This is a genomic window from Colwellia sp. 12G3 (assembly GCF_002836775.1).
GTDB lineage: Bacteria > Pseudomonadota > Gammaproteobacteria > Enterobacterales > Alteromonadaceae > Colwellia.
The window spans coordinates 1-57,671 of sequence record NZ_PJAQ01000054.1 but is presented as its reverse complement, the minus strand read 5'-3'; the positions used below and the strand labels follow the sequence as shown (position 1 = coordinate 57,671).

At 37.4% G+C, this 57,671-nt stretch carries 50 protein-coding genes and 1 tRNA gene (1 of these 51 running past the window's edge); 25 read left to right on the top strand and 26 right to left on the bottom strand.

The genetic code is table 11. The annotated features are described in order from the left end of the window. The 4 genes in view from CXF71_RS12190 to CXF71_RS12175 are tightly spaced (at most 2 nt apart) and all read left to right on the top strand, a layout consistent with a single transcriptional unit that may run on beyond the window. Positions 1 to 1,212, top strand: partial view of an XrtA system polysaccharide chain length determinant gene (locus CXF71_RS12190; protein WP_101233227.1) — the 3' portion only. 375 nt of this gene lie to the left of the window's left edge; 1,212 of the gene's 1,587 nt are visible here — the last part of the coding sequence; its start codon lies off the left edge, out of view; its stop codon occupies positions 1,210 to 1,212. 2 nt (positions 1,213 to 1,214) lie between these two features. After that, positions 1,215 to 2,111 carry an XrtA-associated tyrosine autokinase gene (locus CXF71_RS12185; RefSeq protein ID WP_101233226.1) on the top strand — a complete coding sequence of 299 codons (897 nt, stop codon included), beginning with the start codon at positions 1,215 to 1,217 and terminating at the stop codon, positions 2,109 to 2,111. Further along, positions 2,071 to 3,669: a TIGR03016 family PEP-CTERM system-associated outer membrane protein gene (locus CXF71_RS12180; RefSeq protein ID WP_101233225.1), complete on the top strand. Its 1,599-nt coding sequence runs from the start codon at positions 2,071 to 2,073 to the stop codon at positions 3,667 to 3,669. Before CXF71_RS12185 ends, CXF71_RS12180 begins: the two co-directional genes overlap by 41 nt. Position 3,670: 1 nt before the next feature. Continuing rightward, entirely contained in the window at positions 3,671 to 4,711 is a 1,041-nt protein-coding gene (locus tag CXF71_RS12175; protein ID WP_101233224.1) for an XrtA/PEP-CTERM system-associated ATPase, read from the top strand. Between the two features lie 33 nt (positions 4,712 to 4,744). Here CXF71_RS12175 and prsR read toward each other — a convergent pair whose 3' ends face one another. The 4 genes from prsR to CXF71_RS12155 all read right to left on the bottom strand — a co-directional run bounded on the left by prsR (position 4,745) and on the right by CXF71_RS12155 (position 12,457). Further along, the gene (prsR, locus tag CXF71_RS12170; protein WP_101233223.1) at positions 4,745 to 6,094 is read right to left on the bottom strand and encodes a PEP-CTERM-box response regulator transcription factor; all 1,350 of its coding nucleotides are present in this window, start codon (positions 6,092 to 6,094) and stop codon (positions 4,745 to 4,747) included. A 38-nt stretch (positions 6,095 to 6,132) separates the two neighbouring features. Beyond that, positions 6,133 to 8,163, bottom strand: coding sequence for an XrtA/PEP-CTERM system histidine kinase PrsK (gene prsK / locus CXF71_RS12165; protein WP_101233222.1), 2,031 nt, complete (start codon positions 8,161 to 8,163; stop codon positions 6,133 to 6,135). A 171-nt stretch (positions 8,164 to 8,334) separates the two neighbouring features. Continuing rightward, on the bottom strand, positions 8,335 to 11,409 hold the full coding sequence (locus tag CXF71_RS12160; protein ID WP_101233221.1) for an efflux RND transporter permease subunit: 3,075 nt from the start codon (positions 11,407 to 11,409) through the stop codon (positions 8,335 to 8,337). A gap of 13 nt (positions 11,410 to 11,422) precedes the next feature. Continuing rightward, positions 11,423 to 12,457 (bottom strand): efflux RND transporter periplasmic adaptor subunit, encoded by a 1,035-nt coding sequence (locus CXF71_RS12155; RefSeq protein WP_101233220.1) that lies wholly within the window; start codon positions 12,455 to 12,457, stop codon positions 11,423 to 11,425. Positions 12,458 to 12,685: 228 nt separating this feature from the next. Between CXF71_RS12155 and CXF71_RS12150 the strand changes: the two genes are divergently transcribed. Next, a tRNA-Arg gene (locus tag CXF71_RS12150) sits at positions 12,686 to 12,762 on the top strand. Between the two features lie 9 nt (positions 12,763 to 12,771). On the opposite strand, the gene CXF71_RS12145 is transcribed toward CXF71_RS12150, so the two are convergent. The 12 genes from CXF71_RS12145 to rpmH all read right to left on the bottom strand — a co-directional run bounded on the left by CXF71_RS12145 (position 12,772) and on the right by rpmH (position 23,474). Beyond that, on the bottom strand, positions 12,772 to 12,951 hold the full coding sequence (locus CXF71_RS12145; protein WP_198559879.1) for a hypothetical protein: 180 nt from the start codon (positions 12,949 to 12,951) through the stop codon (positions 12,772 to 12,774). 256 nt (positions 12,952 to 13,207) lie between these two features. Then, positions 13,208 to 13,393, bottom strand: coding sequence for a hypothetical protein (locus CXF71_RS12140; protein WP_101233218.1), 186 nt, complete (start codon positions 13,391 to 13,393; stop codon positions 13,208 to 13,210). Positions 13,394 to 13,545: 152 nt separating this feature from the next. Then, on the bottom strand, positions 13,546 to 14,448 hold the full coding sequence (locus tag CXF71_RS12135; RefSeq protein ID WP_101233217.1) for a ParB/RepB/Spo0J family partition protein: 903 nt from the start codon (positions 14,446 to 14,448) through the stop codon (positions 13,546 to 13,548). A 14-nt stretch (positions 14,449 to 14,462) separates the two neighbouring features. Continuing rightward, positions 14,463 to 15,269, bottom strand: a complete 807-nt coding sequence (locus CXF71_RS12130) for a ParA family protein (protein ID WP_101233216.1) — start codon at positions 15,267 to 15,269, stop codon at positions 14,463 to 14,465. A 25-nt stretch (positions 15,270 to 15,294) separates the two neighbouring features. Continuing rightward, positions 15,295 to 15,924 carry a 16S rRNA (guanine(527)-N(7))-methyltransferase RsmG gene (gene rsmG, locus CXF71_RS12125; protein ID WP_101233377.1) on the bottom strand — a complete coding sequence of 210 codons (630 nt, stop codon included), beginning with the start codon at positions 15,922 to 15,924 and terminating at the stop codon, positions 15,295 to 15,297. Positions 15,925 to 15,996: 72 nt separating this feature from the next. Beyond that, entirely contained in the window at positions 15,997 to 17,886 is a 1,890-nt protein-coding gene (gene mnmG / locus CXF71_RS12120) for a tRNA uridine-5-carboxymethylaminomethyl(34) synthesis enzyme MnmG (protein ID WP_101233215.1), read from the bottom strand. A 458-nt stretch (positions 17,887 to 18,344) separates the two neighbouring features. Further along, on the bottom strand, positions 18,345 to 18,842 hold the full coding sequence (locus CXF71_RS12115) for a flavodoxin domain-containing protein (RefSeq protein WP_101233214.1): 498 nt from the start codon (positions 18,840 to 18,842) through the stop codon (positions 18,345 to 18,347). 526 nt (positions 18,843 to 19,368) lie between these two features. Further along, positions 19,369 to 20,784: a tRNA uridine-5-carboxymethylaminomethyl(34) synthesis GTPase MnmE gene (gene mnmE, locus CXF71_RS12110; protein WP_101233213.1), complete on the bottom strand. Its 1,416-nt coding sequence runs from the start codon at positions 20,782 to 20,784 to the stop codon at positions 19,369 to 19,371. A gap of 155 nt (positions 20,785 to 20,939) precedes the next feature. Then, positions 20,940 to 22,571 (bottom strand): membrane protein insertase YidC, encoded by a 1,632-nt coding sequence (gene yidC, locus CXF71_RS12105; RefSeq protein ID WP_101233212.1) that lies wholly within the window; start codon positions 22,569 to 22,571, stop codon positions 20,940 to 20,942. A 123-nt stretch (positions 22,572 to 22,694) separates the two neighbouring features. Beyond that, positions 22,695 to 22,943, bottom strand: a complete 249-nt coding sequence (yidD, locus tag CXF71_RS12100; protein ID WP_101233211.1) for a membrane protein insertion efficiency factor YidD — start codon at positions 22,941 to 22,943, stop codon at positions 22,695 to 22,697. After that, the gene (rnpA, locus tag CXF71_RS12095; RefSeq protein ID WP_101233210.1) at positions 22,910 to 23,296 is read right to left on the bottom strand and encodes a ribonuclease P protein component; all 387 of its coding nucleotides are present in this window, start codon (positions 23,294 to 23,296) and stop codon (positions 22,910 to 22,912) included. Before rnpA ends, yidD begins: the two co-directional genes overlap by 34 nt. 43 nt (positions 23,297 to 23,339) lie before the next feature. Continuing rightward, complete coding sequence (rpmH, locus tag CXF71_RS12090; RefSeq protein WP_011045771.1) at positions 23,340 to 23,474, bottom strand: 50S ribosomal protein L34; 135 nt, start codon at positions 23,472 to 23,474, stop codon at positions 23,340 to 23,342. Positions 23,475 to 23,915: 441 nt separating this feature from the next. Here rpmH and dnaA point away from each other — a divergent pair, with 441 nt between their 5' ends. The 8 genes from dnaA (at position 23,916) to CXF71_RS12050 (ending at position 34,022) form a co-directional block, all read left to right on the top strand. After that, positions 23,916 to 25,301 carry a chromosomal replication initiator protein DnaA gene (dnaA, locus tag CXF71_RS12085; protein ID WP_101233209.1) on the top strand — a complete coding sequence of 462 codons (1,386 nt, stop codon included), beginning with the start codon at positions 23,916 to 23,918 and terminating at the stop codon, positions 25,299 to 25,301. Positions 25,302 to 25,339: 38 nt separating this feature from the next. Then, positions 25,340 to 26,443, top strand: coding sequence for a DNA polymerase III subunit beta (gene dnaN, locus CXF71_RS12080; protein ID WP_101233208.1), 1,104 nt, complete (start codon positions 25,340 to 25,342; stop codon positions 26,441 to 26,443). Positions 26,444 to 26,479: 36 nt separating this feature from the next. Beyond that, on the top strand, positions 26,480 to 27,610 hold the full coding sequence (gene recF / locus CXF71_RS12075) for a DNA replication/repair protein RecF (protein WP_101233207.1): 1,131 nt from the start codon (positions 26,480 to 26,482) through the stop codon (positions 27,608 to 27,610). Positions 27,611 to 27,619: 9 nt separating this feature from the next. Beyond that, positions 27,620 to 30,064 (top strand): DNA topoisomerase (ATP-hydrolyzing) subunit B, encoded by a 2,445-nt coding sequence (gyrB, locus tag CXF71_RS12070; RefSeq protein WP_101233206.1) that lies wholly within the window; start codon positions 27,620 to 27,622, stop codon positions 30,062 to 30,064. Between the two features lie 175 nt (positions 30,065 to 30,239). Continuing rightward, a complete protein-coding gene (glyQ, locus tag CXF71_RS12065; RefSeq protein ID WP_101233205.1) occupies positions 30,240 to 31,166 on the top strand; it encodes a glycine--tRNA ligase subunit alpha in 927 nt (308 codons plus the stop codon). Further along, positions 31,166 to 33,232 (top strand): glycine--tRNA ligase subunit beta, encoded by a 2,067-nt coding sequence (gene glyS / locus CXF71_RS12060; protein WP_101233204.1) that lies wholly within the window; start codon positions 31,166 to 31,168, stop codon positions 33,230 to 33,232. The genes glyQ and glyS overlap by 1 nt, the downstream gene beginning before the upstream one ends. A gap of 189 nt (positions 33,233 to 33,421) precedes the next feature. After that, positions 33,422 to 33,736, top strand: coding sequence for a TraR/DksA family transcriptional regulator (locus CXF71_RS12055; RefSeq protein WP_101233203.1), 315 nt, complete (start codon positions 33,422 to 33,424; stop codon positions 33,734 to 33,736). Positions 33,737 to 33,770: 34 nt separating this feature from the next. After that, on the top strand, positions 33,771 to 34,022 hold the full coding sequence (locus CXF71_RS12050; RefSeq protein ID WP_101233202.1) for a YdcH family protein: 252 nt from the start codon (positions 33,771 to 33,773) through the stop codon (positions 34,020 to 34,022). Positions 34,023 to 34,092: 70 nt separating this feature from the next. On the opposite strand, the gene lepB is transcribed toward CXF71_RS12050, so the two are convergent. After that, positions 34,093 to 34,782, bottom strand: coding sequence for a signal peptidase I (gene lepB, locus CXF71_RS12045; RefSeq protein WP_101233201.1), 690 nt, complete (start codon positions 34,780 to 34,782; stop codon positions 34,093 to 34,095). A 121-nt stretch (positions 34,783 to 34,903) separates the two neighbouring features. Then, positions 34,904 to 35,149, bottom strand: coding sequence for a sulfurtransferase TusA (tusA, locus tag CXF71_RS12040; RefSeq protein ID WP_101233200.1), 246 nt, complete (start codon positions 35,147 to 35,149; stop codon positions 34,904 to 34,906). 174 nt (positions 35,150 to 35,323) lie between these two features. Between tusA and CXF71_RS12035 the strand changes: the two genes are divergently transcribed. The 4 genes from CXF71_RS12035 to CXF71_RS12020 all read left to right on the top strand — a co-directional run bounded on the left by CXF71_RS12035 (position 35,324) and on the right by CXF71_RS12020 (position 40,852). Continuing rightward, positions 35,324 to 37,255, top strand: a complete 1,932-nt coding sequence (locus CXF71_RS12035; protein WP_101233199.1) for a transglycosylase SLT domain-containing protein — start codon at positions 35,324 to 35,326, stop codon at positions 37,253 to 37,255. A gap of 136 nt (positions 37,256 to 37,391) precedes the next feature. Beyond that, positions 37,392 to 38,723 (top strand): Xaa-Pro dipeptidase, encoded by a 1,332-nt coding sequence (gene pepQ / locus CXF71_RS12030; protein WP_101233198.1) that lies wholly within the window; start codon positions 37,392 to 37,394, stop codon positions 38,721 to 38,723. A gap of 26 nt (positions 38,724 to 38,749) precedes the next feature. Continuing rightward, positions 38,750 to 39,379, top strand: a complete 630-nt coding sequence (locus CXF71_RS12025; RefSeq protein WP_101233197.1) for a YigZ family protein — start codon at positions 38,750 to 38,752, stop codon at positions 39,377 to 39,379. 21 nt (positions 39,380 to 39,400) lie between these two features. Further along, the gene (locus CXF71_RS12020) at positions 39,401 to 40,852 is read left to right on the top strand and encodes a TrkH family potassium uptake protein (RefSeq protein WP_101233196.1); all 1,452 of its coding nucleotides are present in this window, start codon (positions 39,401 to 39,403) and stop codon (positions 40,850 to 40,852) included. Positions 40,853 to 40,935: 83 nt separating this feature from the next. Here CXF71_RS12020 and CXF71_RS12015 read toward each other — a convergent pair whose 3' ends face one another. From CXF71_RS12015 to def, 5 genes are all read right to left on the bottom strand, one after another. After that, positions 40,936 to 43,887 carry a TolB family protein gene (locus CXF71_RS12015; RefSeq protein ID WP_101233195.1) on the bottom strand — a complete coding sequence of 984 codons (2,952 nt, stop codon included), beginning with the start codon at positions 43,885 to 43,887 and terminating at the stop codon, positions 40,936 to 40,938. A 146-nt stretch (positions 43,888 to 44,033) separates the two neighbouring features. After that, positions 44,034 to 45,410 carry a Trk system potassium transporter TrkA gene (gene trkA, locus CXF71_RS12010; protein WP_101233194.1) on the bottom strand — a complete coding sequence of 459 codons (1,377 nt, stop codon included), beginning with the start codon at positions 45,408 to 45,410 and terminating at the stop codon, positions 44,034 to 44,036. A 28-nt stretch (positions 45,411 to 45,438) separates the two neighbouring features. Then, on the bottom strand, positions 45,439 to 46,761 hold the full coding sequence (gene rsmB / locus CXF71_RS12005) for a 16S rRNA (cytosine(967)-C(5))-methyltransferase RsmB (protein WP_101233193.1): 1,323 nt from the start codon (positions 46,759 to 46,761) through the stop codon (positions 45,439 to 45,441). Positions 46,762 to 46,767: 6 nt separating this feature from the next. Beyond that, positions 46,768 to 47,763: a methionyl-tRNA formyltransferase gene (fmt, locus tag CXF71_RS12000; RefSeq protein WP_101233192.1), complete on the bottom strand. Its 996-nt coding sequence runs from the start codon at positions 47,761 to 47,763 to the stop codon at positions 46,768 to 46,770. A 32-nt stretch (positions 47,764 to 47,795) separates the two neighbouring features. Further along, a complete protein-coding gene (gene def / locus CXF71_RS11995) occupies positions 47,796 to 48,311 on the bottom strand; it encodes a peptide deformylase (RefSeq protein ID WP_101233191.1) in 516 nt (171 codons plus the stop codon). 155 nt (positions 48,312 to 48,466) lie between these two features. On the opposite strand from def, the gene CXF71_RS11990 reads away from it, so the two are divergent. The 4 genes from CXF71_RS11990 (at position 48,467) to CXF71_RS11975 (ending at position 51,981) form a co-directional block, all read left to right on the top strand. Continuing rightward, on the top strand, positions 48,467 to 49,555 hold the full coding sequence (locus CXF71_RS11990) for a LysM peptidoglycan-binding domain-containing protein (RefSeq protein WP_101233190.1): 1,089 nt from the start codon (positions 48,467 to 48,469) through the stop codon (positions 49,553 to 49,555). An 82-nt stretch (positions 49,556 to 49,637) separates the two neighbouring features. After that, the gene (gene dprA / locus CXF71_RS11985) at positions 49,638 to 50,789 is read left to right on the top strand and encodes a DNA-processing protein DprA (protein ID WP_101233189.1); all 1,152 of its coding nucleotides are present in this window, start codon (positions 49,638 to 49,640) and stop codon (positions 50,787 to 50,789) included. Between the two features lie 19 nt (positions 50,790 to 50,808). Then, positions 50,809 to 51,282, top strand: a complete 474-nt coding sequence (locus tag CXF71_RS11980; RefSeq protein ID WP_101233188.1) for a DUF494 family protein — start codon at positions 50,809 to 50,811, stop codon at positions 51,280 to 51,282. Positions 51,283 to 51,417: 135 nt separating this feature from the next. Further along, complete coding sequence (locus CXF71_RS11975; protein WP_101233187.1) at positions 51,418 to 51,981, top strand: DNA topoisomerase family protein; 564 nt, start codon at positions 51,418 to 51,420, stop codon at positions 51,979 to 51,981. 66 nt (positions 51,982 to 52,047) lie between these two features. On the opposite strand, the gene CXF71_RS11970 is transcribed toward CXF71_RS11975, so the two are convergent. Then, entirely contained in the window at positions 52,048 to 53,205 is a 1,158-nt protein-coding gene (locus CXF71_RS11970; RefSeq protein ID WP_101233186.1) for a 5-(carboxyamino)imidazole ribonucleotide synthase, read from the bottom strand. Positions 53,206 to 53,213: 8 nt separating this feature from the next. Continuing rightward, a complete protein-coding gene (purE, locus tag CXF71_RS11965; protein ID WP_101233185.1) occupies positions 53,214 to 53,696 on the bottom strand; it encodes a 5-(carboxyamino)imidazole ribonucleotide mutase in 483 nt (160 codons plus the stop codon). 194 nt (positions 53,697 to 53,890) lie between these two features. Here purE and CXF71_RS11960 point away from each other — a divergent pair, with 194 nt between their 5' ends. The 4 genes from CXF71_RS11960 to CXF71_RS11945 all read left to right on the top strand — a co-directional run bounded on the left by CXF71_RS11960 (position 53,891) and on the right by CXF71_RS11945 (position 56,522). Next, positions 53,891 to 54,442, top strand: a complete 552-nt coding sequence (locus tag CXF71_RS11960; protein ID WP_101233184.1) for a Sua5/YciO/YrdC/YwlC family protein — start codon at positions 53,891 to 53,893, stop codon at positions 54,440 to 54,442. A 216-nt stretch (positions 54,443 to 54,658) separates the two neighbouring features. Beyond that, positions 54,659 to 55,324 carry an OmpW/AlkL family protein gene (locus tag CXF71_RS11955; RefSeq protein ID WP_101233183.1) on the top strand — a complete coding sequence of 222 codons (666 nt, stop codon included), beginning with the start codon at positions 54,659 to 54,661 and terminating at the stop codon, positions 55,322 to 55,324. Between the two features lie 122 nt (positions 55,325 to 55,446). Continuing rightward, positions 55,447 to 56,274 carry a shikimate dehydrogenase gene (gene aroE / locus CXF71_RS11950; protein WP_101233182.1) on the top strand — a complete coding sequence of 276 codons (828 nt, stop codon included), beginning with the start codon at positions 55,447 to 55,449 and terminating at the stop codon, positions 56,272 to 56,274. A 14-nt stretch (positions 56,275 to 56,288) separates the two neighbouring features. Next, positions 56,289 to 56,522 carry a hypothetical protein gene (locus tag CXF71_RS11945; RefSeq protein ID WP_101233181.1) on the top strand — a complete coding sequence of 78 codons (234 nt, stop codon included), beginning with the start codon at positions 56,289 to 56,291 and terminating at the stop codon, positions 56,520 to 56,522. 9 nt (positions 56,523 to 56,531) lie between these two features. Here CXF71_RS11945 and CXF71_RS11940 read toward each other — a convergent pair whose 3' ends face one another. Next, on the bottom strand, positions 56,532 to 57,071 hold the full coding sequence (locus tag CXF71_RS11940; protein ID WP_101233180.1) for a gamma carbonic anhydrase family protein: 540 nt from the start codon (positions 57,069 to 57,071) through the stop codon (positions 56,532 to 56,534). Between the last annotated feature and the right edge of the window lie 600 nt (positions 57,072 to 57,671).

The following is a 57,671-nucleotide window of genomic DNA, read 5'->3' as shown; positions in this document are numbered from 1 at the left end:
GAGAACATTTACACCCTAAGAATTGTAGATGAAGATCCTGAAATGGCCAAAAATATTGTCCGTTCAGCGCTTACCGTTTTTATTGAAAATACCTTAGGTGAAAGTCGCAGTGACTCAGATAGCGCACAAAAATTTTTAAATACTCAAATTAAAGAGTATGAAAACCGTCTTTCAAATGCAGAATCGAGATTAACCAGTTTCAAACAGAAATATAGTGGTATTTTACCTGGGCAAACAGGTGGCTATTATGTAAAGCTTAATGGTGCTAGAGAAACATTAAAAGCTATTGAATTAGATATTTTAGAGAATGAAACCCGTTTAAACTCCGCTAATAAGCAACTTGTTCAGTCTGTTGCTGCTGATACTAGTGGTGATAACAAAATAAAAAGCGAAAGTTCAATACAGACTACTTATGATGACCGTATAAATGAATTAGAAGTTCAGCTAGATACTTTAAAACTTCGTTATACCGATAGGCATCCAGATGTCATCGAAATAAGTCGAAATTTAGAACATTTAAATAAACTACGTAGCACTGAAATTGAAAAGTACCTGGCACAAAATAGTGAGAACACTGGTAGTCTAAAACGTTTAAGCGCTAATCCTGTAATTCAAGAAGTGCAAATTCAAGTTAATAAACTTGAAAATTTAATTGCCTCTCTCAATGTTAGGGCTGAAGATTACCGCCAGCGTATAATCGTACTTGAAAACAGAGTACATACCTTACCAGAAATAGAAGCAGAACTAGTTGCACTAAACCGCGGATATGGTATCACTAAATCTAAATACGAACAGTTGTTATCACGTAATGAAACCGCACAACTCGCTCAACAAGCCGATGAAACCACTGATAAAATTCAATTTCGTGTTATCGATCCGCCACGTAAAGCAACTAAGCCTTCAGGGCCAAAGCGCTTTATTTTATTTGGTGTAGTGACTATTTTAGGCTTTGGTGTTGGCATTGGTTTATCTCTATTAATGAGTCAATTAAATCCTGTAGCAACCTCTACCGCTCAATTATCTAAAATAACTGGCGTTCCTATTTTTGGTGTTATATCCGCTAATGAAAACTTAGGTCTGCATAAATGGCACCAGAAGAAAACCTTCATTTTTATAGGTTCAAACGTACTATTACTCTGCTTATTAGTGTTATTTATGAGCTTTTTTTTATTTCCTGACCTTATTCAAGCACCATTACAAAGGATTTTTTAGCCATGAGTACTATTGAAAAAGCCTTGGCTAAACAAAAATTAGCTCAGCAAGATAAACTCGCTCGAACCACAGAGGAAAGCGCTGTAGTTGAGAGTAATATTGATGAAAAAAACCGCTCTTCAGTACAAGTCGTAACAGAACAAGAAAACAGCAGTAATAAAGATAAAATTATATTAGATGGTGATAGGTTAAATGCACGTGGCTTTATTTATCGCTCTGATAGCGCTCATCATATTCAAGAAGAGTTTCGGCATATTAAACGCAAGTTACTAAACAACGCTTTTGGTTTAGCATCAAAGACATTACATAACAGTAATTTAATTATGGTGACCAGTTCTCACGCTAATGAAGGGAAAACTTATGTGGCCATTAATTTAGCCTTAAGTATCGCCCTAGAACAGGATAAAACAGTACTGCTCATTGATGCTGATGTATTAAGGCCAAGTTTGCATAGAGAATTAGAGTTTGAGAGTAAAAAGGGCTTACTTGAATATCTACTTGCTGAAGTGACCTCCCTGTCTGATATAATTTACAGTACTAATATTGATAACCTAAAGCTCGTTCCTGCGGGGAAACCTCATCATTTGACCAATGAACTATTGGCCAGTGAACGCATGGAGAACTTAGCGAAGGAACTCGCCGAGCGCTATCCAGATAGAATAGTTATTTTTGATTGCCCGCCAATACTTGGTGTAACAGAGACCCCTGTGTTATCTGACCTTGTTGGCCAAGCACTCGTTGTAGTTGAAGAGTCAAAAACTAAAACAGATGATGTAAAAACAGCCGTGAGCCAATTAAATAGCGATATTGCATTAGGCTTAGTGATGAATAAAACCATTAGATCAAAAAAGGATGTTTATGGTTATTATGGATATGGCTATGGCAGAAAAAACCAGTAAAGCTCAACTAAACTTACGAATTTCAGCGATCGCTGGCTTATTGTTATCAGCCAGCGCTTTAGCAGGTGAATGGCAATTTGATCCCAGTTTAGGACTTACCGAGACATATACTGATAATATCGAATTGAATCAATTTGATAAGAAATCTAGTCTAGTGAGTCAGTTCATTATTGGTGCCAATGCTAGTTTTAGTTCGAAAAAATTACAGTTTTCTTTTGCAGGTACCGAAACACTGGCCGGTTATAGCCATGATAGTAAACTTAATGATGACTATCAGACTTTATTAGCTAATGCCTCATACTCACTTTGGCAAGATAAGCTGAAAATTATTGCCAGCTCATCAATAACTAACGTGAGTAAAAATGATGCCGGCAATAGTTTAGCTGATTTAATTACAGCTGATACCGTTCAGCAACGAAACTATTCTACTGGCCTGCAATATAACAGTGCAAACAGCGACTACTATCTTTCTTCGTCTCTAATTGCTAGCCTAGTCGATACTGAAGATAATATTGGTGAAAGTAATGGCTACACAGCACTAATCAATAGTAAGAATGGTAATGCTGCTCGTTATGTTTTTTGGCAAATAGATGGATCTTTTGCTAATCAAGAAAATAATCAGTTTACTAGTGAAAATTACCAATTAGAAACAAAATTAGGTGTTATAACACCTTATAAGCTAAATCCTTTTATTCGTTTATACAATGAAAGAGTCACAGGTACTGCTGCAGGAAGTAACCCTGATGCCATTCCATCTTGGGGTCCAGGATTAAGCTTCCAAGCAGCAAAACATTTTATTATCGATTTATCATACAACTATGTTCGAGATAATACCGAAGCGAGTGATGACTACATAGCAGCGAGTGTAGATTGGCAACCCTCGGCACGTACATCACTAAAAGCGGGATACTCTAAACGATTTTTTGGTGATTCTTATGAGTTAGATTTTTCTCACCGTAATCGACGCCTAACGAATACTATTTCTTACCATGAAACTATTGAAGTATTTGATCGTAATAATTATCAAGAAATAAATGGGGTGATTTGGTGTCCTAATAGTGCCACTGGTGTTGATGAGTGTTTGCCTTTAGGCGAAAACCCTGATGACTTTTCAGAATATACCAGCGTACCTGTTACTTCACTTGAGTTAGCCGAAGATAATGAATTTTCACTAAACAAACGTTTAGCATGGCAATCTCAATTAGCCTTAGCACGTACCACTTTTACTCTCGATCTATCTAACCGTGAACGAGAAAGTTTAAGTACTGGTGTCATTGATGATTATCTTAAAGCACGTGTTAGTGTCAATCGCCGTATGAGTGCGAGAAGTGATGTCACTGTTTATGTTGATTACAGTAAAAATGTTATTGATAAAGATAAACCTGATGGTCCTAGGCAAGAAGATACCTATAAAACACTCTCCGCGACTTACAATAGAAGCCTAGCATCATCGCTCAATGCCTTTTTAACGCTGCAATACCTTGATAGAGAATCAAATTTTGAGCGCTACACCTATAACGAAGCCCGTGCTTCCATTAATATAACAAAAGATTTTTAACATGTATGAAAGTTACTATGGTTTTAGTGAACGACCTTTTCAGTTAAGCCCTGACCCACGTTTTTTCTTTGCGACCAGCCACCATCAACGTGCTTTATCTTATTTACAGTACGGATTAGATCAAGGCGAAGGCTTTATTGTTATTACTGGACCTATTGGCACAGGTAAAACGACCATAGCCCGTAATTTATTAGCTAATATTGCTGATGAAAACATAGTTGCCGCGCAACTGGTCACGACCAAATTAACACCTGATGAATTACTTGAACTTATTGTTGCTGAATTTAAAATAAAAGTATCTAGCAACAGTAAAGCTGATTTATTACAAAGCATAGAACAGTTTTTGATCAATCTTAATAAGCAGGGTAAACGTGCCTTATTATTGGTAGATGAAGCACAAAATCTACCGGCCGAGACGATAGAAGAGTTGCGTATGCTTTCTAATTTTCAGCTCGATAATAAACCACTTATTCAAAGCTTTTTATTAGGCCAAGAAGAGTTAAAAGCTATTATATCGGCTCCTGATATGGAGCAGTTTAGACAGCGTATTATTGCTTCAGCCCATTTAAAACCGCTTAATGTCGACGAAGTAAAAAATTATATTAATCATAGATTAGCGCAAGCCCATTGTAATAAAGAGACTTTATTTTCAGATGAAGCCTTCCAACTTATTTTTGAAAAAACCCTTGGTGTACCGAGAAAAATAAATATCTTTGTTGACCGTTTATTATTATTTGGTTTTCTAGAGGAGTTAAACAACATTGATTGTAATGCCATCAATGAAGTTGCTAAGGAAATGTCTGTAGAGCTTACCGGTTCATTGAGTGGTAATGCTATTGAAGGTGATAAAAGTCATCAACCTTTAGTTATCAACTCGACAGAAAATGTTGAAAACATGAAAAATGTCTTACGTGAAGTGGAAGAGATATTAGAAAGTTCAATTCAACAAAAAGTTAAAATGACACGCTACATTGATAAGCTTTTAAAGCAAAAAAATCGTGAGTTTGCAAAATTACAAAGTAAAAATGCTGATAGTGAGTAACTATCAGCATTCTTTGTTTAATGTCTTTTAGCGTTAAACATTAATTCCAATTTTATATTTTTCAATCAAAGAATAAAGCGTCGGTCTGGTGATACCTAGCAATTCTGACGTCTTCGACATATTTCCGTCCGTCAATGCATAAGCTTTTTGAATAGCTATTGTTTCAGCTTGCTCACGTACTGCACGTAAATTTAGCGACAACTCATACTCTGCATTTTCTTTATCAAAGAAACCTAAATCAAAAGCCGTTACTTGACTACTGGTACTCATAATAACTGACGATTTAACTTTATTCTGTAACTCTCGAATGTTGCCAGGCCACTTATGGTGTCGTAAACCGTATAAAGCATCATCCGCAAATGATTTAGCATTACGCTTATATTCAGCGGCGTACTGCTGTAAAAAGAAATTAGCTAAAATAAGCACGTCTTCATCACGATCACGTAATGGCGGTATATTTAAAGTGATTTCAGTAATACGATAAAAAAGATCTTCACGGAAGGATTTTTCCGCAACCATTTCTTCAAGATTTTGGTTGGTAGCACATATTACACGTACATCAACCGGTATCTCTTTTCTTCCGCCTAAGCGCTCTATTACTTTCTCTTGTAAAAATCGTAATAATTTTGCTTGTAAATGATAAGGCATATCACCTATTTCATCTAAAAATAGCGTGCCGCCTTGGGCACATTCTATTTTTCCTAATGTCGTTTTGTGAGCCCCAGTAAAAGCGCCCTTTTCAAAGCCAAATAACTCACTCTCTAATAAATTTTCAGGAATAGAGGCACAGTTAATGGCGACAAATGGTTTCGCGCTACGATCACTTACTTTATGAATAGCTTTAGCAGTGACCTCTTTACCTGTACCACTTTCACCCAAAAGTAGCGCGGTGATCTCAGTAGGAGCAATACGTTGTACCATCAGGCGAAGTCTATCAATACTTTCACTACTACCGATAATACCAGTATCACAGCCGACAATTGACTTCATACTGCGGTTATCTGTCTCTATCGTTGCTAAGGTAAAAGCACGAGAAACAATAACATTGATAACATCAGCATCTACGGGTTTTTGGTAAAAATCATATGCGCCCATTTCAATAGCTTTTAACGCATTAGTGCGGTCATCATTGCCAGTTATAACAATAACTTTAGTATGAGGGGCAATCTCTAATATTTGCTTTAATGCCGCTAAACCCTCACTAGCATTGGCAGCATCAGGCGGTAAGCCTAGATCTAAAGTAACAACCTTAGGTTCATGACGTCTCACTGCCGCAATAGCGCTCTCACGGGTATCCGCAAGTACGACTTCGTAGTCAGCCAAGCTCCATTTTAATTGTTTTTGTACACCAATATCATCATCAACAATCAGTAACTTTTCCATAGCTATGCTATATCCTTTGTTTTATTTTTAACTACTATTTAATTATCTTTACACGGTATGACGATTTTAAAATGACTACCCTCATTTTCACTGCTCGTTACCTGCATAGTCCCTTCTATGCCCTCAATGAACTGTTTTGCTTCGTAAACACCGATACCCATACCAGCATTACCCTTAGTAGTATCAAAGGGCTTAAATAAGCGATTAGCAATAAAATCTGCTGACATGCCACAACCATTATCAACAATAGAGATATGTAGTTTATGATCTCTCATTTCAGCAATTATCTTAACCCAGCCATTATCATTTGTCGCTTCTTGTGCATTTTGTAGTAAATGATTTAACACTGAAGATAATGTTTCTTCATCTATAAATATGAGACTCTCAAGGGATAGTTGAGCACTAACTTGTGGCATTTGTATGTTGCGTTGCTGAACAATGCCCATGATTAATGCCTTTACGTCAGTGCTTTTTTTACTCGACTCGGCCATTTGTTTATTACGTAACTGCGTAAGTACTTTATCAAGTCGCCCTGTTGCCGCCTCTATAGTTTCGAAAACGTCATCAACAAAATCAGGGTTATCTCTATGGCGTTTTGCATTACTACTAATTAATGACAGTTGTGCTTGAATATTTTTTAAGTCATGAACTAAAAAGGCTGACATGCGGTTAAAAGCATCAAATTGCTTAGATTCAGCTAAACTCTCATTGGCTTCATTCAGTGATAAATAATTACTCAATTGCTTGGAAATAGAAAAAAGTAAATCCCTATCTTCCCAGTTGAGTAATCCTTGCTCTGCCGGCATGGCTAATAGAAAAAATCCGTAGACAGTTTTATTCATGAAAATAGGAATGATTATATCAATATTATTTTGCCCACATACCGAAGCATCTAAAGATAAACCAGGGTAACTATCTTCTACTTGAGCTAACTCTCTAATATCAATAATCCAACCATGTTGCTGACAAAACTCATCAACAGAGCCTAAAAATTTCAAGTCACTTTGTGCGAGGTTTAAGTTTTCTTGGTAAATAGATTGATACTGGCCCGACGGCATTTTTTTAATTAATGCCCCTTTAACAATATTCAACGATGAACAAATTATATGCGTTGCGGTATGGTAATAATTATCATTTTTACCAATTTCGAGTTGTTCTATTGATTTAAACCATTCAACACGATAATCATATTTATTAGCAAAAAAGTGCTTAGTAATAAATACTTTAACTTCTCTACGTAACCGCTCCGTTATTAATAAGGCCGCTAAAACACTGCCACCTAAAATAATAAATGCAACACTTATAATATTGCCCCAAGCACCACCAAAATAGTTAATCACATAACCGGCTATCGCCAATAAAAGTAGATACAAACCAGAAATGAGTAACATTGAGCTATAAAAGACCATTTCACGGGAAACAAAAACATCCACAGACCAGTCTTTAATACGTCGAGTACTGACCAATATTAATGGCATACCTATGGCAGCAATAAAACCACGCGCATACCAGTACGAAAAATCTAATTGGTTAACCATGGCCGCCTGAGCAAAAAGTACAAAATCAAAAACAGTAGCCATGCCCAACGCGATAACTAAGGACCAAATGGCCCATTTAACTTTAACATCGGCATTTCGATATAATTGCTCGAGTAAGACCAATAGCCATAAGTTAAGTAACAAAAATAATGAAAATAAGAATTTCACACTCTCTGGCATAAAGAGCGCAGCCCCCCAACAAAGCACAGATAATCCACTCCAAACTTGCAGGTATTGCTTAACCTTGGGATGGGAAATTAGCGCTTTAAGTGAGGTGATATTGGCTTGTGTACAGATGATAAGTAGCGACCAAACAGCTAATTTAAAGGTTTCTATTGCCATAACGATAAGCAATGAAAATCCTTGTTTTGGCTGTAGTGCAGCACTAAGAGAGGAAGAAAAAACCAGCAATGATGCTAACAGTACTAAAGCACCGGCGAGAGTTTTATTACGTGCTGCTAAAAGTAATAAAATAAAAACTGCATAAGCACAGGCTGCTAAAAAATAACCTGAGGTGCCAATTACTTCCATTTACTTAAATCCTAAAATATTTATATCTGTTGCATCAATTAGTCACTTTAAATTATTAGTGAAAAAATTAATAACTTGCCATATTGATATGTTGGCCGAAATTAAAATTATTATATATTAATTCATCATGATGTCTTGGTTTTATTGGCTTAACTTAAGGGGGATAACGACTTAGCTAGCGATATTTCCATTAGCTTTACCAGTAAAGAGTTCCGTTAAAATTGGCACCAACAAAAAGCTTGAAAGCGCAGAAACACATAAACCAGAAATAAGTACCACACCAAGAGGTTGCCATAAACTGCCGCCGAACAAGGTCAATGGAATTAAGCCACCTATCGTGGTTAAGGTTGTTAAGAGTATTGGCGTAAAACGAACAGCACTCGCTTTTAGTACTGCCGAGCGTTTATCTAAACCTAACCGCAAATTAACGTTGGTACTATCAATCAAAATAATGGCATTGTTAACAACAATACCAAATAAGCTGATCAAGCCAACAAAAGCCATCATAGAAAAAGATAAACCGGTTAAATACAAGCCTATGATAGATCCTGCCATGGCAAAAGGAATGGAACTAAAAATAATCAGGGGCTGCAAAATTGATTTGAACTGCAGCACCAATACAGCAAATATTCCTATCGCCGTAATAAGCATAACTTGTGTTAGGCCAGCAAAAGTCTTCTGTCGAGATTCTTCTTCTCCACCCAATGTAAAATGCATACCTTCAGGTAAATCATACTGTTCAAGGTAATTCACCAACTGTTTAGTGATTTCGCCAACTGAATAGCCCGTTTTGACATCGGCAGATACTTTAGCCATGCGTAGCTTTTGGTAATGAAAAAAGTCACTGCCGCCCTTTTGTAGTTCCATGGTAGCGAGTTGTTCAAGGGGAATTGAAACACCTTGATTATTGCTAAGTTCAATTGCTGACAAACTATCAATGCTGGGATTTTTTTGGCGAATAATAATAGGGTAATCTTCGCCGTTAATATCATTAAATTGGCCAATAGTAGTACCAGATAAAATAGTACTAATGGTTTTATCTAATCGCTCAACACTCACACCACTCAATGCTGCCTGCTGGTAATTAATCGTTAGCGCCAACTCAGTATTTGCCATGCCAATGGGGTTATCGATATTTACAACACCGGGTAACTGTCGTACTTTAGCCGCAAGGTCATTAGCCACTTTTTCTAAATCACTTAGTGATTCACTTAATAGCCTAATGGCAATAACCTGATCGGTCACCGGACCCTGAGTAAATTCTTTAACGGTTATTTCCGCCTGCTGCCATTGACTAAAATCATCACGTAATTTTGCTACTAAAGCGGATACTTCATCAGACTGATATTCTCTTAATACCAGTAATGCTTGACCAAAACGGATAATGCCGCGCTTTGGGACTTCGTTATAATAAATACGTGGGTTTGAATTGCCAACATTAAGCGCTACCTTATCAACTAAAGCATACTGCTTAACATGCTGACGTACTTGCTGAAGAACTTTATCTGTATAGTCTAACGATGAGTTCGCTGGTGTCGTGACATTAATGAGTAACATAGGTTTTTCTGCTTTAGGAAATAAACTCACGCCTACTTGCCCAAACAAAGAAAACATAGCAACTAACATCAGTAAACTAACGACAATAACGCTTACTTTATAACGCATTAACATCTTTAAAGTATTGCTATAACGCTTTTCAGCAAATTTGTTGGCGTAATGCTGAAGGGTATAACTTTTAGCCGCTTTAGCTGAACTGCCTTTATCAATAACAACAAATAACTTACTTGCTAAAAGTGGCGTTAACGTTAACGCCACTAATAATGAAGCTAGTAATACTAAAACTACGGTTACGGGCATTGAGCGAATAAAGTCACCGGTATCACTTTGAATCATCAGCATAGGTAAAAAGGCTAACATGGTGGTAATAGTACCACTGGCAATGGCCCAAGCGACTTTACTGGTACCACTTGCTGCCGCATCGTTTATATCTTTACCAATTTTCTTTTCTCTATGAATACTCTCGGTCACCACAATGGCGTTATCAACTAATAGACCTAATGCGATAATCAAACCAACGATCGACATTTGCTGTAAACCATAACCACTAAAATCAAGCCAACCTATTGCCATTAAAAATGAAATAGGAATAGCAAGGATCACGACTAATGCTTCTCTGATCCCTAAAAAAAACAAGGCCATCAAACCAACAATGACTAGGCCTTGTGTTAAGTTATCAAAAAATCCATTAACACGGACATTAACACTGTCAGCTTGTTGAAATAACTTATCCAGTTTGATGTTACTAGGCAAAGTCTGTTTAAATTGCTCAATTTCTTGGTTTATTTGCTCAGTTAAGACAAATATATTGGTTTTTTCACGCTGTTCTACCGTAATAAATATTGCAGGTATATCATCAAAGTATGCTAAATAACTCGGCTCTGCATCGGTAAAACTGACCTTAGCGACATCTTTTACTTTCAAGATGCCATTGGCGCTCACTATATTGCTATCACTAATAATGGTGTTTTGTATTTCAGTTAACTGAGTAAAGTTGCCACTGGCTTTAACATTAAAGCGCCGTGTGCTGGCATCAACAAAACCAGGGGTTACATTCAATGCTCGTCCTTGAAGAACTTGAGTTATATCAGTCAGTGCTAGGCCATAGTGTTTTAATAACGGTAGATTAATATCTATTGCCACAATTTGTCGCGGATATCCCCATATACTGGCCTTGCGCACACTAGCTATCGTTTCTAGTCTTTTTTCAAGTAACTTGGCATGTAATTCCATAGTTTTGTAGTCTGTCGGTTCAGACCACAAAGCCAACTGCATTATGGCAACACTACTCGGGGTTGCTTTTAATACCAGCAACTCAGCAACGCCAGCAGGTAAACTAGGTCTTACGGTTGATACCGCCTGCTTTACTTTATTAAACGCAGCTTCCGCATCGGTACCATAAAGAAAATCTATGGTAATTCTAACCGCGCCATTATGGATTTTTGCCTCTATCTTTTTAATATTTTCGATATCAGCAATTTCTTGTTCAAGCGGATCAACCACTAAGGTTTCAATATCACTGGGTGAGGCACCAGGGTAAACCACCTCAATTAAGGTGACCGGCAAGTCAAACTGAGGATCTTCTGAGCGAGGCATATTTAAATAAGACACAACACCAATCAAAACCAATAATAAAAAAATAGTTAAGGTGAATTGCGCATTATCTATCGCTAATCTAGGGAGTTTCACCTGCTATTTCCCTTTACTGAGCTTCATCTAATTGCTTATTATCTAACGCAAGATGTTGCCAACCTCTGGTGACAATAGTTAAGGGTAGGGCACTTGGCTGCGCAGATAAATAGATATATTCATTTGAAAGTCGCTTAATCATAAAAGCTTGCTGGTGATAACTTTCAGCCTTGGTTGTGTCAGAATCCACTACCATAATTAAAGCTCTACCTTGATTATCAACACTATTGAGCGCCTCAAGCGGTAATCGATAGGCAAACGTATTGGTAATAACATCCGTTAATACATGCGCTAACTGCCCAACAACAACTTGATTTACCTTCAAATTTTCTAATAATATTTCAATAGTGAATAAATGACTTTGTTGATCAGCAATAGCTGGGATTTTACTCACTGAGCCAGTGATTAGCCCAAATGACGTTAAATGAATGTCTATTTTTTGATTTAATTCAACTAAATTCAATTCAGCTGACGTTAAGGCGACACGAACCACTAAATTGTTTTCTATAGCCGCTATTTTTAAGGCATGTTGATTAGGGTTTTGCAATTCACCTAACTCGGTAAATCGAGTTAATACTACACCATCAAAGGGTGCTATCAGCTGAGATTTTGAAAGGTTATATTCTGCTATTTTATGACTAGCACGTGTTGTTTCAACCAAGGTTTTTGCATCATCTAATGCTTGTTGTGAACTTAGCTTTTTAGTAAGAAGTGTCTTAATACGCCTAATTTCACGTTTTGCTTGTAATAAACGTGCATAGCTAGCATTTTTTTCGGCGGTAAGCTCTTCGATGTCAAGTTGTGCAAGTAACTGATCTTTAGTAAAACTATCACCTTCATCAATATTAAGTTTATCGAGATAACCATTACTTTTGAAGGACAAATTTAGTGTTCGTTTAAACGTTAATTTACCCGTACGGCTAATTTGTTGAACCATGGGTTCAGCTTTAATAGTTTTAGTTTCAAGTTGTTGCGCATAAATGGGGATAACTAAAGACACACTAACAATGAACAAACTTGCAAGTAACCCGAGAATACGTGGTTTCATTTTGATAATACAACCTAAAATTTGATAGGGTATTCATAACTTTAGGCATTTTTGCCACTAAAGTACATAAATATTGAAAATATGGCGAAGATAAGATTAAAGCGGCAGGTACACCTATAAACTCCTGAGATATTTTCATAACTTAACTAGACAAGTATATTGATAAATTATAGTATCTGCCGCGTATCCATTGAGGTTATATTATTAACAATATTTAGCATCAATAAACCACCCGTAGCTCAGCTGGATAGAGCGCGCCCCTCCGGAGGGCGAGGTCACAGGTTCGACTCCTGTCGGGTGGACCATCAATAAGTCTAAGAGACTAACTTCCGGTAATCATCATTTTCTTGTACATACCTTTTTGCTTGCTCAATAGAGCCGAAATAATAGGTGAGTAATTTTCTGCGTTTTTCACGTATGGTGATGGGGATTTCGAGTTGTTGAACAACTTCAAGCCACGTTTTTACTAGTGTAAGGGGAGGGAGTTCTTGCATAATTTCATCCTTGAAAATAATAACTATTAACACTTTACGTTAAATAATTACTCAAATCAAAAACTAAAAATAATACCTTAAACTGGCATAAAGACTCAATGGATAGGCTCCGAACTCAGATCCAAAAACATATTCAGCATCAGCACCATTTCTTTGGTATTGCATCGTGTCACCATGACTTATATACAGTCCAAAATCAGAATATAAATTATCACTCCAACTAGTTTCACTATTGATAGTCAAAAATACTGAACTATCACTTATACAATAAAGCACTAGCACTCACATAAGCTAATGAGGAGGCTATATAAGTAAAAGCTGGATAATTATAATGTTCACCATATAAATACACGCCAGATTTATAATAGGGCGCTTGAGTGGCAAATTCAGTGTAATCATCAACTTTATTACTACCCGTACCATGATAGTGATACTCGATCACAACAATTACCTCGTTTAATTTTAACTTTGTAGTGCTAAATAGGTATAAAATTGCATTATTCTCTAAATACCATTTACAACAATTAATACTTGAAAATGCAAAAAACCAGCACTAAGCTGGTTTTTATTTTGGGTATTATAGACAGAAAGTTATTAGTTAATTTTAGCTAATATCTCTTCAAGTTTTGCTAAGTTATCGTATGAGATAACAAGCTTACCTTTGCCTTTTTTATTATGGATAATAGCAACCTTAGCACCAATTTTATCAGCTAAACCTTGCTCTAGTTCTATAGTTTCAATAGCTTTTTCGACTTGTTCTTTATCAGCAACAGGATTTTGAATATTTTTAATTAACGCCTCAGTATCTCTTACCGTTAACTCTTTAGAGGCGACAGTTTGTGCGGCTGAGGTTTGTATATCACCTTCTAATGCTAATAAAGCACGAGCATGGCCCATTTCTATATCACCATTTTCTAACAAGGTTTTTACTTCTTCGTTTAAGTTATTTAAACGTAATAAGTTAGTCACCGTAGTACGAGATTTACCTACAGCTGTAGCTACTTCTTGATGCGTTAAATCAAATTCTGTTAATAAGCGCTCTAACGCAACCGCTTCTTCCATCGCATTAAGATCTTCGCGTTGAATATTCTCAATTAACGCAATCGCTACTGCTGACTCATCAGGTACGTTTTTAACTAAACAAGGAACAATATCTAGCTGTGCTAATTTAGCAGCACGCCATCGACGTTCACCGGCAATAATTTCATACTGATCACCTTCAACTAAACGAACTACAATTGGTTGAATGATACCTTGTGATTGAATAGATAAAGACAACTCTTCAAGACCTGCATCTGACATACCGCGGCGAGGTTGATATTTACCCGGTATAAGCTTTGCAATTGGCAGCTTTAATAGTTCATTTTCTGTCGCTTTTACACTATTGCTTGCTTCAGTCGTATTCGCTTGGGTTTCAGCACCAGAAATCGCTGGTGATAATAAGGCATCAAGACCACGACCTAAGCGACTAGCGCCTTTACGTTTTGCTGTACTCATAATTTTCCTTTGCGCTAGCTGGCAACATTGGCCGTAGCTTGCTTGGCTTTTTTAGCCGAATCATTTTTACGTAATACTTCACCAGCAAGCGCTAAGTAAGCTTTAGCACCTGTTGAAGATTTATCGTAATACATCGCTGGCGTACCAAAACTTGGCGCTTCAGCTAAACGAACATTTCGAGGGATTACACTGCGATAAACTTTATCACCAAAATGTCGTTTTAATTGCTCAGATACATCATTAGCTAAGCGATTTCGAGGATCATACATAGTACGAAGTATGCCTTCAATATGTAATTTATCATTCACCACTGACGTTAACTTAGTAATTGTATCCATTAACGCTGTTAAGCCTTCCAATGCATAGTATTCACATTGCATTGGCACTAGAACGGAATCAGCTGCAGTCATTGCGTTAACGGTAAGCATATTCAACGATGGTGGACAATCAATGATGATGAAGTCATAAAAGTCTTTTACCGGCGCTAAAGCGTTTTTTAAACGCTGTTCACGCGCATATACTTCCATTAGCTTGATTTCTGCTGCTGTTACATCGGTGTTGGCAGAAATTAAATGATAAAGACCTGATGTTTCTTTGATGACAACATCTTCAACACTTTGCTCTTCAACTAATAATTCATAACAGGTCGCATGAACTTGGTATTTATCAACACCACTAGCCATTGTTGCATTGCCTTGTGGATCTAAATCAACTAATAAAACTTTGCGTTTTGTCGCCGCCAACGAGGCAGCTAAATTAACCGCGGTAGTGGTTTTACCCACGCCACCTTTTTGGTTTGCAATTGCTATTATTTTTCCCACAAGCGCCTCTATATTTATTGTATTTCTAGTGCAACTTCTTCAGCACTATAACATGGCGTTCACCAACCAGTTCAGGCACGATAATCTCGTGACTATCAACTAAAGTAATATTTTCAGGTAATTGTGAGATTTCGTCCTGAGGATATCGCCCTTTAAGTGCAAAAAATCGTCCTTGATCAGTGGTAATTAAATGCTGACAGCAGCTTACCATATCATTAAGGGAAGAGAAGGCACGACTTAATACGCCATCAAAAGGTTGCTCACCTTGGTAATCTTCAACTCTCGCTTTCACTGGTGTGACATTAGCAAGTTTTAATTGAAAGATAACTTGTCTAAGAAAAGTGATGCGTTTACCTAAACTGTCTAATAAAACAAAATTTCTTTCCGGATACAAAATAGCTAATGGTATGCCGGGTAAACCAGGACCAGTACCTACATCTATAAAGTTTTCACCAATAAGTACTTCACCCACCATTAAACTATCCATAATATGTTTAATTAGCATTTCACTAGGATCGCGAACAGAAGTCAGGTTGTAAGCTTTATTCCATTTATTGAGTAACTCAACGTATTGAATAAGTAAATCTATTTGCTCTTGAGATACGACAAGCTCAGTTTTACTAATCAGTGTCGATAATTGCTGTGTTAATGTCATTATTTTTAGACGAGCCTCACTACTTAACATTAAATTGAGAGTTAATTAGCAGCCCGCCCCTAGCTATTGCTTCTACGCTAATTTGCGTAAAAGACCGTGTTTTTTTAAGTAGACTAATAATAACGAAATTGCCGCTGGAGTAATACCAGAAATTCGAGAAGCTTTACCAATAGTTTCTGGACGAGCATCTTTTAATTTAGCAACAACTTCATTAGAAAGACCTGAAATTTGCTGATAATCAAAATCTGTCGGTATGAAAGTATCTTCATTGCGCTTTCTCTTGGCTATTTCATCAAGTTGTCTGTCGATATAACCTGCATATTTAGTTTGAATCTCAATTTGTTCAGAAGCTTGCTTATCTGCTATTGCTGGCCCTAAGCCCTCAATTTTCATTAAATCAACATAGTTTACTTCTGGACGACGAATTAAGTCTTCCAAGCTTGCCTCTTTGCTCATAGGCGTTTTAAGCAAAGCATTTATTTGATCTATTTTTGTGTGATCCTTTTGTACCCAAGTAGATTGTAAGCGTTGACGTTCAAGCTCAACGTTTTCCATCTTCTCATTAAATCGTTGCCAGCGAGCATCATCAACTAAACCAACTTTACGACCTTGCTCAGTTAAGCGTATATCAGCGTTATCTTCACGAAGTAATAAGCGGTATTCTGCACGTGAAGTAAACATACGGTAAGGTTCTTTAGTGCCGAGTGTTGCTAAATCATCTATTAACACACCCATGTAAGCCTGATCGCGACCGAGAATAAACTCATCACGCTCTTTAACTCTGTTAGCAGCATTAGTTCCAGCGATAAGCCCTTGAGCACCAGCTTCTTCATAACCGGTAGTACCATTAATTTGACCAGCAAAATATAAGTTCTGAACAAATTTACTTTCTAAACTTTGTTTTAAATCACGAGGATCGAAATAGTCATATTCAATGGCATAACCTGGACGGGTAATAAAAGCGTTTTCAAAGCCTTTAATTGAACGTACTAAGTTCATTTGTACATCAAAAGGTAAACTCGTTGAAATACCATTTGGGTATACTTCATGAGTCGTTAAGCCTTCAGGTTCAACAAATATTTGATGTGATGTTTTATCTGCAAAGCGGGTGATCTTATCTTCAATTGATGGACAGTATCTAGGGCCAACACCTTCAATTACGCCAGTATACATTGGAGATCGATCTAAACCATCACGAATATGCTGGTGAGTTTGTTCGTTAGTATGCGTGATAAAACAAGATATTTGTTCAGGATGATCCGCTTGGGATCCCATGAAAGAAAACACAGGACGAGGAGTATCACCCGCTTGCTCTTCCATAACAGAAAAATCTAATGATCTTGCATCAAGCCTTGGTGGAGTACCTGTTTTTAAACGATCCATTCTAAACGGCATATCTCGCATTTTTGCTGCTAGATTTATACTCGCTGGATCGCCTGCTCGTCCACCTTGATAATTATTTAAACCAATGTGAATCAGTCCTGAAAGGAAAGTACCAACCGTAAGCACGACTGTTTTACCTTTAAATTTAAGACCCATTTGCGTCGACACACCAACTACGCGATCGTTTTCAAGGATCAAGTCATCACATGGTTGTTGAAAAATAGTTAGATTTTCTTGGTTTTCCAGTACGTTACGAACATAGTTTCGATACAAAACGCGATCAGCTTGAGCACGAGTAGCTCTAACTGCTGGGCCTTTGCTTGAATTTAATGTTCTAAATTGAATCGCACTATGATCAATGGCCGTTGCCATCAAACCACCGAGTGCATCAATTTCTTTAACGAGATGACCTTTGCCGATACCGCCAATGGCAGGATTACAAGACATTTGGCCTAGCGTGTCAATGTTATGAGTTAACAACAACGTTTTGCAGCCCATACGCGCAGCAGCAAGTGAGGCCTCGGTTCCCGCATGACCACCACCAACAACAATTACGTCATAAGACTCTTGATACCACATAAAATAACAATCCTGCTTGGTTAAAATTAGTTAAAGTTTTTATTTAAAGTTAATTGCAAAATTTGCAAGACTCAAAAATTAGGGAACGTATTTTACCGCTTTTTTCTCTTCAGGGATACGATCAAATTCGTAAAAATGATCGGGGCTGATCCTTAATATATAAAAAGAGATCTTTAGATAGATCTTGTTATTATTACTTATTATGATCGTTATTTTCTGTGGGTAAGTACTTTTTTATTATATTTATTAGTAACTAACGGCAATGATAACATTGTGATCAACCGTTGATCAACCAGCGAATAAGCTTTGATCAAAATGGCTAGTTATCCACAAGACGTTTAAAAAGTATTTTAATCCACTGAATAATAATAGAAAATTAACGGGTTATTCAGTGTTTTATCCACAAAGGTAAAAATATACATCAATAACTGTGTATAACTTATGGGTAAGTGATCACCTTAGATCGAAAGTAGATCTATATTTGTTCGGATCCACTGCTGAACAAGATCTTCTGGATCAATATCTTCTGACATATCAAAGGTTTTAATTGTTGATAATTCTTTGCAACCCATTGAAATTAAAAGTTTTGATATATCTACCGCTGCTTTGCAGAAAGTATCATAGCTAGAATCTCCGATCCCTATGGTTAAAAAACTAACCGTGGATAGATCTTGTTCACAATGAGTTAGATCACTAACAAATTGCTTGATGTTGTCAGGGTAGTCACCAGCACCATGTGTTGAGGTACATAGGATCCAAATTGGCTTTTTGACTAAATCACTGTCGATATTTTGTTCGTTATTCGTAGGGAAAGTGTTGTTGATGACGTTATTAAGATCCGGTTTTAAGTGGATATCCACCTTATAATTAAGCTCAATTAGGGTTTCTTCACAGGCTTCTGCAACATATTCGGTGCCGCCAAGCATGCTGCCAACAATGATTTGAATTGCGCTCATAGAGGGTCTCTTTTTAATTAAATATGGGGAATTAAGAACTGTTATTGTATTACTTAAGCCTAGTTTTGATAAAGAAATAGTTAAAATAGTTTACTTTGAATAGTTAGTTTATTGTTGTCATTTTAAATAGTGTTAGCTGTAATTACTTTCCAATAGGCACATTATTAAGTAGGAATTTACTGTGAAAATGCTTATTTATCGCTTATTACACTATCTATATAGGCTGATCAAAGTAGCATTTATCATACAAAGTTAAGTAAATATTATCTCGCGATAGATGTGGGTCATTTTTAGCTTGGTCATGAAAGAGCAAAAGCAGATATTTATAAATAAGATAATGCGGGATATATGATAGGTGTTATGACTAATTTACTCGATAAATAATAGGTCAATAACACCAAAGTTTAGAGCTATTAGACGTTATTATGTGAGCAATAAAAGGCTATATATCAACAGTTCAGTCTGTTAGAAGGAACTGCACTTTATTAGATGATAAGTGCAGTAATTAAGTCACTTGTATTGGTAATTATTTACCAATACAGAACGAGCTAAAGATCTTACCTAAAAGATCATCACTGGTAAATTCTCCCGTGATTTGATCTAATTCTTGCTGACAAATACGCAGTTCTTCTGCCAATATTTCCCCCGCAACGTAACACTCAAGTTGTTCTAAGCCGACAAGTAAATGCTGGTGAGTATTCTCTAGCGCCACTAAGTGACGTCTTCTAGCCATAAAGCCACCCTCAGTACTACCTTGGTAACCCATAATCGTTTTTAAGTGCTCTTTAAGGTTATTAACGCCTTTTCCTGTCTTTGCTGACAAGGTGATAATAGCGTGTTGTGTGCCATCAGTATCAGTAAACTCGGTAAAGCCTGTTTTGGCGTCATTTACATCAGCTTTATTTCTAATAAGCGTCAAACCAATATTTTCTGGTAGTTTGGCAAAAAACTCCGGGTAGTAAGCTTTGATGTCTTGTTCATCTTCTAAGATACTGTGATCTTCACTGGCATCAACCATTAATAACACGCGGTCGGCTTTATTAATTTCTTGCCAAGCACGTTCAATACCAATCTTCTCAACTACATCATCACTGTCTCGTAATCCTGCAGTATCAATAATATGTAATGGCATGCCATCGATATGAATTTGTTCGGCGAGCACATCACGGGTGGTACCGGCAATATCGGTAACTATAGCGGTTTGTTTGCCACTCAATGCATTTAATAAGCTTGATTTACCCGCATTAGGGCGGCCTGCAATCACTACGCGCATTCCCTCACGAATAATGCTGCCTTGTTGGGCTTGTTTACGAACATCTTCTACTTTGTTAATAATACTTTTTAAGTCATTAACTATTTTTTTATCAGCCAGAAAATCAATTTCTTCTTCTGGAAAATCAATGGCAGCTTCTACATACATGCGTAAGTGAATAATACTTTCGACCATTTCATTGACGAGTTTTGAGAAGTCGCCTTGTAAAGAGTGCAGGGCAGAGCGCGCCGCTTGTTCTGAACTTGAGTTAATTAAATCAGCAATCGCTTCTGCTTGGGTTAAATCGAGTTTGTCATTTAAAAAGGCTTGCTCACTAAACTCTCCAGGCTTAGCCATAATGACTTTGGGTAACGCAAGTATTGATTTAAGCAACATATCTAAAATAACGGGCCCACCGTGGCCCTGAAACTCAATGACATCTTCGCCAGTAAATGAGTTAGGTGCTTTGAAGTAGAGCGCGATACCTTGATCTAATACCTGTGCTTTATCAGTCGATGTGCTATCTAAAAAGGGTAGATATTCAGCTTTTCTTACTTCGGGTAGTTTACCTAAAATAGCGAGAGCAACATTTTTGGCTTCTGGGCCTGATACTCTAATAATACCGACGCCACCACGCCCTGGTGCTGTGGCTTGTGCGGCGATTGTCGTTTTTTGAGAAATTGAAGTCATGGCTAGGTAATTACGTTGAAATCTGAATGACGATTATTTTACTTTATTTCCGAGTTAAATGCCTAAAAGTTAACTCTCTATTAATAAAAAAGGCGATTACTGTTTTAGCAGTAATCGCCTTTTTATATGTTTTTAAATATTACACTTTGCAGAGTTTACGCTGCTTTTTCTTCTTTTTTCTTAGCGATGCCAGCAAAGATAACTTTCATTTGTGCAATTGAAATTAAGTTACTTACTAACCAGTAAAGTACTAAACCCGATGGGAACCAAGCCATGAATATTGAGAATACTACTGGCATGTATTGCATAATTTTTTGCTGCATAGGATCTTGTATTGTCATAGGCTGCATTTTTTGCATAACATACATACTTGCACCCATAAGCACAGGTAATACAAAGAACGGGTCCATAGCTGATAAATCTTGAATCCAGAATACGAATGGTGCGTGACGTAATTCAACACTTTCCAAGAATACCCAGTAAAGCGCTAAGAAAATAGGCATCTGAAGTATTAGTGGTAAACAACCGCCTGCTGGGTTTACCTTTTCTTTACGATACATTTCCATAGTGGCTTGTGACATTTTTTGTCTGTCATCGCCAAAGCGTTCTTTTAGTTGTGCCATTTTAGGTGCTAAGTCACGCATTTTAGCCATTGAGGTATATTGCGCTTTAGTTAATGGATACATACCACCTTTAACAATTAAGGTGATACAGATAATTGCAAGACCCCAGTTAATAACAAAACTTTGGATAGTTAGTAACAGCCAAAATAGTGGTTTACTAATCATCCATAAGAAACCGTAATCAATAGTTAAACCTAAACCGTCAGAAATTTCATCTAGTGCATACTGATCTTTAGGACCTACATAGAATATTGCAGACGTTGAACCTTGCTGACCTGCATCAATGATAACTGCTGGAGCTTTAAAGCCAATAACCGCTTCAAAATTATTACTATATGTTGTATAAAGTTGGTTACTATCTTCAGCTTTTGGAACCCAAGCAGAAACGAAATAATGTTCAAGCATTGCTACCCAACCACCAGCAGTCACCTTAGTTAAGTTTGCTTCTTGAATATCGTCAAAATCATATTTTTCGTAACGATCTTCTGTTGTTGAGTAAGCTGAACCGCGGTAGGTTGGTAACATGCCACCACCTGATTCTACAACAGTCGATTGTTTAAGCTGACCATACATTTGTACAGAAACACTGTTAGCTGTGTTGTTGTCTATTAAGTATTCAACATCAACGCTGTAGCTATTTTTATTAAAGGTAAAACGTTTAGTTACTGTCATACCGCTAGCATCATGAAAAACCAAATCAATACTTAAATTGTCATTAGTTAATTCATAGTTGCTTTTCGTGCTGGTATAAATTGGGCGACCTTTGATTATACGGTCAATACCGTTAGCGCCGGTTAAACCACTTTGAGCAATATATTTTTGATTACCATTTTGTAAAAGAGTAAAAGGAATACCATTACCTTGCTCGGTATCGAATTTACGTAATTTAACTTCAACTATGTCACCACCTTGACTATTAATTTTCAAGATAAATGTATCAGTGGTAACTGTGATTAATTTGGCAGAAGTCTCGTTTGATTTTACCGAACTTACTTGAGCATCTGATGATTCAGGCACGAAGTCTGAGTTGGCATTTTCAGCTGACTGGTTTTGAGTAATACTTGTTTGTTCAGGAAGTACGGCATTTTGTTGTTGCCATTGACTAAACAGTAAGTAGGTAACAACCATGAGCGCAATAAAAAGTAGACTGCGTTGGGATTCCATAAAATTTACTTCTCTTCTTTGTTGGCAAAGGAATATTATCCCGTGCATAATTTAAATTTGATAAGTGCGTGGCATACTAATATAGGTTAGCTTGATAACCTACTATCTTTTAGTCTAGGTAGGCTATTTAACCTTTTTTATAGGAGGCACTGGATCTTCGCCGCCATCATTGAGTGGATGACATCTTAATATACGTTTACTTGCCAACCAACCACCTTTTATTACACCAAAACGGATAATTGCTTCGGTTGCATAAGTAGAACAGCTTGGAGTAAATCTACAATTAGAACCTAGTAACGGACTAATAAAGCGTTGATAGCCTTTTATACCCGTTATTACTAGTTTTTGTGGCGCTGAATTATTTTTCGCCATATATTTTCTAATTCCTGATTTATCGTCTTATTATCAAGTTGATCAATACCGGACTTTACCATAACGACTATATCGATAGCAGGTAAATTATCTTGGTTTAAGCGGAAGCTTTCTCTGACTTGCCTTTTTACACGATTACGTTGTACAGCAAGTTTTACTCGCTTTTTAGCAATAGCTAAGCCTAAACGGTTTTTGGCAACAGAATTATGTTTATCAGAGACGAGAGTATGAGGTTTTTGTGTTACTAATAAAGTAAAGTGGCGAGAGCCAAAGCGGATAGGTTTAGAAAAAACCGCTTGAAAATGACCGGGAGTCAACAAACGTGACTCCCGATTAAATTTGTAAGTAGCCATAGTCAGGCTACCTTATATCAAACATTGTAAACAAGGTTCGATACTATGCGCTAAGACGTGCACGGCCTTTCGCACGACGACGAGCTATTACAGCACGTCCGTTCTTAGTTGCCATACGAGCACGAAACCCGTGGTTACGCTTACGCTTTAATACGCTAGGTTGAAATGTTCTTTTCATTACGCTAATCCGTCGGTTGTTGTTGCCCTGGCAAAACAGCCTATTGAGCACACAGTCTAAAAAATGAGGCCGAATATTAAAGCTTACTGGGGAAATTGTCAATCACTTATGTCAGCTATTTTCACAAAGATCCTTGCTTTTTAAGCGATGATCCTTGTGATCTTTACTGGTATTACTAATGATATTCACAGTTTTATCACATTACTGTTTTATTATCTGAATAACTAATTCAGTTAAATGTTGCTTTTAAGTAAAAAGCACGGATAAATAGCCTACTTATTTTTGTTAATATTATGGTTATTTATATATAATATACAATGACTTATCTTTATTTGTTTAAAATAAAATTATAATAGTGAAAAGTCAATATTGCACTTGTGGATAACTCAATAGATAATAGCCATCAGAAAAATAATAGCCTAGTTACTACTGGAGTTTTGGTTGGATCATTCACCTTGGCAAAGATGCCTATCTGTTCTGCAAGAAGAATTGCCTGCTCAGCAATTTAGTATGTGGATCCGACCCTTACAATGCGTTATAAATGAAAATGTTATGACGTTATATGCTCCAAATCGTTTTGTTCTAGATTGGGTTAGAGATAAATATGTAAATCGCATAAATGAACTTCTTACTATTAACGAACCAAGTAATCCACTATTACTTCGCTTTGACGTTGGCAGTAAACCAATAATTAATAATAGCGTTACCAATAATCCTGTTACTCGAAGTAATGGCGGTAACGAGTCTATGTTTTCAAAAGCAAGTTCAGCACCGAAAGCTACTGAGCCTGAAAGTAATATTCCTAAAAAGACCAATGTACGATTAAATTACACCTTCGAAAATTTTGTTGAAGGTAAATCTAATCAACTTGCTCGAGCTGCGGCTTCTCAAGTTGCAGATAATCCAGGTACAGCCTACAACCCATTATTTATTTATGGTGGTACAGGTTTAGGTAAAACGCATTTGTTACATGCGGTTGGTAATGGGATTTTACTCAATAAGCCCAACGCTAAAATCGCCTATATGCATTCAGAACGTTTTGTTCAAGATATGGTGCGAGCATTACAAAATAATGCCATGGAAAAATTTAAACAATATTACCGTAGTGTTGATGCTTTGCTGATTGATGATATTCAATTTTTTGCAGGTAAAGAACGAACTCAAGAAGAATTTTTTCACACATTTAATGCACTTCTTGAAGGTAATCAACAGGTTATATTGACGAGCGATCGATATCCGAAAGAAATTATTGGTGTTGATGATCGATTGAAATCTCGATTTGGTTGGGGCTTAACCTTAGCTATTGAACCACCAGAGCTTGAAACACGTGTCGCAATTTTAAAACGCAAAGCAGAAGAAAGTCAGATTAACCTGGCTGATGAAGTTGCTTTCTTTATTGCAAAACGTCTTCGCTCAAATGTTCGAGAGTTGGAAGGCGCTTTGAATCGTGTTATTGCTAATGCTAATTTCACTGGTCGTGCTATTACCATCGACTTTGTTCGTGAAGCATTACGAGATTTACTCGCCTTACAAGATAAATTAGTTACTATAGATAATATCCAACGAACTGTTGCTGAATATTATAAAATTAAAATTGCGGACTTGTTATCAAAACGACGAAATCGCTCGGTTGCTCGACCTCGTCAAATAGCCATGGCATTATCTAAAGAGTTAACGAATCACAGCTTGCCCGAAATAGGTGATGCATTTGGTGGCCGTGACCATACAACGGTTTTACATGCCTGTCGTAAAGTTAAATCATTACGTGAAGAAACGCATGATATTAAAGAAGATTATTCAAATTTAATCAGAACACTTTCGTCTTAATTTAAAAAAATAACAATAGCACTTAAGCAGGTACCAAAATGAAGTTTTCACTGAACAGGGAATTATTACTTAAACCATTATTGTTGGTTTCTGGCGCAGTTGAACGCAAAAGCACTTTACCAATATTGAGTAATATACTTTTTGAAGTTAGTGGTCATTCACTTACCTTGACAGCTACTGATTTAGAACTAGAAATGGTTGCTTACGCTGAAATACAGAATCAAGGTGAAGACGGTAAAATTACTATACCTGCACGTAAGTTATTAGATATATGTAAAAGCTTACCGGAAAACTCTTTGATTTCTTTTGAAGTGATCGATGAGTCTATTAAATTATCCTCGGGACGTAGTCGATATTCACTTTCTACTTTACCTGCGGTTGATTTTCCAAACATTGAAGAGTGGAAAGGCGATGTAGAATTTCAGTTATTAAAATCTGAATTCTTACGTTTAATCGAGAGCACTCATTTCTCGATGGCTAATCAAGATGTTCGTTATTATCTCAATGGTATGTCTATCGAAAGTGAAGGTAATGAAATTCGTTCTGTAGCAACTGATGGTCATCGCTTAGCAATTTGTAAGATATCTAATGACTCTTTAGCATTGCCAGCGAGACAAGTTATTGTTCCGCGTAAGGGGATATTGGAGATCATTAGACTACTTGCGCCTGTTGATGAACCAGTACAAATATTTTTAGGTTCTAATCATATCCGCATTATTGATTCTGAGTTTTCTTTTACTAGTAAATTGGTTGATGGCCGTTTCCCTGATTATCGACGCGTATTACCTAGAAATGGTGATAAGATTTTTGAAACCAATAAGGATGCACTTCGTCAGGTTCTATCACGAGCTTCTATTTTATCTAATGAAAAATTTAAAGGTGTTCGCTTAAACTTCTCAGATACTAATTTGAAAATCACGGCTAACAATCCAGAGCAAGAACAAGCCGAGGAAGAAATTGAAATTAACTTTCCTTATGGCGATTTAGAAATTGGCTTTAACGTTAGTTATGTCCTTGATGTGTTAAGTGCCATCAAAGACGAGAATGTTAAATTTACTTTAGCTGATGCAAACAGTAGTGTAGTAATCGAAGGCAGCAACAATGGCGAAGCGCTTTATGTTGTTATGCCTATGCGTTTATAGATTATATGTTTTAGTGAATAGGTACTTTTTTTACTGATGAGTGTTGCTAGGCTTACTACGTATAATTTTAGAAATTTATCATCTGTTGCTATAGATTTACATCCAAAACTTAATTTTTTTGTTGGGGATAATGGCAGCGGTAAAAGTAGTTTACTTGAAGCAATATTTTTTCTAGGTCATGGGAAATCATTTCGTACCAGTAAAGTAGAACATATTGCAAGTTACGATACAGATAATTTTGTTGTTAGTGTTAAAGATATAAACGATTTACAACTAGGCTTAAGTAAACATTTACAAACAGGTGTTACGCTCATTAAAATAAATGGTGAGCGTCATGCGCGTTTATCTGAGTTAGCTAAGAATATTGCAGTACAAATTGTCACTCCAGAAAGTTTTAAACTGTTTTTTGGTGGACCGAAAGAGCGTCGTCGTTTTGTAGAGTTAGGTATGTTTCACGTGAAACATGATTCATCAAAGCAATGGCGGGAATTCAATAGAGTACTCAAACAACGTAATGCTTGTATAAGGCACCATTTAGATAAAGCGACATTTGATTATTGGACTGGGCTGTTTTGTCAACTTTCAGAAGAAGTTGCTGAAGTTAGATCTCAATATATTACTAACTTAATTACAGAGTTACCTCATTGGTTAGAAATTTTATTACCAAGTATTGCTGATAAAGTTACTGTGCAGTATTTACAGGGATGGCCACAAAAAAAGAATTTAATTGACGCGTTACATGATAACCATGAAAGAGAACAAGCTTTCGGTTATAGTATTTATGGAGCGCATAAATTTGATGTAAAATTTCTCATTGCAAAGCAGGCATTAGAGAGTCAGCTTTCAAGAGGACAACAAAAGTTGTTTTTACTGGCGTTAACATTTGCACAAGCTAAATTAATTGCAAGAGTTAATCGAGTAAAACCAATTTTACTTATTGATGACATAGGTGCTGAATTAGATGCTAATTCTAGAGAATCTTTGTCAACAGCGTTAAGTATTTTGGATTGCCAAGTTATTATTACGGCAATAGAAGAGGGTGTATTACAACCTTTTATTAATGACGATTCTGTTACTAATAAAGAGAGTAGTAAAAATAAATATCATATGTTTCACGTGAAACATGGTGGTATATTACCTGTGAATAATTCAGTTAAGATTGAGTAGGCAAAAACTATGACAGTAGAAAATGAATATAGCTCGGCCAGTATTAAGGTACTAAAAGGGCTTGATGCAGTACGTAAAAGACCTGGTATGTATATAGGTGACACGGATGATGGCACTGGTTTACATCATATGGTTTTTGAGGTTCTAGATAACTCAATCGATGAAGCATTAGCAGGACATTGTTCTGATATTATAGTGACTATCCATTTAGATGGCTCAGTGTCAGTACAAGATGATGGTCGTGGTATTCCCACTGAAATTCATCCTGAAGAAGGTATTTCTGCAGCTGAAGTTATCATGACGGTTCTACATGCCGGTGGTAAGTTTGGTGGTGAAGACTCAGGTTATAAAGTATCTGGTGGTTTACACGGTGTTGGTATTTCAGTAGTAAATGCCTTAAGTGAAAAACTTAAATTGAACATTCGCCGTGATGGTAAATTATTTGAACAGTTTTATCACATAGGTGTAGCTGAAGCGCCACTCGCTGAAGTTGGCGTTAGTGATAAAACCGGCACAGAAGTTCGATTCTGGCCAAGTACTGATACCTTCACGGATGTTTTATTTCATTATGAAATTTTAGTAAAACGAATTCGTGAATTATCATTCTTAAACTCTGGCGTATCAATTAGATTAATTGATGAACGTGAAGAAGGCAAAGAAGATCACTTCCAATATGATGGCGGTATTCAGGCATTTGTTGATTATTTAAATACTAACAAAACAGCTGTAAATGAAGAGATATTCTATTTTGATCTAGAACGTGAAGATGGCATTATTGTTGAAGTTGCAATGCAATGGAATGATGGCTTCCAAGAGAATATTTTCTGTTTTACCAATAATATTCCACAGCGTGATGGCGGTACTCACTTAAGTGGTTTTAGAACAGCATTAACAAGAACGCTTAACTCTTACATGACAAAAGAAGGTTTAAACAAGACCAAAAAAGGTGGTGCAACTGAAACTAGCGCTACTGGTGATGATGCACGTGAAGGTTTAACGGCTGTTATATCAGTTAAAGTTCCTGATCCTAAATTCTCTTCACAAACCAAAGATAAACTGGTTTCATCAGAAGTGAAAACGGCTGTTGAACAAGCTATGGGTGAAAAACTAGGTGAATACCTATTAGAAAACCCATCAATTGCACGTACCATTATCATGAAGATAGTTGATGCAGCAAGAGCGCGTGAAGCGGCTCGTAAAGCCCGTGAAATGACTCGCCGTAAAGGTGTTTTAGATATTGCTGGTTTACCGGGTAAATTAGCTGATTGTCAGGAAAAAGATCCTGCGTTATCTGAAATATATATTGTGGAAGGGGACTCTGCTGGTGGTTCAGCCAAGCAGGGGCGTAATCGTAGAAACCAAGCTATATTACCGTTAAAAGGTAAAATTCTTAACGTTGAGAAAGCCCGTTTTGATAAGATGATATCTTCTCAAGAAGTTGGCACGTTAATTACAGCATTAGGTTGTGGTATTGGCCGTGATGAATATAATCCGGAGAAACTTCGTTATCACAGCATCATTATCATGACAGATGCTGATGTCGATGGTTCACACATCCGTACGTTATTATTAACATTTTTCTATCGTCAAATGCCAGAAATAATGGAACGTGGTCATATCTTTATCGCACAGCCTCCACTTTATAAAGTTAAAAAAGGTAAGCAAGAGCGTTATATTAAAGATGATGAAGGTTTAACTGAATACTTAACAACACTTGCACTTGACCATGCCTCTATTCATGTTAATGAAGAAGCCCCTGCAATTTCAGGCGCTGCTTTAGAGCAGCTAGTAAATCAATTCCGTAAAACGAAAGAGATTATTAAACGCTTATCTAGACAGATACCTGCGGATATCTTAGAGAAAATGATTTATAGCAGTACGATCACAGCCGAAGATTTTACCGATGAAGTCAAAGTAAATGCTTGGGCAAAAGATTTAATTACTCAGCTTGAAAATCAAGATGGTAATGGCTCAATCTATAAAATAGAAGTGAAGCACAACCCAGAACGTAATATTTACTTCCCTAACTTTATCGTAAGAAAACATGGTATTGATAAAGAATATCATTGTAGTTATGAGTTTATCCAATCAAAAGAATTTGCAGCAATTATGTCTTTAAATACTGCAATTAATGACTTGATGGAAGAAGGTGCTTACGTTAAACGTGGTGATAAAGTCAATCCAGTAACTAACTTTGAAGAAGCTTTAGAGTGGTTGATGGCTGAATCGAAACGTGGTCAATACATACAGCGTTACAAAGGATTGGGTGAAATGAACCCTGAGCAGCTTTGGGAAACGACTATGGATCCTGATACACGACGTATGTTACAAGTAACTATTGAAGATGCTATCGCAGCGGATCAATTATTCACCACTTTAATGGGTGATCATGTTGAACCACGTAGAAAGTTTATCGAAGATAATGCCTTAAAAGTTTCAAACCTAGATATATAGTGATTATTAGGTTCTGAATAAAATGCCCGGTCTTCATATCCGGGCATTTTTATAGGATAAATACTCTAATAACGCTATAATGATAAATCGCATAATATGGCAACGAATACGAAAATAATTTTCAACAATTATTCTTTGCTCAGTTAAACAAGACAAAAAAGTGAATTTGAACACCATGACAACTTACAATAGTAAAACTTTTCAAGGCTTGATTTTGCAATTGCAAGATTATTGGTCACGTCAAGGTTGTGTAATAGTACAGCCTCTTGATTTAGAAGTTGGGGCTGGTACATTCCACCCAATGACTTTTTTACGCTCAATTGGCCCTGAGCCGATTAGCAGTGCCTATGTACAACCTTGCCGTCGTCCTACTGATGGTCGTTATGGTGAAAACCCAAATCGCTTGCAGCACTATTATCAATTTCAAGTGATGTTAAAGCCATCACCGAAGAATATTCAGGAACTATATCTCAACTCATTGAAAGAGCTAGGTGTAGACCCGCTTGTTCATGACATACGTTTTGTTGAAGATAACTGGGAATCACCAACATTGGGTGCCTGGGGATTAGGTTGGGAAATCTGGTTAAACGGTATGGAAATATCTCAATTTACCTATTTCCAACAAGTAGGTGGCTTAGAATGTACGCCAGTTACCGGTGAAATTACTTACGGACTAGAGCGCTTAGCAATGTATATCCAAAATGTGGATAGCATTTACGACTTAGTCTGGACGGATGGCCCATTAGGCACTGTTTATTATCGTGATATTTTCCATCAAAATGAAGTAGAGCAATCTACGTATAATTTTGAACATGCAGATGTAGATGCGCTATTTGTACAGTTCGATCAATGTGAAAAAGACAGTCAAAAATTGATTGAAGCCAATTTACCCTTACCAGCATATGAGCAAGTAATAAAAGCATCACATGCTTTTAACTTACTTGATGCCCGTCATGCTATATCTGTAACTGAGCGTCAACGTTATATTTTACGCGTACGTGCTTTATCTAAAGGGTGTGCTCAAGCTTATTATCAAAAACGTGAAGAGCTTGGTTTCCCACTATGTAAAAATAACGAAACGTTAGCTAAAGGAGATAAATAATGACTACTGAAACACTCCTTATTGAGCTTGGTACTGAAGAGTTACCACCTAAATCATTAAAAACATTAGCGATAGCTTTTTATGACAACATTAAAAGCCAGCTTGATGGTAATGGTTTAGCGTATAGCGATATTAAATGGTTTGCTACACCTCGTCGATTAGCTATTCAAGTGATTGATTTAGTTGAAAAACAAGATGACAAGACAGTAGAAAAACGTGGGCCTGCAGTCAATGTTGCTTTTGATGCTGAAGGTAATGCCAGTAAAGCAGCGCAAGGTTGGGCTCGTTCGAACGGCATAGATGTTGATCAAGCTGAGCGATTAGTTACTGACAAAGGTGAGTGGTTACTTCATCGCGCTACAGTGTCGGGTAAAACCGTTACTGAACTAGTACCTGCAATGGTAACTACGGCATTAAATAAATTACCCATTGCCAAGCCAATGCGTTGGGGATCTGAGCGTACTCAGTTTATTCGCCCAGTACATACATTAACGATGCTTTTTGGTAGTGAGATTATTGCTGGAGAGGCCCTTGGTGTAAGTTCAAGTAATCAAGTTCAAGGTCATCGCTTTCATCATGAAGGTTTAGTGACAATTGAACATGCTAATGATTACCAAGCTAACTTATTAAAAGCCTATGTAGAAGTAGACTTTAATGAAAGACAAAACAAGATTGTTGCTCAAATAAAACAAGTAGCGAATGACATTGATGCTGTTGCCTTGATTGATGAAGAGTTACTTAACGAAGTTACTGCATTAGTTGAGTGGCCTGTTACGTTAGTTGGAACATTCGACAAAGATTTTTTAAATGTTCCATCTGAGCCGTTAATATACTCGATGAAAGATCATCAAAAATATTTTCCCGTGACAGATAAAACCGGTCAATTGGTGAATAAATTCATTTTTGTTGCCAATATAGAATCTAAAGATCCTAATGCTGTAATATTTGGTAATGAAAAAGTAATACGTCCACGTCTAGCTGATGCAGAGTTTTTCTTTAAAACAGATAAGAAGCAAAGCTTAGAATCTAGACTTGCTAGCCTTGAGTCAGTCTTGTTCCAAAAGCAGTTGGGTACGCTAAAAGCAAAATCTGAGCGCATTGCTGCATTATCTCAGTTTGTCGCTGAACAATTAAATGAAAATGCACAAGATGCTTATCGTGCAGGTTTACTGAGTAAAACAGATCTAATGTCAGAAATGGTACTGGAATTTCCACAAGTGCAGGGCACTATGGGTAAGTACTATGCTTTACATGATGGTGAAAATGAAAATATAGCTCAAGCATTAGAAGATCAGTATCGTCCACGCTTTGCTGGTGATACTTTACCTGAAGCAAATATTGGCTGTGCCGTTGCTATTAGTGACAAGATTGATAGCCTGGTTGGAATCTTTGGTATTAATCAAGCACCTAAGGGCGACAAAGACCCATTTGCGCTACGAAGAGCTGCTATTGGTAGTATTCGTATCATCATTGAAAAACAGCTTGATTTAGACCTTTCAGCTTTGATTAATAAAAGTATTGAATTGTTTGGCGATAAACTGGTTAACGAAAATACCGCTAGTGATGTCCTCGAATTTATTATGGGTCGTTTCCGTGCATTCTATCAAGAGCAGGGTATTAGTGTTGATGTTATCCAAGCGGTATTGGCTAAAAAGCCAAGTGCTCCACTTGATTTTGACAAACGTATTAAAGCGGTTACATTCTTTGGTGAATTACCAGAGGCTGCAACACTTGCTGCGGCAAATAAGCGTGTAGGTAACATCTTAGCTAAATTTGATGGTGAGCTTTATTCAGTATTTAATACTAATTTAGCAACAGAACAAGCAGAACGTGATTTAGCTAACATCTATCAAGAGATAAGCTTGAAAGTTTCGCCATTAATGGCTGAAAAAAATTATCAAGCAGCACTTTCTGAATTAGCTCAGCTTAAAGCGCCAATAGATACTTTCTTTGATAACGTCATGGTGATGAGTGATGACGAGGCGGTTAAGATTAATCGCTTAACGTTACTTAATGAAATTAGAAATAGCTTCTTTGCTATCGCGGATATATCTGTGCTTCAGTAATAATATAAGCTAGAAAAAATTGAGAGAAGGTCATAGCAATATGGCCTTTTTTTATGCCCAAAATTCAAGGATATAAATATTTATAAATGACGCGAAAAAATTGTGCTAGATCAACAACAGCAATACAGATAAGCGTAAGGTGAATCTAAGAGCTAATATAAATAAATACTGATTAATAAGGAGCTGTTTATGCCTAGCAAAGAGATAACAACATTATTGGAAGACAAAAAAGCGCAACTAATAAAGCGAATTGCCGCAATAGAAGCTGATTTTCATAAAGGTAGATCACAAGATTTTTCTGAACAAGCAACTGAAACCGAAAATGATGATGTGCTTGATGAAATACATCACGAAGCGAAATTAGAATTAAAGTTAGTTAAGTCAGCACTAGAACGAATTACTGACGGTTTATACGGGAATTGCACCGAGTGTGATGAACAGATTAATCCCGCTAGATTATCGGCATTACCCTATACAACCACATGTATTAAGTGTGCCCATTAATAAAAATTATTTAATATAACCTTTGGAGAAAAACATGACATTAGAGAAACATGATTTACATCACGAATTCCCAGACTTAACGGATGAAATTCATCACTTAAAAATGAATGATAACCACTTTGCGAGGCTCTTTAGTGAGTATCATGAAGTTGATCACGAAGTTAACCGTATAGAGCAAGGTGTCGAGAACACTAGTGATGAATATTTAGATGGTAAAAAGAAACAAAGACTTAGACTAAAAGATGAGCTATTTGTTATGTTGAAAAAAGTAAAAATCCCAGCATAGCTTTTATTATAAAGCTGTAATAGTAATCCTCAAGATCTTAAGGGGTTGGGGATTACTATAATAAAATGTGTTATATGCCGTATATATCTTGGATAAATCGGTCTGATCTTGGTAAATAATAGTTATCGTAATTAACCGAGAAAGCGATGGTTGTCGCTTTACCACGTAGCTCATGATGTGGAACAAAGCCATAAAAACGCGAATCAGCACTGTGTCGACGGTTATCTCCTAATACTAAATAATGTCCAGCAGGAACAGTGACGGGGGAGAAGTTACTATAATTATCACTTGCTGTGTTATCTATGTTTATGTAGTGCTTGATATCACCAACTGTTTCTATCGAAGAAGTCGTCGTGTTTTTTTGTAAAGCAAAACGTTTAGTTGATGGTTTATAAGAAAGCCTCTTACCATTTACTTGTATAATTTCATTACTCATTGCTATCACATCACCGGGCAAACCAATGACACGTTTAATTAATCTCATATCCGCTGCTTTTGATTCAAAAACAATAATTTCACCACGTTGCGGGGTATCAAGAGAGACCAATGTTACTTCGGTAAAAGGAATACGTAAATCATAGGCCATTTTGTTGACTACAATCCTATCGCCTTCTTGAATCGTAGGTTGCATTGATCCTGTGGGAACTGTGTACCAATCGGCAACTGCGCTGCGAAATACGGACATCAATAAGATAAAAATAAGAAAGGATTTGTTTTTTTGTAAAAAGGAAATGAATTTAATATTACTAGATTTGATCATAATGTATTGCTCCATGAGTAATAGCTATCGCTAGCTGTTGAATATAAGGCAATACAATAAAGAAAAAGTTCCAGCCAGAAATAGTTAGTTACAACTTGATTACACAAAGCTTGAGCAAGGCTTAACTTTTTTTAATAACATACAAAAAAGGTAGCGTTTCTGTTTGCTGTGCAAGAAGTTCATGTTCCATAAATCGACAAAAGCTCGGAATATCTCTCGCAGTAGATGGATCATCACATTTTATTAATAAGGTTTCACCACGAGCAATTTTTCTAATATTCATACGAACCATCATCACAGGCTCTGGGCAGCGTAAGCCTATGGCATCGAGAGTATGATTAGTTTGTTGAAAAATAGTAGTAGTCATTGCGTTTACATTAATAAGATTAATTTATAAATAATTATACCTTATTCAGGTATTTGAACATAAGAAATAAAATGAGAATAGCATTGAATAAAATTGCTTCAGCTATACTCAAGTAAGCAACAGAAAAGATGAATACTCTCTCCAGAAATTTATATCTCCATTCCCGAGGTGCAAGTGAAAAGTACACTTAAGGTTTTATTGTTGTCGGCCTGTGCGTTTACATCAATTAAAATGTCGCAAGCAAATGATAATTTGCAAATATTGACAGATATTGGCCAGCAAAGAACATTCTTGAAAGCTGAAAAGTATTTAGCTCAGAGTTCATCCCTTCGCTATAAAAGCCTTTATAATCAATTGCATTACTATCCTTTGCAGCCTTACTTAGACCAGCGGCGTTTAATAGAAACCATGCAATTATCATCAGCAGGTGAAATAGCAACCTTTCTCGATAAATATCAAAACACACCATTAGACTGGCCTCTTCGAAAAGTATGGTTGAATTACTTAGCTGAAAAGGAGAAAGGTGCACTTTTTTTGGCGTTTTATAAAAAAACGAGTAATACAGTGTTGAGCTGCCAACAATTGAAGTTCTCACTCAAGGCAGGTGTGCCTAAGAGTGAAGTACTACCTCAAGTGACAAAGCTTTGGCTGGTTGGAAAATCATTAGATAAAGTCTGCGACCCACTGATTAAACAGTGGCAAAACGCGGGTTATAGGACGGATAAAATTGTATGGCAACGTATAGGGTTAGCAGCCGATGGTGGACAACATACTCTGATTCCTTTTTTAACTAATTTATTACCTAAGGAACAGCAATATTTAGGGCGGTTATGGCATCAAGTAAGACGTGATCCTGCAACAGTAACGAGACAATATAAGTTTATCAAAAAATCAAAAAAAGAAAGCCAAATATATACTTATGGTATTAAGCGGTTAGTTTGGCGTGACCCGGATAAAGCGCTAGCAAGTTATAAAAAGGCGCAGCAGGCCTTTGATTTTTCTACATTGCAAAATGAACAAATCAGAGAAAAATTCGCCGTGGCGTTAGCGAGTAAAAATCACCCTCAAGCAATGACTTGGCTGGAAAGGTTAGATCCAACAAAGATAGACCGCAGTATCATGCAGTGGCAGTTAACTGAGATGTTGAAGCAGCAAGATTGGCAACATGTGCTGAAAGAATTAGCAACAATGCCGGCAAAATATAAAACAGAATTACAGTGGCAGTATTGGTACGCAAGGGCATTGATTGCTACGGATGAACTAGAACTTGGCCAAGATGTAATGAACGAACTAGCGAGTATACGTCATTACTATGGCTTCTTAGCGGCAAGTTATTTAGAGACACCCGTAAGTTTACAAAATAGCCCATTAACGATAAGTAGTCAGGAAAAAAACACTATATTGTTGTATCCCTCTGCGAAGAGAGCATTTGAATTTTATTACTTAGGTCGTTATGTTGAGGCACGAAGAGAGTGGCGTTATTGGCTTACACAACTCAGTAATCGCGAAAAGCTTGTAGCAGCAAAATTAGCTAATGAAAATGGTTGGTTTGACCGAGCAATATTCACCTTATCACAAGTAGGTTACCTTGATGATGTTGAATTACGATTTCCGAAAGCATTTGATAAAAAAATCAATCAACACGCTAAGAAACAAGCCATAAACCCAGCATGGGCTTTTGCTATAGCTAGGCGTGAAAGTTCATTCATGACAGATGCTCGTTCACCGGTAGGGGCGAAAGGGCTAATGCAGTTAATGCCCAATACAGCAAAACAGTTAAAGCGGGGAAGTGTCAGTCGACAATATTTGTACAATGCGGGAAACAACATCAAGTTAGGAACTCGGTATTTACGGGATTTACTAGATAAAAATGAGGGGAATCAGATTCTTGCGACAGCTTCTTATAATGCTGGACCTTATAGAGTAAAGCGGTGGTTAAAAAATAGTAATGCCATGCCAGCCGACATTTGGATAGAAACTATACCCTTTAAAGAAACACGTGATTACGTTAAAAGTGTTTTAGCTTACCAAGAGATTTACCAGCATAAGCCGGGGCAGGTAAGTCAGGTTTTTAAGAACGTCATCAATATGAGTATTGGTGATTAATCAAAGCCTTTGCAAAGTTATATGCACAAATTTAGCACTTTTAAAGGAGGTCTCTCTATTGTCAATAGCGTGGCTTTTAAGGGATATGCTATCATAAGTTAAATTTCTTGATAGCTGCCTTTCGGAGACAGAATACATGACAACAATTAATGCTAAGTTGGCTAGCCAATACCCAGCTCATATTGCCCAGTTGCAACAGATGACTAAAACCGTACTTGCACGTGAAAACCTAGAAGGTTTAGTTATCCATTCAGGGCAAGAAGTTAAGGCTTTTCTTGATGATAACTGTTATCCGTTTAAAGTTAATCCACATTTTAAATATTGGCTACCATTAATTGATATTCCAAACTCTTGGTTGGTGCTTAATGGCGAAGATAAACCGACGTTAATCTATTATCAGCCTGTCGACTTCTGGCACAAGGTAACACCTTTAACAGAAAGTTATTGGGGTGAGTTTTTTAACATTAAAGTGTTAACTAAAGCTAGTGAGGTTGATAAGTTATTACCTTATGATAAAAAGGGTTTTGCTTATATTGGTAGCCACATAGAAGTAGCAACAGCGCTGGGCTTTGAAGCGATTAACCCTGAGCCATTACTAAATTACATCCATTATCATCGTGGTTATAAAAGTAAATACGAGCACGAGTGTCTTCGTCAATCTAATGCCTTAGCAGTAAAAGCGCATAAAGTAGCACGTAACGCTTTTTTACAAGGTGATAGTGAATATGATATCCAACAAGCTTATCTTAAGTCTATTGGTTATGGTACCAACGACACGCCGTACGGTAATATTGTCGCCCTAAATAAAAATTGCTCAATTTTACATTACATGACTTTGGATAAAATGACGCCACAAGCGCATCAATCATTCCTTATTGATGCCGGAGCTAACTTTAACGGCTATTCAGCAGATATTACCCGTACTTACTCATACAAGAACGATAAATTTGCCGAATTGATTGCGCGTATGGATAAGTTGATGCTTAATGCTGTCGCAGGGTTAAAGCCTGGCGTGAGTTATGTTGATCTTCATATTGAAACGCATAGAGCCATAGGCCAAGTATTACGTGACTTTAACTTTATCAATGTCGATGCGGATACTGCCGTAGAGTCAGGTATTATTTCTACCTTTTTCCCGCATGGCTTAGGTCATCACCTAGGTTTACAGGTACATGATGTTGGTGGTTTTATGGCTGATGAACGTGGCACACATGTGAATTCGCCAGCAGCACACCCTTTCTTAAGAACGTCTCGTACCATTGAAGCTAATCAAGTTTTTACCATTGAACCAGGTTTGTATTTTATTGATTCATTACTTGCTGATTTAAAATCATCGGCTAATGCTGATCAAGTTAACTGGCAAAATGTTGATGAAATGCGTTGTTTTGGTGGTATTCGTATTGAAGATAATATTATTGTGCATCAATCACACAATGAGAATATGACAAGAGATTTGGGTCTAAGCTAGTTCAGATTAAAGAAGTAAAATTAACAGTGACAAAACCCTACTCTATAGCGATTAATGATGTTGAAGATGAGATCATCATTAATCGCAGTCGTTTTATCTGTTATTTACGCCCCTGTGACAATATAGCCCAAGCAAAAGCTATGTTAAAAGAGTTACAACAACTTCACCCGCAAGCAAGGCATCATTGCCATGCTTTTTTAACTAAAGCTGCTGATGACAGTCAAGGCTATGGTTTTTCTGATGATGGAGAGCCAACAGGTACCGCAGGAAAGCCCATGTTAATAGCGTTACAAGGCGGTGGTATAGGTCACGTTTGTGCTATTGTTGTTCGGTATTTTGGTGGTACTAAATTAGGTACTGGTGGATTACAAAGGGCATATGGTGGCAGTGTTCGTCAAGCATTGGTATTTTTGCAGTCAAAAATTAAAATAGCGATGGTGCACAAAACCTTAGCATGTCAATATAGCCAAGTTGATGATGTTTTGCATTTGCTTAGGCAAATTGAAGGTCAAGTTATCACTCAAGACTATCAACAAACAGTCATTTTTCGACTCGCCATTCCAACAGCAAAATTGGTCTCCATGCAGGATAAGTTACACACATTGTCATCAGGACAATTACAGTTAACCGCTACTGAGCAAGAAGCCGAACAATAAATAGAATAAGAAAAATAAAACGTGCAATATAAAAATATTATCCGAATTCTAGGTTTGTTGGTTGGGTTACTTAGTGTGACCATGCTGCCTCCTGCATTAATTTCATTAGTCTATCGCGATGGTGGTGGTTTACCTTTTATTCTCGCTTTTTTATGGTGTATCTGTACCGGCTTTTTGGCTTGGTATCCTTACCGTTATGAAAAAACTGATCTTAAAGCAAGAGAGGGCTTTTTAATTGTTGTGCTCTTTTGGTTAGTATTAGCCAGCTTCTCTGCTATTCCTCTGATGTTATTATCGGAACCCAATCTATCAACCACCGATGCTTTCTTTGAATCCTTTTCAGGATTAACGACCACCGGTGCAACTATTTTAAATCACATTGATGATTTACCTCACGCAGTATTGTGGTATCGCCAGCAGTTACAATGGTTAGGCGGCATGGGGATAATTGTTTTAGCTGTTGCGGTATTACCTATGCTTGGTATTGGTGGCATGCAGTTATATCGTGCTGAAACACCCGGGCCGGTAAAAGATTCAAAAATGACGCCTCGTATTGCTGATACCGCAAAACATTTGTGGTACATCTATTTAGGGTTAACTATCGCCTGTGCGTTAGCTTATTGGCTTGCGGGAATGTCTGGATTTGATGCTATTTGTCATGCCTTTTCAACCATTGCAATAGGTGGTTTTTCAACACATGATGCCAGTATGGGCTATTTCAATAGCCCAGCAATTAACTTAGTTTGTGTTACATTCTTATTGATTGCCGGGGTGAATTTCGCATTGCACTATGCTGCGGTACAAAGTAAATCACTAAAAAATTATTTCTTCGACCCTGAGTTCAAAGTTTTTATTGGTATTCAAATCGTACTGGTTTTGATTTGTTTTACCGTATTATTAAGTACAGGTACTTATCAGGATGCTGACCAAGCGCTAGACCAAGCACTATTTCAAGCGGTATCTATTAGTACAACGGCAGGTTTTACCACAACATCATTTGCAGATTGGCCAACGTTATTACCTATGCTGCTTATTTTTTCAAGTTTCATTGGTGGTTGTGCGGGTAGTACCGGTGGCGGAATGAAGGTAGTTAGGGTGGTATTACTCTATTTACAAGGCCTTCGAGAACTAAACAAGTTGGTACATCCAAGAGCTATTTTTAGTATCAAATTAGGTCGAAAAGTTTTACCTGATCGCATTGTTGAAGCGGTATGGGGATTCTTCTCTGCTTACGCTGCGGTGTTTGTTATTTGTATGTTATTACTACTTGCCGCAGGCATGGATGATATTACTGCATTCACCGCGGTTGCTGCTTGTATTAATAACCTCGGCCCTGGATTAGGCGAGGTTGCTGCTAACTTTTCATCGATTAATGATATGAGTAAGTGGGTTTTAATCATGGCTATGTTGTTTGGTCGTTTAGAGATATTTACCTTATTAGTTTTATTTACTCCAGCCTTTTGGCGCTCATAAGTTGTATATACATATATTTTAATAGGTATATACAACTTAGTTAATCACTAAATATATCAGGTGGTTAATTTATAATTATAGATTTACCACTTATAACTTAACGCTACCCAACCTTGAGTATCTGAACTCTCATTTTCGGGGTTAACTTGTGCAATACCATAATTAATCACTAAATTCGTGACCCCTGTAAAACCAAAGTCGTTATTGAGTGTCCCTTTAACACCATAACTATCAATAATGTCTCTCTCAGTCATTTCATGTCGAGTATAAAATAACTCAACAATCCCTAATGGTATATAGGCTTGATAGGCTTGATAGTCATTACCTGTTTGACGATAAAAAGCCAACTCGGGCGCTAATTGCTTATTGAGATGCGCTTTGTCTTGAATGAGTGTAGAAGCGTAACCACCTAAGCTAAGTATATCGCCAGCATCTTCTGAACGTTGTGCCCATAGATAGTTAAAACCTAAGCTAAAGCTTTTTATATGTGCACTGAGGTTTACTAGACCATTACTACCCGTGTAACTACCATCATTGCCATTACCACTAATATCTACATCGGCTTGATCATCTTGGGCACTAATTACTTGGGCATTAATTTTTTGTGAAATACCCCAGCTCTGTTGATCATGAGACCAACTTTGTTCAATACCTAGGGAAAAAGACTGGCTAGAAAAATCAACATGCTGGCTGTTTTCAAATTGTGAAGCTTGCGCTTGTGCAAATACATCGACAGAAAGTGTATCTACGTTATATGGATAGCGAGCCTCAAATAACAGCCCTTTTTCAGTTGTTTTACCTAAGGCTAAAGCATTACTATCTTGTTGATCTGTTTTTAAGTTGAATAGGTAACTGTGTGCAAGTAATTTAACAGGCCACCCCTGCCAGCGAACAACCCCTGATGCACCAGAGAGTATATTGCTGAAAATATCTTGGCTGAGGTTTACTTGCCAGTCAAAACGAGAAAGCACATCACCTGACTTATAACCCACTTCAAATATACTACTGCTGGCTGAATAATAGCTCTCTGCTAAGGTTATGGTACCCTGTTGTGGCCCTATGCCATAGGTTGATTGTGCACCAATACTCTCATCAATATCGACAGTTGCTTTGGCGAGTTTTAACTTGTCAGCTAACTCAACGGTCATTGCGGAACTCGTTGTTGTATCGGTAATAAGTTGTTTATTAGCTTTGGTTAAATCTAATTGGAAAACATCTGAACCCTCAGAGTTAATCGCTAAGTGGAGCAGCTTATTATCTGCTTGAACCATAGGCCATGTAACAACCTGTTCACCTGAGGTGATAGAAGATAAACCTTCAGTCGTGAAATCATACTTATATATGCGTGTTGCACTGTCTAAGCCAGCGACAAAATACAATGCCTCTCCATCTTTAGACCATTCAGGAAAAGAAAGAAATTGATAGTTTTCTGGGAGTGGAATAATTGTTTCTTGACCGTCACTTAGCTGACGAACTTTTAACTGCCATTTATTGTTTAAGCTTGAGCTAACATAAGCAAAACTATCTGAGGGTTTACCATCAGAAGTAGGGCGAAGTCGTGGGAAATCGTAAACGTGCTCAAGGCTTTTTTGTGTTAATTCAGCTGTAACTTGTCCTATTGAAGAAGGGGATAAGCTTACTTTTACTAATTGAGAATAACCAAATCGATTACGTTCAGCAATAATATATAGGCCATCATTACTGATATCAAAACGACGAATATTTGCGCTTTTAGTCAATTGCTTTACGGTATTTGTAGGCAAATGCCAAGAGAACAGATCTTGATGAAGGCTATTTATACTAGCTAAGGTCGCTGAACCATATATAAGCGTGTCCTTATCAAGCCAGCGAGGGTTATTAATACCACGATTGTTTTTTTGATTTAATGTGTAGGCAACTTCTCTTTTAAAAACACTAGGCGCTTTGTCTACGATATCTTGAGGATCTGCGTCCAATAACTCTTTGTTATCTTTAGTAAACTCATCTGCCTTTTTTGTGTTTTCGCTAGTCTTATATACATTTAACTTAGTAGTTTTTCCCTCATCAGTTCTTTGTGTTTCAACGATAGCAAGGTAATCGCCTTGTGGGCTTAAACTTGGACCACTAATATAATCAGATAAATCTAACCATAATGCTGAGCGATTATCCGCATTGCTATTTTTACCGAGTTTAACTTCATGTTTCATTGCATTGAAAGTGTATTCAGCAACGAAACGTTGATAAAGGTTTTTGGCAGTATCAGGGAAAACACCTTTAAAAGCCGCTTCAAAGTCTCGTTGTTCAACGCCCGACCAACGTGTCCAAACAGCATCCAGGGTATCTACGCCATAATTATCTTCTAACCATTTTAAATAACGCACACCAACCAGATAAGCCATAGAGCCAGACATAAAGTTGTCATTAGCCACACTGAGTTCTTTGTAAGATGGCATTGCGCCTTGTCGCGCAAACTTTTGAATAATGGCTTCAATTTGATTGTTGAATAAGCGACCTCGACCGGTTAACCTCGATTCGAGTAATGTTGCATACCCCTCGCTAACCCATCGTTCACCGTTTATTTGACTTGCATCAAAAATATCATACCAATTGGCAACATTATTTCGCCAATTACTTCGGCTTTTTTGAGCTAGATGCACTAAGTGGACATACTCATGTAGTACTAAAAGTTGTTGCCAACCCGTTGAATTAGAAATAACGGTATCTGATTGAGCAGGCGTTGCAAAAAGAGCCATATAAGGCTTATGACTAAGTGGAACGGCAAAACCGTTTGCCGCGTTATATGGGTCAATAATAAAGGTATCTACTTTTTCTGTGAGCACTCGGCCTTGTTGATCTTTGATTAACTGACGGACAACTTCCATTTCTCGCGCACTGGATAAGGCCCATTGACGATATTCAGGAGTGAAATGTACACGGAAGTTTTCAGTTTCAAAGGTTTGCCAATCTTGAGCACTATCAGCAACTTCTGCATGACTGGTAATAGCTACACTCGAAAGCGCAAATGTAATAGCAGTAAATACCTTTGATATTTTCATAAAAATCCTTTTAAATTATTATTGTTTTATTGTTTGAAATAAGAGTGATAACTCTCACTTTGAAATGTGTATAACAGGAAAGGGATTATTACAGCTAATTAATTGTAAGGTAAGTAATTAGCTGTAAGTAGTTATTTCAAAAAAGGCTAGAAGTAAATGGCGCTCACTTGGAACAGTTTTTCTATATCGCTAATGTAGCGTTTATTCACTAAAAATAGAATAACGTGGTCTTCTTCGTGAATTAACGTGTTTGAATGAGCAATTAATACTTCACTACCACGGACAATAGCGCCGATAGTCGCACCGGGTGGTAGTTTAATATTTTTGATTGAACGACCGACAACTTTAGATGACTTTTCATCACCTTTGGCAACAATTTCAATGGCTTCAGCTGCACCGCCACGTAAACTATAAACATTGTCGATAGCACCACGCCTAACATGCGTTAGTAATGCCGAGATAGTAGCTTGTTGTGGTGATATAGCAATATCAATAGTGCTGCCCTGTACTAAATCGATATAGGCATCTCGTTGGATAAGTACCATGGTTTTACGAACACCAAGCTTTTTAGCGAGTAATGACGACATGATATTAGCTTCGTCATCATTGGTAACCGCAATGAAAATATCAAATTGATCAATGTTTTCTTCCGTGAGTAATTCTTGATCGGAAGAGTCGCCAGCAAAAACTAAGGTATCATTTAGCTCTGAAGTTAATTGTTCCGCACGCTTTGGTGAACGTTCAATAAGTTTTACTTGATGGTTTTTTTCTAAAATTCGCGCTAAACCAGCGCCAATGTTACCGCCACCGGCAATCATAATACGTTTGTAAGCGGCTTCTAATTTTTGTAATTCATTCATCACCGCACGAATATGAATGCTCGCGGCTATAAAGAAGACTTCATCATCTGCTTCAATGACGGTAGTACCAAGAGGGCGGATAGGTTTACCATTTCGATAAATTGCCGCAACGCGCGTATCAACATTAGGGATATGATCTCTTAATGTTGAAAGTGCGTGACCAACAAGTAAACCACCATAGTAAGCTTTTACGGCAACGAGACTCACTTTTCCGTGCGCAAATTCTAATACTTGCAGTGCACCAGGGTAATCAATTAGACGAGCAATATCTCGTGTTACTAATTCTTCAGGGGCAATAACATGATCTACAGGGATATGCTTTTTATGAAAAAGTTGCTCTGAATATTTCAATATTTGATTCGAGCGGATACGAGCAATCTTTTTCGGCGTGTTAAATAGTGAAGAACATATTTGGCATGTGATCATATTGGTGGCATCGTCGCTGGTAACCGCAATAACCATATCAGCATCTTCAGCGCCTGCACTTTTTAATACATCTGGGTGACAGCCTTGACCAGTAACGACTTGTAAATCCATTTTATCTTGCAGTTCACGTAGTTTTTCACCATCTATGTCTACTACCGAAATGTCGTTGTTTTCACCAACAAGGTTTTCAGCTAACGTTCCGCCAACTTGTCCTGCACCCACTATGATTATTTTCATGTGTTACTTTCTGCTTGTGTTATTTGTATTATTTGATTTTTAACAATTTGGCGTAATAAAAGCCGTCCATGTTTTGTGCATCAGGTAATAACTGCCAACCGATTGCATTTTCATCAGTATCGGGGTTATTACTATTAATGGCAATTAATTGTGCGTCTTGATTCTGTTCAATAAAGCGAGAAATTTGCTGACAGTTTTCTTCTGGTAAAACACTACAGGTTGCATAAAGTAAAGTACCGCCCGGCTTGAGCATTGACCAAATGTTGTCAAGAATCTGCTGCTGCAATACCACTAACTTATCAATATCGTCGGCTTTACGTAACCATTTTATATCAGGATGACGGCGAATAACGCCAGTTCCAGAGCAGGGCGCATCAAGTAGTATACGGTCAAATTGTTCGCCAGACCACCACCCTTGAGTTGCTGCGTCTGCAGTAATTACTTCAGCGGTTAGGTTTAAGCGGTCTAAGTTTTCATGAACGCGAGTAAGACGGCCTTCTTCAATATCAATTGCAGTCATTGAAGCAATATCAGGCGTTTGCTCAAGAATATGACAAGTTTTACCACCGGGTGCTGCGCAGCAATCTAAGACAATATCATTGGGTTGGCAATCGAGTAAACGAGCTGCTTGTTGTGCGGCACCATCTTGTACTGAAACCCAGCCGTCATCAAATCCTGGTAAATGAGCGACATCGAGTGGTTTAGCAAGTGCAATGGCTTGAGAGTGTGGCTCAATATTGGCAATTTCAATATCTGCCTCAACAAGTAGCGCTTGATATTGTTCACTAGTATGGTGTTGTTGATTGGTTCGCAACCACATTGGCGGCTTTTGCTGATTTGCATCAAGTATCGCTTGCCATTGATTTGGATAGGCTTGTTGTATTTTTTTAATAAACCAACCTGGGTGATTATACTTTATTGGATCAGGTATCTTTTTATCACCTTTATTCTCTTGTTTACTTTCAGCCTCTAACGTACGAAGAAATCCCCTAAGCACAGCATTAACCAATCCTTTCATATGGTCATTTTTTAACGTTTTTGTTGCTGCTACCGTTTCACTTACCGCGGCGTGGTCAGGTATACGCATATATCTTATTTGATAAACCCCCACTAAAAGCAAAAAATGAAAGACTCTCTGCTTTCCCTTTATAGGCTTTTGTACTAATTGACTGACATCGTTTTCTAATTCAGGGAGATAGCGAAGTACGCCATAGCAAATTTCTTGCAGTAAGCCCTTATCTTTACCTATCAGTTTATCTTGTTGTTTTGGTAGCTCGTCACTTAAACTTCGCCCTTGATCTATAACGGCGTAACAACATTTTGCTGCAAGAGCTCTAATATTAATTATCATTTTTTATTAACCAAGCTTATTTATAGGACTGCCAACAACGAACCAATCGCTGCGACCATTAAGGATATCTTTTACGGCTAATGCTTTTTTTCCAGGAAGTTGGATTACTTCAAGGCGTAAAGAACCATCGGTTGTTGCCACTTCTATACCTTCTTTGTCTACTTTTATTATAGTGCCCGGAGCTGCGTTTCCTTGATATACCTGAACAGATGCTTGCCATACGCGTAATCTATGATGCTTATCTTCTACTTCAGGCCCTGACTCAGTAAAGGTAAATTGAGAGACAGGCCAAGGGATGTATGCTCTAACTTTGCGATGCAGTTCGCAAGCACTGAGTTGCCAGTTAAGTTCAGCTTCAGCTTTATCGAGTTTCTTGGCGTAAGTGGCTAATTCATTATCTTGAGCAACATTGTGATCACTGGCTTGATAATTAGGCTGTGCCATTAGTGCTAGTGTTTCTACTAAAGCAGTTGGTCCAAGGCTGGCAAGTTTTTCATAAAGGCTAGCACTAGTATCAGTAATTTCTATTTCGCACTCGGTCTTTAATATCATGTCGCCAGTATCCAAACCTTTATCCATTTGCATTATTGTGACACCCGTTTTTTTATCTCCTGCTTCAAGTGAGCGTTGAATGGGTGCTGCACCACGCCATTTAGGCAGAATTGAACCGTGCACATTAATACAACCTAAGCGGGGAGAATGTAAAATGACTTCAGGTAATAACAGGCCATAAGCAACGACAACCATAATATCAGCATTATACTGAGCTAATCGTTGTTGGTCTTCTTCACTCTTAAAGTTAAGTGGCTGCTCAACAATAATGTTGTGCTCTAGAGCGAGCAACTTTGTTGCGCAAGCAGTCAATCTTTTACCCCGGCCAGCTGGTTTGTCTGGCGGACAATAAACCGCAACAACATTATGTTCACCGTTAATTAACGCGGCTAAATGTTGTGCTGCAAAGTCAGGAGTGCCTGCAAAAATGATATTTAATGGAGTAGCCAAAGTAATTCCTATTATTGTAAGTTGGTAAGCACTTACTTATTGTTGTTTTCAAGTTTTGCTTCTTTCTCAAGCTTTTTTTGAATACGCTGACGCTTTAGCGGGGATAGATAATCAACAAATAAAACACCATTTAAATGGTCAATTTCATGTTGTATACAAATGCTTTGTAATTCTGTCACGTTTAATGTGAATTCTTTACCGTGGCGGTCAAGTGCTTTTACGGTACATGCATCATGACGGTCTACTTTGGCATAAGTGCCAGGAACAGATAAACAACCTTCTTCATTGATGGATGTTTCATCACTAGTAGCTATAATTTCAGGGTTGATAAAAACTAAGGGCTGATCGTTATCTTCAGAGGTATCCATGACAACAATACGTTGATGAATATCGACTTGGGTAGCGGCAAGACCTACGCCTTTTTCTTCATACATAGTTACCAACATATCGTCTATAATTGTAGCCGTGGCTTCAGCGATATCAGTAACGGGCTGCGCTTTTGTTCTTAAACGCGGATCGGGAAAACGTAATACAGTTAAAATAGTCATATTTTGTTAAAAGAATTAGCGATAATTCATCTAGAATGTTATGTTTTAATTATATACTCAAGTAACTGTAACTGAAACCTGCATTTTAAAGTCACTCGATATAACTAATATTTATAGTGCGTTACAGCAGTAAGCACGAAAAAGGAACGAGCTCCATGCTTAAAAAAATAATACTCTCGCTATCTTTGATGTCTTGTCCATTGGTAGTACTTGCTGATCAGATAAAACTTAATGATGATGCACCTAAAACGCATGTGGTAGTTAAAGGTGATACGTTATGGGATATTTCAGCACTATTTCTTGAGCAACCTTGGTTATGGCCTAAGCTTTGGCGTTTAAATCCAGAGATCAATAACCCACATTTAATTTATCCTGGTGATATTTTAAAGCTTGTTTATGATGAAAATGGTGAACCAATGCTGGTGGTTGATCCAGTAAAACCAAGCTATAAGTGGTCGCCTAAAATTCGTCAAGAGAAAACTAAAGACTCGGCAATTACTTTATTGCCGTTAGAAGTGGTTGCACCATTTATTAGGTATGACCACCTATTTACTGAAGATGAGCTTGAAGCATTACCTTATATTATTGGTAGTGATGAAGGCTACCGTATGACAACGAAAGATTTCAAAGTGTATGTTAATGCGGATCTAGAGCTTGCACAAAGTTATGCAATCTATGATAAAGGTGAAGAGCTTTTTGACCCGGAGACAGACGAATCGTTAGGTTTTTATGTCAACTTAGTTGGTACTGGGCAGGTATTAAAGCGTGGTGATATTGAAAATAAGGTGCCTACTACTATGAATGTTGGCTCTGTAAAAAGAGAAATTCATGCAGGAGACTATGTAGTACCTGTTAATGATGGGCAATTGTTTCCAGCCGTTTTTTCTATGAAAGCAGCTAATGCATCACTTCGTGGCGCTATTGTTAAGGCTACCAGTAATGGACGTGAATTTGCCAAACTTGACGTGGTTATGATTAACCGTGGTATTGAGCATAATGTGACTGTAGGTGATGTTATGGCGATAAAGCGACCAAGTCCAGCCGTTGTTGATACGGGCAGTGGCCCTGTTTATAATATAGAAACTTCACGCTGGAATAAGTTAACAGGTGGTGATTATAAAATGCCAGAAGAGCAGTTAGGTGAGTTAATGGTTTTTAAAGTTTACCAAAAAGCGAGCATGGCACTTATTCTTCATACCGAAAAACCAGCCAGAATAAATGATTTAATTACTGCTCCAGAATAGTGAACTGTTAAATATTTTATTTTCCCTCTTTTATGAGAGGGAAAATAAAACGTATCACTTGTTCTTAAGGAGAAGACAAGTCATGGTTAATAACAGTAAAAGTAATATAGAATATTGGTTAGCTTTAAAGCTTGTTCCTCGGTTAGCCATTCATAAAAAAATTGCACTTGTTGAAACGTTTGGTTTAACTGCGCTATTTTCGTTAGACAATAACCCCTCAGTACTTAGCTCGGCTAATAACTTAAGTGTGAAGCAACTTTGCGCTTTTCGTCAGCCTGACTGGCAAAAAATAACTCAAATTATCCAAGCAAGTGCGGCATGTAATAGCGCTATAGTTTGTTTTGATGATACTCGCTACCCACAACTACTCAAGCAGATTTACGATCCTCCTTTAGTGCTATTTGTTCAGGGAAATGCATTGTTACTCAATGCTCGACAATTAGCGGTTGTTGGCAGTCGCTCTGCTAGCGCAGGAGGGAGGGATACCGCATTCTCATTATGCCAACAACTCGTGCAACTAAACTTTGTTATCACAAGTGGATTAGCGTTGGGTATCGATGCTGCTGCCCACCGTGGTGCCCTTAGCCAGCCTGCGGGTACAATCGCGGTAGTTGCTACAGGATTAGATCAAGTATATCCAGCCAGACATTTATCTTTGGCACAGCAAATAATTGCGTCAAATGGCACTATTATTAGTGAGTTTTTACCGGGTACGCAAGCCAGAGCTGGCCACTTTCCAAAAAGAAATCGTCTTATTAGTGGCTTAAGCTTAGGAGTCTTAGTAGTAGAAGCTGAATTAAAAAGTGGCTCATTGATTACAGCTCGCTGTGCACTTGAACAGAATAGAGAAGTTTTTGCTATTCCGAGTTCTATTGAAAATCAACAAGCTAAAGGTTGTCATTGGTTAATTAAACAAGGAGCTAAACTTGTTGAGCAATGTGCCGATATAATAGATGAGTTCGCTTTTGCAGATAAACCTAGTCTACACTTAAAGAGTGGCGAACTGCCTTTAAAGTTAGTTGTACAGGGTGCTTACAAAGGAGAGGATGAAATAAATCGAAAAGGCTTGTGTAACGATACATTGTTGGCTAATGTGGGATTTGAAATTACTCCCGTAGATAAAGTAGTTTCACGGAGCGAACTTCCCGTAGAGGAAGTGTTAATTCGGTTAACAATGCTTGAGCTAAGTGGTCTGGTATCTGCGGTACCTGGGGGCTACATTAGAACGCAATAAAGTATATAAGGGGCTAGTTATGTTTGATATCTTAATGTATCTTTTTGAAACGTATATCCAAAATGAAGCCGAAGCCATGGTGGATAATGAGCTGTTAACAGATGAGTTAACACGCGCAGGCTTTCACCAGGATGAAATATATAAAGCACTAAATTGGCTTGAGAAACTGGCAGCGTTGCAAGACACCGATGCTTACCCTTATCTTACTCGCGTAGGTAGTAAGTCGGTACGTATCTACACCAACGAAGAAATGCAGTTACTTGATACACCAAGCCGTGGTTTTATTTTATTTTTAGAACAGGTCAATGTACTTGATTTTACTACGCGCGAAATGGTGATTGATAGAGTGATGGAACTTGATACTAAGTACTTCTCCATGGATGATCTTAAATGGGTTATTCTAATGGTGTTATTTAATGTACCAGGTAAAGAGTCTGCGTACTCGCAACTAGAAGACTTAATATTTGAAGAACAAGAAGGTCCACTTCATTAGTAACTCCCTTCAAGCTGACTAAACTCACTATATGTCGCTACACAGTGTATTTAGCCAGCTGTTACTGAGCGTATTGCTCAGCAAAGTTTTGTGGCATAATAGCGCTACACTTATTTTTATACGCAATTTTTAATAATGTCTGAATCAGATAAACCTCTTTTTGCTCTACACGAACATGCTTTAGAGAAAGAGTATCAAGTGTGCCCTGAATGTGGGGCAGAATTGTCCATTAAACATGGTAAATCAGGGGCTTTTTTAGGTTGTGTAAATTATCCTAATTGTCAATATACTCGGGCAGTGGTTGAACATGAACGTGTTGAAGATAAAACACTACCGGGCAGTGAATGTCCATTATGCTCACATGTGTTAGCGGTTAAGCAAGGCCGTTATGGTATGTTTATTGGTTGTAGTAACTTTCCCCAATGCCATCATATTGAGCAAGAGGCGCAAGAGATCATTCAAGATGTGGTGTGCCCAAGTTGTAAAAGAGGTTCACTGCAAGAAAAGACCAGCAGATTTGGTAAGAAATTTTACTCTTGTGATGCTTATCCAAAGTGTAAGTTTGTCGTTAATCATGAGCCGATTGTAGGCCTGTGTGAAAAGTGTCAATTTCCCCTATTGTTAAAAAGAAGCATGGCTGCAGGACTAAAATACCAGTGTGCAGATAAAAAGTGTTCTCATATGCAAAAGTTATTATAAGCATTCACATAATACCAGCTATAAAAAAAGACGCTAAGCAGCGTCTTTTTTTTCATTAAAAATTTATTAACGTTGCTTTTCTAAGTAGTTTTTTGCGAAGCCACTAAGATCTGGGTATGCTTGTTTACAAAGTATATCTGCTAAATGTTGTAAGCGCTCAGCAAGTTGTAATTCATTCTCACCGCTGACATTTATATGACCCATTTTACGACCGACACGCTTACTTTTGTTGTACCAATGAATAGAAGCACTCGGTATAGCAAACACCTCGTTAGGGACAGTATCTTCCCCAATAATATTGACCATCGCGGTAGGACGAACAAGTGCTGTACTACCTAAAGGCAAATCACAGATTGCTCTTAAGTGATTTTCAAACTGACAAGTGTCAGCACCTTGTTGGGTCCAATGTCCTGAATTATGTACTCTTGGTGCAATTTCATTTACTAAGAGTTGATTACCAACTTGAAAAAACTCAATAGCCATAACACCAACATAGTTGAGCTTATCTGATAATGCCTTAAATACCTTACTCGCTTGTTCCTGCAATTGTGCATTAACAGGAGCAGCCACAGAGACACTTAAAATACCATTAGTATGATGATTTTCAGTTAAAGGATAAACGGCAACATCACCATTTACACGACGAACACCAACAAGCGATACCTCACGGTCAAAAGGTACCATTTGCTCAGCAACAATACCTTGCTTAACTGTTGTTTTTGAATCTGCAATAAAATCTGCCATATCTTGCCAGATTGTATCGGCTTCAGCAGCTGACTTTAATCGCCATTGCCCTTTTCCGTCATATCCTTCAAGTGCACTCTTAAAGATGATAGGTAAAGATAAGTGTTCAATCGCTTTATCAAAATCTATTTTAGAGTTAACAAAGTAATGCTTGGCATTGGCAGCATTACAAGATTCAAGTAATGCTTTTTCTAACCTTCTATCGCCGCCAATTTTAATAGCGTTACTTGTCGGGTATAACTTGCCTGATTGTTCACATTCAGCAAGTATGTTGTGTGCAACATGCTCAAATTCAGCGGTAATGACATCAGCATTTTTAATACCTGCTTCTAAATCGCCACAAATGTATTCAGGAGAAAGAGGTTGTACAACCTTATTACTTAATACATCTAATGCTTTAACATCCAAGTTTAAAGGTGTGCCCGCTAATTCCATCATTCGAGCTAATTGACCTGCGCCAAGTATGAGAACTTTATTCATGAGGGTTTTTATTCTGCCGGATTTGGGTTAGCAAGTATGGTTTCCGTCTGCTTCCGACGAAACTCTTCGATATTTTGTTGGATCTCAGCGTTATAAGTACCAATAATTTGTGCTGCAAGTAAGCCCGCGTTAGCAGCACCGGCATTGCCAATGGCTAGTGTACCAACTGCAATACCTTTCGGCATTTGTACAATAGATAATAAAGAGTCTTGGCCATTAAGGGCTTTAGATTGCACCGGAACACCTAAAACTGGTAAAGCAGTATAAGCTGCTGCCATTCCAGGTAAATGAGCAGCCCCACCAGCGCCAGCAATGATTACCTTAATACCTCTATCTTTTGCACTTTCAGCATATTCGGCAAGTAAGTGAGGAGTTCGGTGTGCAGAAACCACTTTGGTTTCGTACTTTACACCTAAAGAATCAAGCATTTCTGCTGCATGTTGCATTGTTGGCCAATCTGATTTTGATCCCATGATGATACCGACTGTCATGAATTTATGCCCTTTAAAAGTATAGAATGTTCTTCGTATATGAAGAAAGTGAAAATAGAGCTGTAATTATAACCTTGTTTACCTAAATACGGAATATAGAACTTTTCTATCGATAATTTAATCCATCATTAGGCATTTATGAACAGTGTTTGGTAACATTGTCACGATTGTTATTATTAATAAAAGGGCTGTTTGTGAACGAAAAAAATGTAGTTGATGTTTTTAACCGTGGAGGCATTATCGCTTATCCAACCGAAGCCGTATTTGGTCTCGGCTGTGATCCTGATAATGAAGAATCACTTAAGCGTTTGTTGCAGCTAAAAGTCAGGTCTGCGGAAAAGGGGCTTATTCTACTCGCGGGTAGTTATGCTCAATTACTTCCTTATATTGACGACAGTAAAATTCCGCAAGATAAGCGTGCTACGGTGTTATCAAGATGGCCTGATGGTATCACCCAGCTAATACCTAAAAATAATACAATCTCACCGTTATTATCAGGAAAATTTGACACTATTGCCGTCAGAATTACCAGTCAACCGGATGTAGTTGCTTTATGTAATCAAACGAATAAACCAATAGTCTCGACCAGCGCAAATTTATCTGGTCAAGAACCAGCTAAAACATGGCAGACATTAGATCTCACGCTATCTAATCAAGTGGACTTTATACTTGAGGGCGTTACTTTAGGGCATACCTCACCATCAAAAATTATTGATGCGTTGACTGGTCAAGTGATCAGAAATTAAATAAGTCTATAGAAGAAATTAGACGTGGTTGATATTTCCGCTAGTTTATTTATAATTCAAGTAGTTAATACTATATTTTCTTTGATTCTCATAATAATGTGATCGAGATCAAAGTATCTATTAGCTCTCTTTATAGCGGTTAAAACGTTGCGCTAAATCAAACTTTATTAAATCAATATGATTATTATACCCTTAATTATTTTAAGGATATAAATCATGAACAAAACTTTATTAACCATCGCTTTATTATCAACTATATCAACTATATCAACTGCAGCCGTAGCCAATCAAGCTGGTGATATTCTTATTCGAGGTGGTGCTACTATGGTGTCACCTGATAGCGGGAAGTCTACCGTGCTCTTAAGCGGGGAAGATTCTGGTTTAGCACTATCAGTGGGTGATAATACTCAGTTAGGTTTAAACTTTGTCTATTTCTTTGATAGCAACTGGGCTGTTGAATTATTAGCGGCCACACCGTTTGATCATGAAATAAAATTACATTCAGGTAATGAAGCAACGTTACTTGCTGATACCAAGCAATTACCGCCAACCTTAAGTGCGCTGTATTATTTTAATACAGCTACTAACTTGAGGCCTTATGTGGGCGTCGGTATCAATTACACTGTTTTCTTCGATAACAGCTTTACAGGCATGTATTCTGATGCTGGCTTTAGTGATTTAGAGCTTGATAACTCTTTTGGTTATGCTATTCAAATTGGAGCTGATTATGAAATTAATACCAACTGGTCTGTAAATGTTTCAGCTCGTTACATTGATATTTCGACAGATGCTTCTTTTGCTGTTGGTGGTGATAATATTGGTAGTGCTTCTGTTGAAGTTAACCCAATGGTATATTCAGTAATGCTTGGCTATAAATTTTAAGAAAATTTAAGAAGCACATACATTAAAAGCAGTAACTTATACGAAAGGGTTACTGCTTTTTTGTTTTCATTAATTGTCGATTCAGTTAGGCTGTAGTCACACGTTAACTTTTTGCAATAACTATGACACAACAGACCCCAGACCAATATCGCGTTTTTGGAAATCCCATAGAACATTCCCGTTCCCCAGATATTCATCATATATTTGCTCTTAAAAGCCAACAACATATTAATTATCAAAAGCAGTTAGTTGATATCGATGGCTTCTCCAATGCTGTTACAGATTTTATCCATCAAGATGGCAAGGGCGCAAACGTAACCGTGCCTTTTAAAGAGCAAGCATTGGCTTTATCAGATGAACTCACCGAACGTGCGTCATTAGCTGGTGCTGTAAATACACTTACCTTTAAAGAAGGGAAGATTTTCGGTGATAATACTGATGGTGAAGGCTTAGTTCAGGATTTAATTACTAACAATGTTTCTTTAAAAAACAGTCGAATTTTACTCTTGGGTGCAGGAGGGGCTGCAAGAGGTGTTTTACTACCTTTGCTTGCACATATGCCTCACTCCATTGTTATTGCCAATAGAACGGTAAGTAAAGCGGATAAATTGTGTCAGCACTTTGCTGATATTCGCCTTAGTGCTTCAGGTTACCAAGATCTCGAACAACAGAGTTTCGATGTAATTATAAATGCCACATCTGCGAGTTTATCAGGAAATTTACCGCCAATACCAACATCAATAATACGTCAGAATGTGGTTTGTTACGATATGGTATACGGTAAGAATGAAACACCGTTTCTTCAATGGGCAAAAGAGCATGGAGCAATAAAAGTTATTGATGGTTTGGGTATGTTAGTCGGCCAAGCAGCCGTTAGTTTTGAAGTTTGGCGAGGAGTGACTCCCGAAGTTCAGCCAGTAATTGATAAATTAAGAGCAGCTTTAACATAAAGAGAGAAATTCATATGAATCAAGCCATTTTGTTTAATGATGATTTAGCTTTTGATAAAGAACAAGATGCTTGGTGCTTTACTGCATTGTTATCAGCTCAAGTTATTAGCATTTACTTTCATTCAATGCAGTTAAAGAGGCTTGAAGAAATAGATACGTGTACTAAATTTGATTTAGAAGAAATAGTTGAACTCTGGCTCGAAAAAAATGAGCCAGAGGGTAGTACTATTCACATACAAATGCGCTAATCATTATAATTAATTATTTAAGTAGTCATTTTTTAACTCTACATAGTTTATGGCTGACTGCTTAAGAAAAGCAGCTTCACTCTCTTTTAAAGGTCTAGCCTGTTTTACGGGGTTTCCGACATATAAATATCCGCTAACCAATGTTTTGTTCGGAGGGACTAAACTGCCTGCACCAATAAAGACATCATCTTCAATAATAGCTCCATCCATAATAATAGCACCCATACCCACTAGTATACGGTTGCCAAGCTGACAACCGTGCAACATGCATTTATGGCCAACCGTTACATCATCGCCAATAATTAAGGGGTTACCTTGTGGGTTGCTTGGACTTTTACGAGTGACATGTAAAACACTACCATCTTGAATATTTGTACGGCTACCGATAGTAATTGTGTTTACGTCGCCACGAGCAGCAACAAACGGCCAAATACTGACATCTTCAGATAAAGTTATATCTCCAACGAGAACAGCTGTACTGTCGATGTAAATATTAGAACCAATGGAGGGGAGAATACCTTTATAAGGACGAATGTTAGTAATACTCATATAGCACCTATTGCAATACTGCAATCTAATTGAATGTTTAGTAGTTATAAAAATAACATAGCTAGCTAATAAATGCAGTGCTAGAGAAATTTAGTAATCAAAAGATATATATAGATAAAACCAAGTAATTGAAATGAAATTAATAAATACGGCCAAGTAATGAACGTATCGAAGTAAACACACACAAGGGCTGTACGAATGTTGAACAAAGAAATTTTTATTATGATTTTAGGTAAAAAAGGGTTGACCTAATTATAAAAATCTCTACAATGCGCTCCAGTTCCAAGGGGTTCACGCAAAATGAATCATCAAAGAACTGTTTTGCTACGTTATCTACACGCATTAGCGTTAAATAACGTAGGTTAACTTTAAGATTTAAATTGTTTTTTTAAATTAAAAATAAAAGTTGACATCAAATCTCGGAGGCGTATTATACGCATCCTGCTTCGGGGCAATAGCAACGAGCAATACTACTTAGGTAGTTCAGGTGAAGAGCGAATGCGACTCTCATCTACTTCCTAATTATACGGAGACGTTCTTCTTTAACAATTAGTTATCATGCAATTTGTGTGAGCACTCACATTAATGTTGTTTTACATA

Bases quoted from the DNA above. Each gene is read 5' to 3' on its own strand.
- CXF71_RS12185 (WP_101233226.1), top strand. From the start codon at position 1,215: ATGAGTACTATTGAAAAAGCCTTGGCTAAACAAAAATTAGCTCAGCAA.
- CXF71_RS12180 (WP_101233225.1), top strand. From the start codon at position 2,071: ATGGTTATTATGGATATGGCTATGGCAGAAAAAACCAGTAAAGCTCAA.
- CXF71_RS12175 (WP_101233224.1), top strand. From the start codon at position 3,671: ATGTATGAAAGTTACTATGGTTTTAGTGAACGACCTTTTCAGTTAAGC.
- prsR (WP_101233223.1), bottom strand. From the start codon at position 6,094: ATGGAAAAGTTACTGATTGTTGATGATGATATTGGTGTACAAAAACAA.
- prsK (WP_101233222.1), bottom strand. From the start codon at position 8,163: ATGGAAGTAATTGGCACCTCAGGTTATTTTTTAGCAGCCTGTGCTTAT.
- CXF71_RS12155 (WP_101233220.1), bottom strand. From the start codon at position 12,457: ATGAAACCACGTATTCTCGGGTTACTTGCAAGTTTGTTCATTGTTAGT.
- CXF71_RS12145 (WP_198559879.1), bottom strand. From the start codon at position 12,951: ATGCAAGAACTCCCTCCCCTTACACTAGTAAAAACGTGGCTTGAAGTT.
- CXF71_RS12135 (WP_101233217.1), bottom strand. From the start codon at position 14,448: ATGAGTACAGCAAAACGTAAAGGCGCTAGTCGCTTAGGTCGTGGTCTT.
- rsmG (WP_101233377.1), bottom strand. From the start codon at position 15,924: ATGACATTAACACAGCAATTATCGACACTGATTAGTAAAACTGAGCTT.
- mnmG (WP_101233215.1), bottom strand. From the start codon at position 17,886: ATGTGGTATCAAGAGTCTTATGACGTAATTGTTGTTGGTGGTGGTCAT.
- CXF71_RS12115 (WP_101233214.1), bottom strand. From the start codon at position 18,842: ATGAGCGCAATTCAAATCATTGTTGGCAGCATGCTTGGCGGCACCGAA.
- mnmE (WP_101233213.1), bottom strand. From the start codon at position 20,784: ATGACTTCAATTTCTCAAAAAACGACAATCGCCGCACAAGCCACAGCA.
- yidC (WP_101233212.1), bottom strand. From the start codon at position 22,571: ATGGAATCCCAACGCAGTCTACTTTTTATTGCGCTCATGGTTGTTACC.
- yidD (WP_101233211.1), bottom strand. From the start codon at position 22,943: ATGGCGAAAAATAATTCAGCGCCACAAAAACTAGTAATAACGGGTATA.
- rnpA (WP_101233210.1), bottom strand. From the start codon at position 23,296: ATGGCTACTTACAAATTTAATCGGGAGTCACGTTTGTTGACTCCCGGT.
- rpmH (WP_011045771.1), bottom strand. From the start codon at position 23,474: ATGAAAAGAACATTTCAACCTAGCGTATTAAAGCGTAAGCGTAACCAC.
- dnaN (WP_101233208.1), top strand. From the start codon at position 25,340: ATGAAGTTTTCACTGAACAGGGAATTATTACTTAAACCATTATTGTTG.
- recF (WP_101233207.1), top strand. From the start codon at position 26,480: ATGAGTGTTGCTAGGCTTACTACGTATAATTTTAGAAATTTATCATCT.
- gyrB (WP_101233206.1), top strand. From the start codon at position 27,620: ATGACAGTAGAAAATGAATATAGCTCGGCCAGTATTAAGGTACTAAAA.
- glyQ (WP_101233205.1), top strand. From the start codon at position 30,240: ATGACAACTTACAATAGTAAAACTTTTCAAGGCTTGATTTTGCAATTG.
- glyS (WP_101233204.1), top strand. From the start codon at position 31,166: ATGACTACTGAAACACTCCTTATTGAGCTTGGTACTGAAGAGTTACCA.
- CXF71_RS12055 (WP_101233203.1), top strand. From the start codon at position 33,422: ATGCCTAGCAAAGAGATAACAACATTATTGGAAGACAAAAAAGCGCAA.
- CXF71_RS12050 (WP_101233202.1), top strand. From the start codon at position 33,771: ATGACATTAGAGAAACATGATTTACATCACGAATTCCCAGACTTAACG.
- lepB (WP_101233201.1), bottom strand. From the start codon at position 34,782: ATGATCAAATCTAGTAATATTAAATTCATTTCCTTTTTACAAAAAAAC.
- tusA (WP_101233200.1), bottom strand. From the start codon at position 35,149: ATGACTACTACTATTTTTCAACAAACTAATCATACTCTCGATGCCATA.
- pepQ (WP_101233198.1), top strand. From the start codon at position 37,392: ATGACAACAATTAATGCTAAGTTGGCTAGCCAATACCCAGCTCATATT.
- CXF71_RS12015 (WP_101233195.1), bottom strand. From the start codon at position 43,887: ATGAAAATATCAAAGGTATTTACTGCTATTACATTTGCGCTTTCGAGT.
- trkA (WP_101233194.1), bottom strand. From the start codon at position 45,410: ATGAAAATAATCATAGTGGGTGCAGGACAAGTTGGCGGAACGTTAGCT.
- rsmB (WP_101233193.1), bottom strand. From the start codon at position 46,761: ATGATAATTAATATTAGAGCTCTTGCAGCAAAATGTTGTTACGCCGTT.
- def (WP_101233191.1), bottom strand. From the start codon at position 48,311: ATGACTATTTTAACTGTATTACGTTTTCCCGATCCGCGTTTAAGAACA.
- CXF71_RS11990 (WP_101233190.1), top strand. From the start codon at position 48,467: ATGCTTAAAAAAATAATACTCTCGCTATCTTTGATGTCTTGTCCATTG.
- dprA (WP_101233189.1), top strand. From the start codon at position 49,638: ATGGTTAATAACAGTAAAAGTAATATAGAATATTGGTTAGCTTTAAAG.
- CXF71_RS11980 (WP_101233188.1), top strand. From the start codon at position 50,809: ATGTTTGATATCTTAATGTATCTTTTTGAAACGTATATCCAAAATGAA.
- CXF71_RS11975 (WP_101233187.1), top strand. From the start codon at position 51,418: ATGTCTGAATCAGATAAACCTCTTTTTGCTCTACACGAACATGCTTTA.
- CXF71_RS11970 (WP_101233186.1), bottom strand. From the start codon at position 53,205: ATGAATAAAGTTCTCATACTTGGCGCAGGTCAATTAGCTCGAATGATG.
- purE (WP_101233185.1), bottom strand. From the start codon at position 53,696: ATGACAGTCGGTATCATCATGGGATCAAAATCAGATTGGCCAACAATG.
- CXF71_RS11955 (WP_101233183.1), top strand. From the start codon at position 54,659: ATGAACAAAACTTTATTAACCATCGCTTTATTATCAACTATATCAACT.
- aroE (WP_101233182.1), top strand. From the start codon at position 55,447: ATGACACAACAGACCCCAGACCAATATCGCGTTTTTGGAAATCCCATA.
- CXF71_RS11945 (WP_101233181.1), top strand. From the start codon at position 56,289: ATGAATCAAGCCATTTTGTTTAATGATGATTTAGCTTTTGATAAAGAA.
- CXF71_RS11940 (WP_101233180.1), bottom strand. From the start codon at position 57,071: ATGAGTATTACTAACATTCGTCCTTATAAAGGTATTCTCCCCTCCATT.